The following is a 56,542-nucleotide window of genomic DNA, read 5'->3' on the forward strand; positions in this document are numbered from 1 at the left end:
CCTCCAGCGCGCAGCGCAGTTTCAGGATCTCGCCGAAATTCTCCTGGCTGACCGGGGCTGCGCGAAAGCCGCGCTGGCCTAGCCGTTCGACCAGCTGGTCCGAGACCAGCAGGGTCAGCGCCTCGCGGATCGGCGAGGCACCGGTGTTCATCCGGTCCTTGAGATGCTCGATCTTCAGCTTCTCGCCCGGAGCCAGCTCGCCGGTGATGATCATCTGGCGGATCGCCTGATAGGCGCCCTGCGTGGCAGACACGGCGGCTGGCGGTGCGGCGGAAGAGGTCTCTGGAAGCGGCTCGATCATGAACATCCGGGCTTTTGCGTTGTCACCCGAGCAATCCCACGGGCGGTGCGCCGAGGATCATCCACCCGACCGGGTTGGGATGCCGGTCCGTTCTGGCCCTTCGGCATCGCGCCGTGTGACGCCATCATTGAGTACGAACATGATGATACAGGTTTCGGTGCCCCGGTTTGACCAGGCATGGTTGGTGCCGCGCTGGATCACTACGTCGCCGGCCTTGAGCAAGACGTCATCTTCTTCCTCATCCATCAGCATCCAGATCTCGCCGCTCAGAACCAGCGCGTAATCGACGCTATCGGTGCGGTGCATGAAGGGATGGCGCGCGCCTTGCACGATATTGGCCGCAGCCCCCATCTCGGCAAAGGCGGCAGGGCCATCGAGCTTAGCTATCACTTCGGGATCTTCCGGCTGGAACTCGATACAGCGGAACACGCTTCCCATGGCGGGCGGGTGCAGGATGAATTCGCCGGTGCAGGTTTCGGTGGCACCGTCGTATTCGGCCGGGGTGCCATTGGAGATCCAGAAGGTGGTCAGCCGCACGCCGGGGCGGTTGGGCCGTTCGAGATACTGCGTGGCAGTCGTATCGCTCTCGATGATCGCTTTTCCCATGGCATCATGCCCGGTGACGACGCGGCGAAATTCCTTCATGGCTTTGGTCCTTTGCTTGTCCTAAACGGTGCGCTGCTCTGCGCGAAACCTGGAGATGGCTTAAAGGCCGCCCAGTAATGCGATGCCCGCTGCGGCGGTGGTAAAATCCTGAAACAGCAGGAGGACCCCCGCCAGCGCGGCCACCAGCCGACCCGAAAGCCCAAGCGGCTGGATGAGTACGCCGATCACCGCCACGGCAATGGCCATCACCCCAAGAGTTCCGGTGATCACGGCGGCGAGGTTCTGGACGAGATCGCCCTGAAGCAGCAAACCGGGCCCGAAGGCAAAGGCGAAAGGCAAAAGGAAACTGGGCGCGGCATAGGCGGCGGCGGTCCAGCCGCATTTGTTGATATCCGCCTCCGCGATCCCTCCGGCCACATAGGCGGCCAGTGCCACGGGTGGCGTGATGGTCGAGAGTCAGCCGAAATAGAAGACAAAGAAATGCGCGGTCAGGACGGGAACGCCCATCTTCACCAGCGCCGGGGCGACCACGGTGGCCAGGATCAGGTAGGCGGCGGTGGTCGGCAGGCCCATGCCAAGGATGATCGACACCACCATGGTCAGCACCAGCGCAATCACCAGATTGCTGCCCGAGCCTAGATCGATCAGCACGGCGATCTTTGAGCCAAGGCCAGTCAGGCCGAGCACCCCGGCGATGATCCCAGCAGCCGCGCAAGCCGCCGAGATCGTCACAACGTTGGACGCGCCTTCGGTGACAGCCCCCGCGATCCGGCCGATCAACTTACGGTCAAGGCGACGGGTCCAGAGCACCGTGACGGCGATCATCGCGACTATCGCCCAAAGCGACGCCTTGAAGGGGGAGTACCCTAGCAACATCATGCCCAGCAGAAGCACGAAGGCCACGATGAAGGGCATCCCGTCCCATAGGACACGGGCGGTGGAGCGAGGATCCGTTGAGCGGGCGGTGACTGGTTCGATCTTGCTGCGCACGGCCCGCAGGTGAACGACGATAAAGGCCGTGGTGAAGAACAGCAGCGCGGGCAGAAGGCCCGTGGCCATCACCTCCGTATAGGACACGCCCACAACCTCGGCCATGATGAAGGCGGCAGCCCCCATCACCTGCGGCATGATCTGCCCACCGGTCGAGGCCACGGCTTCCACGGCGGCGGCCTCGTGCGGCTGGTAGCCTTCGCGTTTCATCAACGGGATGGTCAGCGTTCCGGTGACGGCGACATTGCCTGCCGCGGATCCGGATACCATGCCGATCAGCGACGAAAACAGCACCGCCGATTTCGCTGAAGCCGCGCGCATGCCCCGGGTCAGGCGGAAGAATATCTCGAAGAAGAAATCGCCCGCACCAAGCCGCGAGAGCAGGGCGCCGAAGATGGTGAAGGTGACAATGTAGGTGGCCGCAACCCCGATCGGGATACCGTAGATCCCTTGCGTGTCTGTGGTCAGGAAAGTGACGACCCGTTCAAGCCCGTAGCCTCGGCCATTCAGGATGCCCGGCAGCATGGGGCTGACAAAGGGGTAGATGAAAAAGGTCAGGGTGATCGCGGCAAGGATCAAGCCGATGCCACGACGCGCGGCTTCGAACACCAGCACCACGATGACAAGCCCGGCCCAGTAGTCCTGCTGGTTGGTCATGCCACCGGAAAAGGCGATAGCCTTCCAGCGGCTCAACAGCCAGATGCTGGCCAGCAGGGCGGCCCCGATCAGCACGGCCTCCACACCCTGCGCGATCCGGTTGCCTTTTAACGCAGGCGTCTTGGGTTTGCGGGCAAACAACAGGAACAGTGCCAGCATCAGATGGGTGAGGCGCATTTCCATGGTCGACATGGAAATCACGCCGGACACGATCAGCAGATGATAGGCCGAAGCCAAAGGCCACCACTGAGAGTGCCCGCACAGGCGTGAGAATGTCGCGCAGTTCCGTCATGGTGCCTTCCTTCCGGATTGGGAGGCCAGGGAAAGGGGGCAGGGCCAAAGCCCCGCCCGCGGGATCATTTTGAGAAGTACACGGCCGCACCGTCATGCAACCCGATCGAGAGTTGCTGCGCGCGCGCCTTGTCGATCTGCTTGGCATTGGCGTTTTCCGCCGCAAATTCGTCCAGATGATCGTAGACCGCCGCAGCGATGAATTCGACGATGGCGGGATCCATATCGGTCGGCACGATCAACATGTTGGTGACGCCCAGCACCGTCGCGGGGCCGGCCATGTCATAGACTTCGGCCGGGATTTCGTATGTGCTGTAGGCCGGATTTCCGGCCATAACCTGGGCCAGCATATCGCTTTCCTTGGCGATCATCCGCAACTTGCCCGAAGCGGAGGCCTGCATCACCGCCGCCGCCGGATAACCAGACAGGGAAAGCGCCGCATCGACGTTCCCATCGGACAACTGGCTGAAGCCATCGCCGTAGCTGAGGAAACTGAGCGTGATATCGTCAAGGGTCATGCCATGGACCGGCAGGATGTTCTGCAGAAAGCCCATGGTGCCACCGCCCGCCGGGCCGACCGCCACGCGCTTGCCCTTGAGATCAGCAAAGCTCTGGATGTCGGACCCGTCGGCCACCACCATGTGCAGCACAGACGGGTGCAGTGGCCCCAGTGCCTTCAGATCAAGCGGATTGCCATCATAGGCACCGCGTCCGGCCACGGCATCGGCGGCAAGGTTGGCATTGGTGATGCCAAGTTCGACCTCGCCCATCGCCACAAGGCGCGGGTTCTGGACCGAGCCCTGGGTGACGATGGGCACCATGGTGATATCGCTACCGGAGTATTTGTTGACCAGGTTCGAAATCCCCTGACCGATGGGAAAAAAGGCACCGCCAACGCTGGCGGTTCCGATCCGGTATTCCTCGGCATGGGCACCAAGCGCAGAAACCGCCATTGCGGTGCAGAATGCTAGATATTTGATGGTGAAACGCATGTGTAGTCCTCCCTGACAAGAGGACGGCATCGATAAATAGTCAATTAAATTAAAATATCGATTTTATTGACGGCGGCAGAAGTCTGCTCTTCAGGACCTGACTTGCTGAATGACTGGAAGAGCGACGGTGTTCCGGAACCCGTGGATGCACAGGTTGGAATGGCCAACCACGTTGTGCCGCAGGCCTTGGCCAGTGTCGCTGATGCTGCCAATACCATTGCACGGTCACTGCGGTGCCTTTCGTCAGCCATGACCGCTGTTTTCCAGGGCACATTGATCCTGGAGCGGATCGCTTGGTCCTGAGCCGGAGTACCGCCGTTGCCGGGAAATGACCTTCGGCTCTCCGCAGCTTGCACAGTCGGTTGAAGATCACATCTCGGGACCAATCTTGCGGTATTCGGGACCAGGACGGAAGCTTTTAGCCGATCTTGTCGTCCGCAAAGGGCAGGGCAATCCCGCAATCCGCCGCCAAGGCGTTCAGATCCCGGCGCAGGGCCGGGTTCAGAGTCAACCCGGTCTTGCGGCGCATCTCGGCCATGGCGGTCTTGCCATCCCCCGGTATGCGCACAGGGTCATGGCCGGGCAGCGGGGTAGAGGCGCGCATCTCGGAAAAGACCCGAGCCGCGACTTCCGCGAAATCGCCGTTCAGCCCAAAGGCTGCCGGGTCAATGGCCACGACGAATTGCCCCGTGTTCGTGGAAGACGTCGTATCCTTGGTGAAATCCACCACGTTTGACCCGAAGGCCGCGCCGTTCAGCACCCCGGCCAGCAGGCCGATCGCAAGCGACAATCCGTACCCCTTGGGACCGCCGATTGGCAGAAGGAAGCCTTCGGACTTGCGGGCAGGGTCGGTCAGGGGTTGCCCGTCGCGGCCAACCATCCAGCCCTCCGGCATGGGTTCACCCTGTTGCAACAGCGTCTTGATCTTGCCCATGGCAGCGACAGTGGTCGCCATGTCGAAGACAAAGGGATCAGGCCCGGTGGAAGGTGCGGAAAAAGCTATCGGATTGGTGCCGATGAGCAGATCCGTGCCGCCATAGGGGGGCACGTGGTTGGCACTGCCCACGGCGGCCGAAAAGCCCAGCAACCCAGCCTCGGCCTGCGGACGGACATAGAGCGCCAGCGGGCCTGCGTGGTTGCCACGCCGCACGCCCACCCAACCGACACCGACCGCCCTGGCCTTCTCGATGGCCAGATCGCGGGCGGCGGCCATGGACAGATGCCCCAGACCGTCATCCCCGTCGATCACCGCCGTGGCGACGGTTTCCTGTGCGACGGTGATATTGGGGGCCGGGTTGCAGCCGCCCCCCGCAAGCCGGGCAAGGTACTGGCGCAGACGAAAGACGCCATGGGTGCCGTAGCCGTAGATGTCCGCTTCAACCATGAGGGAAGCGACCGTTTCCGCATCCGTCACGACGACGCCGCGCGATCCGAGCGCCTGCGCAACGAACGCGCGCAGGCGGTTGACGGCAATGGGAGAAAGCTCAGTGCTCACCAGCGCCCACCCTTTCCTTGTGCCAGAAGACAACCTTGCGCTGGGTCCACTGCACGAGCAGGTACAACGCCAGTCCGACAAGGCTGAGATAGAGGATCAGCGAAAACACCCGGGGGGTGTTGAGCTGCGAGGCCGCGACCCGGATCAACTCGCCAAAGCCCTTGCCGCCACCCAGAAATTCCCCCGTGATGGCGCCGGCCATGACGCCGACGGCGCCGATTTTCACACCTGTGAAGATCTGCGGTAGGCCCGTGGGCAGCTTCATCTTGATCAGGGTTTGCATCCGGCTCGCCCCCATGGTCTTGAATAGCATCCGCGCGTTTTCATCCGCAGCGTGCAGACCGGCCGCAGTTCCCACGACGATGGGGAATGTCGCGATGAAAGCGGCCAGGGCGACTTTGGATTCGATGCCAAAGCCTAGCCAGGCGACGAAAAGTGGGGCGAATGCCACCTTCGGCATCGTGTCGATCGCGACCAGATACGGCATCACGGCTTTTTCGCCGAAGGCCGTTTCCCCGACCAGAACGCCCAGCGAGAACCCGATCGCAATGGCCAGCGCGAAACCATAGATCACTTCCTTGATTGTGATCCAGAGCGAGGTGAGCATGTAGCCGCCGGTCAAAAGGTTCTTGCCCACGAAGATCATGTCGTTCAACGTTTCCAGCGGGGTTGGCAGGATGATCGGGGACACAAGTCCAAAGCTCGTTACCAGTTGCCAGGTGCCGATGAACATCACGAAGACGAATGTCATGGCGATGGAACGCGGAACGGAGTCGATGAAGGCGATTTCCTGGACCCATACAGTGTCCTGCACCGTCTCTACGTCGGCGGGCTGATTGGTCTGAAACTCGGTCACATGTCCTCTCCCTTGTCCAGCATGCCGCGGATATGGTCCACGATTTCGCCGAATTTCGGCGTCGTCATCATGTCGAGCGTGCGTGGGCGCGGCAGGTCGACCTTCACGATCTCGGCAATCCGGCCCGGACGCGGTTTCATCACGACGATGTCGTCGGACAGGATCACGGCTTCCTGAATGGAATGTGTGACGAGGAAGGCCGTCGCGTTCTGCTCCATGCAGATGCGCTGCAATTCCATGTTCATCATGTCTCGCGACAACTCATCCAGTGCGCTGAACGGTTCATCCAGCAGCAGCACGGCAGGTTCGGTGATCAGCATCCGGCAGATCGAGGCGCGTTGCGCCATGCCACCCGACAGCTCATTCGGATAGACGTTTTCGAACCCCTTCAGTCCCACGATGTCCAGAAGCTCATGCGCCTTGTCCATGGCTTTCTTGGCGGCGGCCTTGCCGTCGCGGATTTCGATCGGCAGCACGATGTTCTCGACGGCGGTCTTCCATGGAAAGAGGGTCGCCTGCTGGAACATCATCCCGATGTCGCGGCGGGGGCCGGTCACAGGCTTGCCCTGCAGGACGACCCGGCCCTGGGTGGGCGGAATCAGACCTGCCATGACTTTCAGAAGGGTGGATTTACCGCAGCCGCTCGATCCGATGACGGACGTGAAGCTGCCCTTTTTGAGGGTCAGATCGACCTTCTCCAGCGCGACCACCAGGTTGCGCGCATAAGTCTTGCTGACATTGGTCAGCTCATAAATCGGCGCGCCTACAGGCGCGCCGGAGTAATCAGTTGCCAATTCAGCGTTCATCCGCCGGCGGCCTCGCTGCCAATGGCTGCGAACTCGTTGGTCCAGGCCGCATCCAGGTCATCGAGCGGTGCCGAAATCTCGCCGCCGGCCACAAGGGCATCCTGCCATTCGGCCCAAACCTCTGCCGGATACCAACCCAGATGCGGGCTGCCTTCGGGCGGGATCGTCTTGGAGCGGACAGCATCGAACAAAGCCGACTGGAATTCTGGATCTTCGCCTTCCTGCGGGTTGCCAGCCGCAAGATGCGCCAGCACGGCTTCCCGATTGGCATCGTCCAGTGCGAAGGCGTGACCACGGGCGAAGGCCCGGCTCCAGGCCTCGACCAGTTCGCGGTCGTTGGCAATGGTGTCGGCCATGGTTGCAATACCGTTGCCGAAGAAGCGTCCGAATTCGGCGGGCGTGATGTCACGAACCTTCATGCCGCGCTGGTTCAGGATGGCGGTGTCGGCGGTCGAGGCGGAATAGGCCTCGATTTCGTCGTTCAGGAAGGCGGCGGTTGCGGGTCCGCCATCGCCGACGGTGAGGAACTCAAAGTCTTCGCCAGCGATCATGCCCGCGCTGCTCATCACGTTGCGGGCAAAGCCCACTTCTGCGCCATCGGCGGTGCCGGTGCCGATAATCTTGCCGCGCAGTTCCTCGATGTTCTGGTAATCGGAATTTTCCTCCACCGAGATGCCGAAGTTGCTGCGGGCCGCCACGTTGTAAATGTGCACGGCGTCCACACCACGCGACCGGGCGGCGATCAGCGGGCCGGGTCCAGGGCGTCCGAAGTGGGCCTGACCTGCGGACAAGGCCTGCAGGACCGCGCCAGAGCCGTTGATGGCCTCGACGGTCACATCCAGTCCTTCTTCTGCGAAATAGCCTTCGCCTATCGCGACGAAAACCGGGAACGAGTTGATCGCGGACGGGCTTGGCTGAACGAAGGTGATCTCGCGCAAGTCCTGCGCGAAGGCGGTTGCCCCCATCAGGCACATTGCCGGCACGGCCGCCAGCACCGAGGCTGTAAATGCTCTTCTTTTCATCATGGTGTTAGGTCCTCCCATTGGTCCTTTGATGTATCTTTCCCTCAAGCCACGCGATGGCGAGGAAGAGACCCTTATACGGCGCGCACAGAGTTGCTGAGCGTGCCGATCCCTGAAACTTCACAAACCACCGTGTCGCCGTCTTTGAGAAACTTCGGTGGGTCCATGGCGTAGCCGACGCCCGACGGGGTGCCGGTGGCGATGATGTCGCCAGGTTGCAGCGTGAGCCCTTCGGACAAGGCCGCAATAAGGGTCGGAATGTCGAAGATCATGTCCGCGGTCTTGCCCTCCTGACGCTGTTCACCGTTGACCTTGAGCCCGATCGACAGTGCATGCGGATCGGCAATCGCGTCTGCGGTTTCGATCCAGGGTCCAAGCGGGCAGGAGCCGTCGAGCCCCTTGCCCTTGAAGTACTGGCCACCGTGACGGCGCTGGATGTCCCGCGCGGTGATGTCGTTCAGGATCGTGTAGCCGAACACATGATCCATGGCGTCTGCCTTGGAAATATTCCGTCCGGGCTTGCCGATCACAACAGCCAGTTCGACCTCGTAGTCGATGCTGGTGGACACCTGCGGAAAGATCAGGACGTCACCATCGGGTGGCACGATCGAGGTCGGCGGCTTGGTGAAGAAGACCGGATGTTCGGTCACGCCGACGTTCTGTTTCTGAGCCCGGTCGCCCTCCGCGATATGCTCGGCATAGTTCCGGCCGACACAAAAGACGTTCTTTCGCGGTGTCGGAATCGGCGCCTGCAACACGGCGTCCGCCGGGACAATGGCGTCGGTGTGTTTGCCGGCCTCGGCGTCGGCCACCAGTTCCCGAAGCGCCGAAAGCGCATCAGCCCCGCCTTCGATAAGGCCCAGCATCGAGGCCGCTTGAAGCGCGTCGGCGCCGGGACCTTTCAGACCCTGCGCCGCCTTAGCGATATCCATCAATTTCTCGTTGTTCAAAACCGCGGCGCAAACCTCTTGCCCGTCCACGGAAACTGTTGCCAGTCGCACTCGGCAATCCTCCCTCGTGCTGATTTCTGTAGCGGTTACGCAAGAAAGCCTGCGACTCACCGCCACACTCCTTGCATATAATTTGAACGAGTCAGAGATTGGATCAATCAACCAATCACCGAATTGGGCGGACAAATGGCCGAGACGAACGACCTCTCGCAGAGACTGCGCGACCTCATCGACAACGCGGGATACCGGCACAATGACCGCATCCCGCCCGAACGCGAACTATGCAAGCGGCTGGGGACGACGCGGAACCAGATGCGCAAGGCGCTGTCCGAACTCGAAGCCCAGGGCCGCATCTGGCGCCATGTTGGGCGGGGCACCTTTGTCGGGGCGCGGCCCGTGCTCAATCTTCAGGACGTTACCTATCTGCGCGACCTGATTAAGCCCGAACAGGTGGTGGCGGTCCGCCTGAATGTCGAACCGGAACTCAGCCGACTGGCGGCATTGCACGCCCGAAAATCCGACCGCGAACAGATGAAACTCTGCGCCGACAAGTGCCGGAACGCCGTGGATTGGCGCACCTATGAGGCGTGGGACAACAACCTGCACCACGCAATCGCCCGCGCCACGCAGAACCAGCTGTTCCTGTACTTTTTTGAAACGTTGAACTCGGTGCGGCGATCCATTGTCTGGGGACAGCCGCGTGAAACTTACGGGCCGGATGCCAACTATTCCAGTTTCCGCGAGCACGACGAGATCGTGGAGGCCATCACTGCCGGAGAGGGGGATCTTGCTGCCAGCGCAATGCGGCGTCATCTGCATTCCGTGTACTCTCGCGTGTTGCCCGAGAGCGTTTCGGAGGACGACAGACCGCACTGACAGCTTGAACCAATCGCGAAAATGGTTGGCATTGCGGCGGTTGCGACGGCTTGCAAATCCCGCGCATACGCTTCGAATAAAATGACATTGGCCGCGTCAAGCCGGGTGGAGTGCGACGTGTGTCCCCATCGGTTCGACGGTTCCGAAACCGGAACCTGGAAATCAAACGCTCAGGAGGAAAGTAATGTCCGATTATGTGATTCCCGCGCCGCAGGTGCATGTCATCCCGACCGAGGGTGGTGGAGACTTCCCGGTGCGGCGCGTCTATTGCATCGGCCGCAACTTCGCAGCGCATGCCGTGGAAATGGGCCACGATCCCGATCGTGAACCGCCGTTCTTTTTCCAGAAGAACCCCAACAACCTGGATGCGTCGGGGGAGTTTCCCTATCCGCCGCATACCTCGGACGTGCATCACGAAGTGGAACTGCTGGTCGGCTTGAAATCCGGCGGCACGAATATTCCGCTGGACGAAGCGCTGGACCATGTCTGGGGATACGGCGTGTCGCTTGATATGACCCGCCGCGACCTGCAAGGCCAGATGAAGAAAATGGGGCGTCCGTGGGAGATCGGCAAAGCCTTTGAGCGTTCGGGTCCGGTCGGCCCGTTGCGCCCTGTCTCGGCTGTCGGTCATCCCGATCAGGGGCGTGTGGCGCTTCTGGTGAATGGCGAATTGCGGCAGGAAGGCGACCTGAACCAGATGATCTGGAAGGTGCCGGAAATGATCTCCTACCTGTCGGAGTATTTTGATCTGGCAGCCGGTGACGTCATCATGGCGGGCACGCCTTCGGGTGTGAACGCAGTGGTCAGCGGCGACGTCATGGAAGCGTCGATCGAAGGTGTCGGGACCCTGAACGTCAAGGTCGTGTGACCCTGCCACGACTCCGGGTCGTGGCACGCCTTGACCCTTGTGGCGCAGCCTTGGGGAGCAAGCGTGCCCGACCTATCTGAAACGGTGCCATTGCTGGCATTCCTCGTGGCCATCGGTGCGATGGCCGGCGTGCTTGCCGGCCTGCTGGGCGTCGGTGGCGGCATCATCCTTGTGCCGGCCTTCTACTATGCGTTTTCGTCCCTGGGCTACGGGGGCGACTACATCATGCAGGTTTCCATCGCGACGTCGCTTGCCACAATCGTCGTGACCTCGTTTCGGTCGGTCGCCAGCCATAACCGGAAGGGTGCTGTCCAATGGGACATCCTGAAAGGTTGGGCACCGGGTATCGTGGCGGGGGCCATCCTTGGCGTTTCCGTAACCACCGTTCTGCGCACTTCTGTTCTGCAAGGCGTCTTCGGCGTTCTGGCGTTGCTGGTCGGAAGCTACATGCTGCTGTCGCGGGACAGTTGGCGTCTGGGCAAAGCCATGCCACGCGGCGCGCTGCGCAATGGTCTGGCCGTGGCCGTCGGGGGGCTGTCTGTTGTCATGGGCATTGGGGGCGGTGCCTTCGGGGTCACGCTTCAGACGTTGTTTGGTCGGCCAATTCATCAGGCCGTTGCGACTGCGGCCGGGTTTGGCGTGTTGATCGCTGTGCCGTCGGTAGTGATGTTCTTGTTCGTCAATCCGCCGTCAACTGACCTGCCGCCCTACACGGTCGGCGTGGTCAACCTGATTGCCTTTGCAATCATCGTGGGGATGACCTTGCTGACAGCACCCTTGGGAGTCCGGCTGGCGCATCGCGCAGACCCCCGACCGCTGAAGCGGTACTTCGCGATGTTCCTGATCTTCATGGCGCTGAACATGATCCGGAAAGCGGTGGAGTGGTAGAAGGCGCCTTGCCGATCCGGGGGGGCGTTGCGCGGGGCAGGGCCTACCCGGTTTTGGCGGTGCATCCGGTCTGCTCGATAGCCGTGACTGCGCAGCGTTCATCATTGTCCGAACTGTCGCCGGTGATCCCGATGGCCCCGATCAGAACGCCATCGCGTTCGATCAGGACGCCGCCGGGAACCGGAACAAGTTGGCCCCCGTTGAGCGCGTTCATCGCGTCGATGAAATACGGCTGTTCCTGCGCGCGAGTAAAAAGTGCGCGGGATCCCAGACCCATGGCAACCGCGCCTTTGGCCTTGCCCTGCGCGATCTCGGGGCGAAGATTACTGGTGCCGTCTTCGCGTTGCAGCGCCACAAGATGCCCGCCAGCGTCGATCACGGCGATTGTCAGCGGGTTCATGTCATTTGCACGGCGATGGTCCAGGGCTGCGGCGATCAGGGCATTGGCGAAGTCGAGGTTCATGTCAGGGCTTTCTGGAAATCAGGTGGCCCGCGCGCAGATGGACGGCGCGCGGGGGACACCTTTGGGCAGTGGAATTGGTCCAGGAAGGACCGGGGCAGAGAGCGGTTTTCCCGTCCCATGATACTCCATTTCAGAGGTATTTTCTGCGGTGTTCCGCAATCAGTGCGGTGTCTTGAGATACTCCATCGCGGCCTGCGCCCCGCCGGATTGGTGCGGAATGCCAGTCTTGGCCAGTCCCATTTCAACGCCCGACAGCGTTGCCATCAGCATCAGGTCGTTGAAATCCCCAAGATGTCCGATGCGGAACACCTTGTCGGCGACCTTCGACAACCCGTTGCCCAGCGAGATGTCATAATGCTTGAGGGTCGTCGCCCGGAAGGCATCCGCCGAATGCCCGTCGGGCAGCATGACCGCCGTCAGCACGCCAGATTCCTGGCCTTGACGCGCGCACAGGGTTTCAAGCCCCCAGGCCTGAACCGCCGCCCGTGTCGCCGCCCCGTGGCGGGCATGGCGGGCAAAGACATTGTCCAGGCCTTCCTCGTGCAGCATGTCGATGGCTTCATTGAGGCCGTAGAGCAGGTTGGTCCCCGGCGTATAGGGGAAATAGCCGGTCGCATTCGGACCCACCATGTCGTGCCAATCCCAGTAACTGCGCGGCATCGTGGTGGTTTTCGCATGCTCCAGCGCTTTCGCGCTGACCGCGTTGAAGCTCAGCCCCGGAGGCAGCATCAGCCCCTTTTGCGATCCGGACACACAGACATCGACGCCCCAGTCATCAAAGCGGAAATCGATCGAGGCCAGGCCGGATATGGAATCCACCATCAGCAGGCACGGATGCCCGGCGGCATCGATGGCCTTGCGCACTTCGGCGATGGGCGACACTGACCCCGTCGAGGTTTCGTTGTGGACCACGCAAACCGCCTTGATCTCGTGGCGGGTGTCCGCCCGCAGCCGTGCTTCGATGCGGTCCGGCTCGGCGCCGCCGCGCCAGTCGCCTTCCAGAAGCTCCGGCTCAAACCCGATCTTGCGCGCCGTTTTGCTCCACAGCGCTGCGAAGTGACCGGTTTCGAACATCAGAACCTTGTCGCCGGGTGACAGCGTGTTCACCAGCGCGGCCTCCCACCCGCCGGTGCCTGAGGAGGGGAAGATGAACACATTCTGATCTGTCTTGAAGATCGACTTCATCCCCTCAAGAGCCTTCTTGCCGACAGCGGCAAAATCCGGCCCCCGATGGTCAATGGTTTGCTGGCCGATGGCCTGCAGGATGCGGTCGGGCACCGCGCTTGGCCCCGGAATTTGCAAGAAATGCCTTCCAGCCTGACGCATCGTATTTGATCCTCTCCCAGGCGCCGATGGTCGGCGCGATCAACTGTTGTCAAAATGTAATTATGAATTCATAATTCAGTCAACCGTCAAATTCGGCAATGAAATCAAAGCCACGATGGGGGAGGCCCACAGACTCATGCGTGAAAATACCCGTCTTTCCAGCCGTTTGCGTGCCGCTGTCGCAGGCGATGTGATGGCCGATGCCGCTGCGCGTGCGCGGTATGCAACCGATGCTTCGATCTATCAGATGGTGCCAGAGGCCGTGGTTGTGCCACGGTCGGTAGGGGACATCGAGGCGACCATGACCATCGCGGGCGAAGAGGGCACGCCAATCCTTCCCCGTGGTGGCGGCACGTCGCAATGCGGGCAGACGGTCAACCGCGCCATTGTGCTGGACAACACGCGCCACCTTAACCACATCCTGGACATCGACACCGAAAGCCTCACCGCACGGGTGCAGCCCGGCCTGGTTCTGGACGAGTTGAACCGGGCGCTGAAGCCGCACGGTCTGTGGTTTCCGGTCGATCCTTCCACCGCCTCGCGCTGCACGCTTGGGGGCATGGCCGCGAACAATTCATCGGGCGGCAAGTCCCTGCGCTATGGCATCATGCGGGACAACGTGCGTGCGATCTCGGCCATTCTTCCGGACGGGACGAAAGCGCAGTTCAACCGGGATGATCCTGCGCTGGGGCCTTATGCCGATCTGGTCAGCGACATGCGTGCCTTGGGACGGCGCGAGGCGGATGAAATCGCCGCACGCTTTCCAGCCGTGCAGCGCCGGGTGGGCGGCTACAACATAGACGCGCTGACCGGCGCGGATGTGAACATGGCGCATCTGCTGGTCGGCTCGGAAGGGACGCTGGCCTATTTCACTGAGCTTGAGTTGAGCCTGGCCCATCTTCCGGGAGAGAAGGTCATCGGCGTCTGCCATTTCCCGACTTTCTATGCCGCGATGGAGGCCGCACAGCATCTTGTCACGCTGACACCGCAGGCTGTCGAGTTGATCGACGACACGATGATTGCATTGGGCCGCGAGATCCCATTGTTCCGCAAGACCATCGAGGCCTTCGTCGAAGGCGACCCTGCCGCGCTTCTTCTTGTCGAATTCGCGAACGGCAGTGCAGAGGCCAATGCCGCCAAGCTTGCAGAACTGGCGCAGATGATGGGCGATCACGGCTTTGCCTTTTCCGGTGCGGGCGACCGTTGGGGCGGCGTCGTTCCGGTGACTGACGCCGCCTTGCAGAACGCCATTGCCGAATACCGCAAGGCGGGCCTGAACGTGATGATGTCGATGAAAGAGGCGGGCAAGCCGATCTCCTTTGTCGAGGATTGCGCCGTCGCGCTGCCCGATCTTGCCGACTACACCCAAGGCGTGACCGAGATCTTCGCGCGGCACGGCACCAAGGGCACATGGTATGCCCATGCGTCGGTCGGCTGTCTGCATGTGCGTCCCGTCCTCAACATGCGGCAGGACAAGGACGTCAAGTCCATGCGGGCGATCGCGGAGGAGTGCTTCGATCTGGTCAAGCGCTACAAGGGTTCGCATTCCGGGGAACATGGCGACGGGATCGCGCGCTCGGAATTCCACGAGAAGATGTTCGGCGCGCGCATCGTGTCGGCCTTTGAAGAGGTGAAAACGCGCTTCGACCCAAACGGTCTGATGAACCCCGGAAAGATCGTACAGGCGCCGGCCATGGATGACCGCCGGGTCTTTCGCTATGGCCCCGACTACGCTGTGCCCGATTTCAAAACCGTGCTCGACTGGTCGGCATGGCCGGGTGCCGGGGGCGGGTTTCAGGGCGCGGTCGAGATGTGCAACAACAATGGTGCCTGCCGCAAGCTGAAGGGCGGGGTCATGTGCCCGTCCTTCCGCGCCACCCGCAACGAGCGTGATGCGACGCGCGGACGCGCCAACACCCTGCGCTTTGCGATCAGCGGCCAGATGCCCGGCGGGCTGGCATCCGATGCGATGGCCGACACCCTGAAGTACTGCGTGTCCTGCAAGGGCTGTCGGCGCGAATGTCCCACCGGCGTGGATATGGCGCGCATGAAGATCGAAGTGCTGGCCGCACGGCGCAAGGACCGGGGGATGACGCTGGCCGACAAGATGGTCGGCTACCTGCCGCGCTATGCGGCAACGGCTGCGAAATTCGCGTGGCTGATCAACCTGCGCAACAGGATCGGGCCGGTGCGCAAGCTGACGGAAGCGCTCACCGGCATTTCGCACCGCCGCGATCTTCCGGAGTGGTCTTCAAACCCTTTCCGCGATGACGAGGCGCGGGATGCTAACCCGGATGTCCTGCTGTTCGCCGATATCTTCAACAGGTATTTCGAGCCGGAAAACCTGCGCGCCGCCGTGCGCGTCTTGCGTGCAGCAGGTCTGCGGGTCGCGGTTGCGCAAGATGACTCGGGCCGGGCGCTGGAGTGCGGGCGAACGCTTCTGGCCGTCGGCTGTGTCGAAGAGGCAAGGGCCGAGGTGGCGCGGGTGATCGACACGACGAAGGTGGCTGTCGCGAAGGGCATCCCGTTGATCGGGCTTGAGCCCTCGTCGATTCTGACGTTCCGCGATGAATCCCTTGGCTTGTGTCCGGGCCCGGAGGCAGAGGCGCTGGCGCAGTCCGCGCTGACCTTCGAGGAGTTCCTTGTCCAGCGGCCCGACCTGCCGCTGAAGCCCCTGAACAAGCCGATCTATGTCCACGGCCATTGCCATCAAAAGGCTCATGACGCTGTGACGCCCTTGCTCGACCTGCTCAACCGGATTCCGCAGTCAGAGGTTACCCTGATCGAAAGCAGTTGCTGCGGCATGGCGGGCGCCTTCGGCTATGCGCCCGACACCATCGACGTCTCGTACAGGATAGCGAACCTCGATCTGTTTCCGGCGCTTGCGGCGGCCCCGGAAGCCGCGCTTGTCGTCGCCAACGGTACCTCCTGTCGCCACCAGATCGCCGATGGCACCCCGCGCCGCGCGATGCACCTTGCCCGGTTGCTGGATCAGGCCATTGACGAATAGGTTGAAAACCATGCCCCTGACCGAAACCATCAAACGGCCTACACTGCACGAAGAACTCGTCGACAGGCTGCGCAACCTCGTGGTGGAAGACGCGTTGAAGCCCGGCGAGAAGGTGCCCGAGAAAGAGCTGTGCGAGTCCTTCGGTGTGTCGCGCACACCGCTGCGAGAAGCGCTCAAGGTGCTCGCGTCGGAAGGCTTCGTCGTGTTGCAAGCCAACCGCGGTGCCCGCGTCGCAGTTGTGACACGGCAAGAGTTGGAGAACACCTTTCCGGTCATTGCGCGCCTCGAACAACTGGCCGGGGAACTGGCTTGCGAGCATATCGATGCCGCAGGCATGACATGGATCGAAGAGCGGCACGTTGCGATGGTCAAGGCCTTCAAGGCAGGGGATCGGCCATCGTATTTCCAGGCCAACCAGGATATACACCAGGCCCTGATCCATGCCGCTAACAACGACATTCTGGAAGCACATCACAAGCTTTTGGCGGCACGGGTGCGCCGCGCGCGCTTCATGGTCAATCTGTCCGACGACCGCTGGGCGCAGGCGATCGAAGAACATGGCCGCATGATGGAAGCCCTGCGCCTTCGAGACGGCGAAGGACTTGGTCAGGTGATGAAGCTGCACATGCTGAACAAGTACGCCGCGCACATCAAGGCGATCGAGGACCAAGCCAACGAAGACCTGGAGAACTAACACCAACTGGGGGGCACCCGGCGCCGATCGCTGACGACTTTATCGGTGGCGAAAAAAGCGCGCTGGCGGGTTGTCCGGACCAGCGCCGCATGGCGCGGGACAGAGTCGCCAGATGGCATAGCCCATGCCGTCCGACAGCTCCCTGAGGGATTGTATTGACCCAGTGAAAACCTGCTCATGCTACAAGGGAGAGCGTAGCGATGAGTTTGACGGAGGCGACCATTTCAGCGGACTGTAATACGTCTGACTGAGTTGGCCCAAGTTTCCCAGACACCCACCGGGATCAGTTTCTGCTATCTGATTGCGAACTTAACGGGCGAGGGCATGCCGTTGTTCAAGTCCTTGCGCATCGGAGTGTGGAGGCTTTCGATGTCGGCGAACACCTCCGGCCGGGCGTTTCGCCGGTCGGTTCGACCTCGGATGCGTACCCGTTTCAGGAGCTGGAAGAAGCTCGCGGCTACGGTTCCGTCGTCACACGTCCCACGCCTGCCCATGCGGGGTCTCAGGTCAAGAGCTTTCCGGCCTCAGCAGCGGCATCACCGAAGGACAGGTCATGCCCGAGGCTGCGGAGGGCGGTCCGCTGGCGATCGTGCAGAATGGCGACCCGGTGGTGATCGACATGAACGCCCGGCGGCTGGACCTCGGCATTCGCCTGCGCGGCCATATGGTGCGCCTCTGCGACGAGAGACCGGGGTGGCTCCGGCTCTACCGGGAACTTGTGCAGCCGTTGAGCCAGCGAGCGGTGCCTGGGCGGCGATAGGCGGGATCCGAGGTGACTGGTCCTGTTTGATTGTTCGTGCAAGTTAAGCCCGGTTCCATCGGGATGATGGATTCGGGTGCTGGTAGGCGGTGGTCCGTGCAAAATGGGGGCGTCCGGTGGTGGAGCGCTTTCAGCAACCTGCGATGATGATCTGTATCTCTTTGCGCGACGCCCGAGACGAAATCGGGAAGTGGCGATATCTCTAAAATACCACGCGTCCGCATGCAGCGCTCGCCTACCTATCCCCAAAGGAGTTCCTGCACAAAAATACCGCGACAGAGTTTGAGATTCTTGCGGTCTCCATGCTGCGGCTCAACAATCAAACCCAATCGGAAAACTCCAAATCAAACCGGCCCTATTCGCGGGGAGAAGGCCTGTCGAAGCGTTGAAACCATACCGCGATGGCCATCCGGGATTGCACAGTCGGCGTCGATGGACGCAAACCGCGTTCTCGGAGACTGCCCGGGTCTGCCAACAGCGCATGGCGCCTATGCATGAAGTGCTGGTAGCCAGCTTGGGTCGGCAGTCATATGTGCAGCATATCGAAATCCGTAGTCTTCAGGAGCACCACCATGACACGGCGTGCAGCAGATATCGTCGGCATCGCTTCGCTTGTCGCAGCAACCGCAGCGTTCATCGGCCTTCATTCCTGGATGATCGTCCAGTAACCCGGATGTGGCGGTTCATGACCGACCGCACCCGCAAAAACAAAGGGGCACCCGGCAATCGGGCGCCCCTTTGCGTCTGAGGGGTGCGCTGGTCAGCCGAGCAGAAGATTAGGTAGCCAAAGCGCCAGCCCCGGGATGAAGGTCGTCAGGATCAGCGTCGGCAGCCAGGCGAAGACGATGAACAACAGGGTCGGCCAGAGCATCTTCGACACCGGCGTGTCGCACACCTGGGCGCCGAGGTAGAGCAGCGGTGCTGTCGGGGGGGTGATATTGGCCATGCCAAGGTTGACACCGATCACGGCGGCAAAGTGGATCGGGTCCATGCCGGTGCTCTGTGCGATCGGCAACAGGATCGGAGTTGCCAAAAGCAGGCCCGAGATGTCGTCCATCAGCATCCCGATCAGGATCATGACGACGTTGATCATCAGAAGGATGACGATCGGATTGTCCGACACCGAATAGACCATGTCCTTGGCCAGTTGCGGCGCGCCCTGGGCGATCAGGTTGTCCGAGACGATCAGGACCATGAAGATCATCACCATGACGACACCGATGGTCACACCCGAGTTCTGGATGGTCTGCGCCAGGGATCTCCAGGTCAGGCCGCGGTAGAAATAGATCGCAACCGGGATGGCATAGACCACGGCAATCCCCGCGGCCTCGGTCGGGGTCATGATGCCGCCATAGATGCCGCCCAGAATGATGAAGGGCATCATCAGTGCCGGGCCGGCAAGGCGCCCCTGCTGGCCCAGTGTGGGCAGGAAGGGCTTGGGACGCTCTTTCAACTCGATATTGTCATACTTGCGCAGCATGAACTGGTTGGTGATGATCAGCAGGGTGATCAGAATGATCGCCGGAATGACCGTTGACAGGAAGCATTTCAGCACGTGCTGCTGGGCGATCCAGCCATACAGGATGTGTGACGAACTGGGCGGGATCAGAAGGCCCAGTGGGCTTGCACAGACCAGCAGCGCCGCCGATTGGCCGCGCGGGTAGTTGGCATTGCGCAGATGCGGCATCATGATCGAGCCGATGCAGGTCAGCGTCGCGTTGGCGGCGCCCGAGATCGACCCGAACACCCCGCAGGCCAGAACCGCCGCAGCGCTGAGACCGCCCTTGATGTGACCGATGAACAGTTCGGCCAGCGCTACCAGCGGCGCTGCGATCCGTCCTTTTTCCATGATGCCACCGGCGATCATGAACAGCGGAATTGCCAGCAGCACCAGGGACCGGATGCCGGTGGAGCCGGTGGGCAGGTAGCCGGTGATCGATTGATCCCCGACCAGCGCGATGAACATCAGGACCGCGCCGAACGCCACATAGACGCTGACACCCAGAAGCAGCATCCCGCATACGATAATAAGACTTCCTGTGATGATCACTTCTGGGCCTCCTTCAAGGTGTCGGATCGGAGCGGAAGGCCCAGCCCTTTGCGGATGTGAACGTAGAGATAGGCAGAGGTGAACAGCGCCATGAAGCCGAAGGCGCACATGATGGCAATCCGCCAGGACACGAAGGGAATGCGCAGCACGGGGGTTGCCCGCAAGCGCGGGAACGCGAAGTCGTCCAGCAACGACACGTAGCAGGCATAGAAAAGGAACAGGATCACGATCAGTTCGATCACGAGCACGATGAACCCGCGCCACCAGATCAGCTTCGGATCATGCAGCACGATGCCAAGGATGTCGGCGTTGATGTGCAGATTGCGCGACGAGGCCAGAACCGCGCCCGCAAAGAACCCGACGATACTGATGGCCAGCAGCCATTCTTCATAGGCAAACAGATCGCCTCCGAAGCCATATCGGATGACCACAACGGCGCCGAAGGTGAATGCCATGAGAAACCCGGTGAATGTCACGATCACCCGCATGACAAAGGCCACGAACTTCAGCGGGTACCCGAAGACCGGCGGGAGTTCGTCGGTGATCTTCCGCTGACCCTCTCTGACCGCATAGCCAAAGAAAGTCGGCTTTTCGGCTTGTGTGTTCGACATTCCACCCCCCGGCATTCAGGTTCAAACATTTAAAAAAGGAGGCCGCTCATGTCGGCGGCCCCCTTGAGGGTTCGGGGATCAGTTCCCGGCTGGCATCATGCGGTCGATGATGTCCTGACCGACGTTTTGCGCCATCATCGGCCAGATTTCCTCGCGCACCTTCGCGGCCATCGCGGCGTGTTCTTCCGGGCTGTACTTCAGGATGGTGTAGCCGGAGTCGACAAGCTTCTGTTCGAACACCGCATCGTTCTCGCGGTTGTAGGCAAAGAAGTCGTCCGACGCCTTGGTCAGCGCCGCTTCAAGCGCCGCGCGCTGTTCGTCGTTCAGCTTGTCGAGCGAGCGCTGCGAGGCGTAGTAGGTGGTCATCTCCTGGATCGCGTTGACCTCGACGAAATGCGTGCCCACGTCGGACTTGGCGAAGATCGAATAGGTCGCGGTCTTGGTGCAGCAGATCGCGCCATCGACGATGCCCGACTGGATCGCCGGGAAGATGTCGCCCCAAGCCATTGTGGTTGCCCTGTAGCCGAGCAATTCCACCATGCCTTTCACGATGGGCGACGACCAGACGCGAATGTTCATGCCCTTGTCGTCAAAGGTGTTGTAGTTGTTCGGTTCGCGCGTGGCGACGATGCCGACAAAGCCTTCGGGGTTCTGCGCGAAGATGTGCACACCGTATTCGTCGGTGATTTCTTGCAGGACCTTGTTGTATTCTGAGTCCATGTTGCGCATGACACTGTTCATCTCGTCCCAGCCACTGACCAGGAACGGCATCGACAGGTAATCGAAGCGCGGATCGGTGTCGGCGTAGATGAAAGCCGATACCATATCGATATTGCCGCGCGCCACGTCTTCGAAGAGCGCCTCGCCCGAGCCAAGCTGGTTGGCCGGGAAAACTTCGATGGTCAGGCCCACATTGGCAGCCGCAACGTCGGCGGCGACCTGCTCCATCATCTTGGTGCCTTGGTGATCGATCGGGAACGTGCCCGCAAACCGGAATTTAACATCCTCCGCGACCGCAGCGGTCGACATGACCGCACCGACGGTACCAACCGCCAAGATCTTGGTAAATTTGGCAAAACGCATCGACAATCTCCCCCTTGGATTTTGATTGCTCTGACATCGCATGCAGACGCGATGGCACAGTCGTTGTCCTCGCACCCTAGGCAGATTCAAATCTCGTCGCAAATTGTTTCGCTTGCCTGCTCGGGATAGTTAGGGATATTGCTCTCGGATGGGGTGGGTCTTTCATTTTGTTACCCAATCGAATGGAGCTGCCGCGGCGGGGCCGTCGGACACGCGCAGGCCATTTACCTCGGGCTTGGTCCCCGAACAAACCGGTCCATCAACGCGATCTGCTGTCATCTTGTGTCTCTCGCCCGGACGGACGCGCGTCTTTCCCCTTCACCGCTTGCGAAATTGCGCCGAATTCTCCGATGAGAGGGTCCTCGTTGCATGACATCACCAGAGATCCTGACCCTGCTGGCCTGCCAGATCGATATTCCGCCGACGACAAGTGCGGCGGCCCGCGACCGGCATCTGGCACAGAGCCATGCGAAACTGCGCACGCGGCTCTCGGCGCAGCATGCCGATCTGGTGGTTTTGCCCGAGCTGTCCAGCATCGACTATTCCCGCGCGGCTTTTGACCGCCTGGACGAGATTGCAGAGCCGCTCGACGGCGCTTCGTTCCGGACATGGGCCGCGCTGGCGGCTGAATTCGGGGTGCACGTCTGCTACAGTTTCGCGCGGCGCGGCGCCACCGGCGTCCATATCACGGTCGCCGTGGTCTCGCCCGAAGGCACATTGGTCGGGTTCTACGACAAGCTGCACCTGTGCCAATACGGCGCGTCCATGGAAAAGGACTATTTTTCCGCCGGAAACGGGGTGCTGGTCTTCACCGTCAAGGGCTTCACCTGCGCGCCGATCATCTGCTACGACATCCGCTTTCCAGAATTTTCACGCAGCCTTGTCCTTGACCACGGGGTCGACCTGATCCTGCATTGCGGCGCGTATTTTCGCGATCCCTCGTTTCCCACGTGGCACGCGTTTGCCACCACGCGGGCCATCGAAAACCAGGTGTTCTTCCTGTCGCTCAACCGGGCCGGGCAGGACTATGGCAATTCGCTGTTCTGCTATCCGTGGATGGACCAGACGCGCGGACCGCAAGCCTTCGCCGCCCATGAAGAAGACCTGCGCCGCATTACCATCGACAAGCAACAGATGCGCGACGCCCGCAGCACCTACACCTTTCTGAAAGACCGACGGCAAAGCTACGATCTGCCCTGCCAATCCATCATCCCGCCCCGCAAGACCCAGGACCATCCAGGAGAAACAGCGCCATGACCGATACCGCCCCAGCACTCAACGCTGCCGAAAATCCCATGCGCGCACGGGTGAGGGAGAATTACTTCGCGGACGAAGCCGAATTGATCAAGTCGCTGGCCGGCCGGATCAAGCTGTCGAAAGCCGAACGCGACAAGGCCGCCGCCGCCGGCGCGAAATACGTGACACGGGTGCGCCAGGAAACCTCGCCGTCGATGATGGAGGCTTTTCTTGCGGAATACGGCCTGTCCACGGCGGAAGGCGTTGGGCTGATGTGTCTGGCCGAAGCGCTGCTTCGGGTGCCCGATGCCGAGACCATCGACGACCTGATCGAAGACAAGGTTGCGCCGTCGAACTGGGGCGCGCATCTGGGCCATTCCTCATCGTCACTGGTCAATGCCTCGACCTGGGCGCTGATGCTGACCGGCAAGGTGCTGGACGACGATTCCAAGGGCCCCGCGCGCGCCATTCGCGGGCTGGTCAAGCGGCTGGGCGAGCCGGTGGTGCGCAATGCGGTCGGCCAGTCGATGAAGATCCTCGGGCGGCAGTTCGTGCTGGGCCAGAGCATCGAGGAGGGCATGAAGAACGCCCGCGAGCTGGAAAAGAAGGGCTATACCTATTCCTACGACATGCTGGGCGAAGCCGCCCGCACCGACGATGACGCCCGGCGCTATCACGCGGCCTATGCCAAGGCGATCAGCGCCATCGCCAAGCAGGCCAAGGGCGACGTGCGCTCCAGCCCCGGGATTTCGGTCAAGCTTTCGGCGTTGCATGCCCGGTATGAGTACACCCACAAGGAAACGGTGATGGCGGAACTGCTGCCGCGCGCGCTGGACCTGGCGAAACAGGCGGCGGCGGCGGGCATCGGTTTCAACATCGATGCCGAGGAACAGGACCGGCTGGACCTGTCACTTGATCTGATCGAGGCGATGCTGTCGGACCCCGCGCTGGCGGGGTGGGACGGTTTCGGCGTCGTGGTCCAGGCCTATGGCCGCCGCGCCGCGCCGGTGATCGAAACGCTCTACGACATGGCCGAACGCTATGATCGCAAGATCATGGTGCGGCTGGTCAAGGGGGCCTACTGGGACACCGAGATCAAGCTGGCACAGGAACTGGGGGTCGCGCGCTTCCCGGTGTACACCCGCAAGAACAACACCGACGTCAGTTACATGGCCTGCGCCCAGATGTTGCTGGACCGGCGCGATCGCATCTATCCGCAGTTCGCCACCCACAACGCCCATACCTGCGCCGCCGTCGTGGCCATGGCGGGCAAGGACAAGGACAGTTTCGAATTCCAGCGGCTGCATGGCATGGGCGAGTCGCTGCATGAAATCGTCAAGAAATCTGAAGGCACCCGCTGCCGCATCTATGCGCCTGTCGGCGCGCATCAGGACCTGCTGGCCTATCTGGTGCGGCGTCTGCTTGAAAACGGCGCGAATTCGTCCTTTGTGAACCAGATCGTCGATCCCGACATCCCGGCCGAGACGATCTCGGCTGATCCGGTAAGCGCGATGGAGAAACTGGGCGACCAGATTGCCAGCCCGACGATCCGCCTGCCGGTGGACCTGTTTGCGCCCGACCGGGCGAATTCCAAAGGGTACCGCGTCAACGAACCGGCCTCGGTCCTGCCGCTGCTGGCCGCGCGCGAAGGCTTTGCCGATGCCACCTGGCAGGCAGCACCAATGATCGCCGGGGGCGCGGTTTCGTCCGGCCCCACGCGCGACGTGATCTCGCCCGCCGACAAGACGCGCAAGGTGGGTACCGTGCAGGAGGCCACCGCCGAGGATGTTGCCGCCGCCGTCGAGGCCGCGCAGGCCGGCTTCAAGGACTGGTCCGCCCGCCCCGTGGCCGAGCGCGCCGATGTGCTGCGCAGGCTGGCCGATCTTTACGAAGACAACATCGCCGAACTGACCTCGATCACCACGCGCGAGGCCGGAAAGACCGTGCTGGACGGCATTGCCGAAGTGCGCGAAGCAGTTGATTTCCTGCGCTATTACGCCAATGAGGCGGAGCGGCTGGAAGACGAGGACCCCGGCGGGCCGCGCGGTGTATTTGTCTGCATCAGCCCGTGGAATTTCCCGCTGGCAATCTTCACCGGCCAGATCGCGGCGGCGCTGGCCGTCGGCAATGTGGTACTTGCCAAACCTGCCGAACAGACGCCCCTCATTGCCGCCCGCGCGGTCCAAATGATGCGCGCGGCCGGCCTGCCCGAAGCGGCGTTGCAACTGCTGCCCGGCGATGGCCCCACGGTGGGCGGCCCGCTGACCAGCGATCCGCGCATTGCCGGGGTGTGCTTCACCGGCTCGACCGAAGTGGCGCAGATCATTCACAAGGCGCTGGCCAAGAACGCGGGCCCCGACGCGGTGCTGATCGCCGAAACTGGTGGCCTGAACGCGATGATCGTGGACAGCACCGCGCTGCCGGAACAGGCGGTGCGCGATATCCTGATCTCGTCCTTCCAGTCCGCCGGTCAGCGCTGCTCGGCGCTGCGGGTGCTCTATGTCCAGGAAGATGTGCATGACAAGCTGATGCATATGCTTTCTGGTGCGCTCGATGCGCTGGTGATCGGCGATCCCTGGCGCCCTGATGTGGATGTATCGCCGGTGATCGACGCCGATGCCCAGACTGACATCATGGGCTATATTGAAAAGCACCGGCGGGCCGGCACGCTGGTCAAGACACTGCCCGCGCCCGAGGGCGGCACCTATGTCACCCCGGCCATCGTCAAGGTCGGCGGCATTGCCGACATGGAGCGCGAGATCTTCGGCCCCGTGCTGCATGTGGCCACCTTCAAGGCGCGCGACATCGACAAGGTCGTCGACGCCATCAACGACCGGCAGTATGGGCTGACCTTCGGTCTGCACACCCGCATCGACGACCGGGTCGAGCAGATCATCGAGCGCATTCAGGTCGGCAACTGCTACGTCAACCGCAACCAGATCGGCGCCATCGTCGGCTCTCAGCCGTTCGGCGGGGAGGGGCTGTCGGGCACCGGTCCCAAGGCCGGCGGGCCGCTTTACCTCACCCGCTTCCGCAGGGTCGGCAGGGTCGAGAGCCACGCGGCCCCAACAGGCAAGACACTGGACAAGGCAGAACTGGAAAAGGCGCTTGGCACGATCGACGCTCGCAACTGGGCAGCGCGGATCGACCGGGTGCATGTGCTGCGCACCGCCTTCAGCGGCAAGTCGGGGCTGGTCCGCAAGGCGCTGACCGAGACCGCCGCGATGGACATGTCGCCGCAATCGCTGCCCGGGCCGACCGGCGAGAGCAACCGGCTGCGCACCTTCCCGCGTGGCAACGTGCTGTGCCTTGGTCCGACGCCCGAGGTCGCGCTGGCACAGGCGGTTCAGGCTCTGGGCGCCGGCTGCGGTGTTGTCATCGCCAGCCCCGGCGCGGCCGATGCCGCCCGCGACCTGATCGGGGCGGGCGCACCCGTTACGGCGCTGGATGGCACCGTATCGCCGGAGTTGCTGACCTCCCTCGACGGGTTCGCCGTGGTCTCGGCCTGCGGTCAGTCCGACTGGACCCGCGCTCTGCGCATCGCTCTGTCCGAACGCACCGGCCCGATCATCCCGTTGGTGACCGAACTTCTGGCGCCAGAGCGCTATGTGCTGGAACGGCACCTTTGTATCGACACCACCGCCGCAGGCGGGAATGCGAGCCTGTTGGCCTCATCTTCGTAGGCTGTCGTCTGGTCGTGCCGAAACGGAATTGTTCTCGGCACGACCCGATCAGCCGTCTCGGGCGGAGATGGAACAGGGCAGGGGCGTGTGACGCCCCTCTTTCGTTGGACGAACCTGGCAGGGTGTCAGCGGCTGTCGGCACCGGTTGACCGGATTGGATGGGGTCGGGTTCGGCGCAGCGGAATATCCCGGTCTCAGGACACGGTTCCTTGCGGCTCGGGTGCCTCCGCTTTCTCTGCCGCCGTGTCGCTTTCCGGCTCGAACAGGTCCAGCATAACGATCGTGATCACCAGAATCGGGATCGCGACGATGCCGCCGATCGGCCCCCAGATCCACAGCCAGACAACAAGCGACACGAAGATCAGCAGCGGGTTGACCGCCATGTGCCTGCCCAGCAGCGCGGGCGTCACGAACTGCGATTCCAGCAGGTTGAGCAGAAGGTAGGCGGCCATTGGCCCCAGAACCATCACCCCGTTGAAGGCCACGAGCCCGGCCAGCAGCAACCCGAGGGTCAGCACCATCGGGCCGACGTAGACGACGAAGTTCAGCAAGGCCGCGGCCGCGCCCCAGATGAAGGGGCCGGGCACGCCGATCAGCGACAGCACGCTGCCCAGAAACACGCCCAGCCCCACGTTGATGAGCGTAATGGTGAAGAAATACCGCGCGACCAGACGTTCCGCCGCATCGAAGCGGCGCAGCAGGACAATCGTATCCGCCGAAGTGCCGATCAGCCGGGCCAGACCCCGGTAGATGCTTTTGCGGGTCAGCAGAAAGAAGAACAGCGTGCCGCAGAAGATCAGCAGTTGCGCCAGTACGAAAGGGGCCAGCAGCAGCGCGTCGGTCACGCCTGGCATCTCGGGCGCGGAGGATTGCTCGGGTGCGCCGGGCTCGGCGCCAAGGGCGGCCCCGACCTCGCGGTTCACGGCGTCGATCCCCCGGATCAGGTCGCGCATGTCCTGAAGGGTCGTGCGCAGTTCCCATTTGATGCGGGGCAGTTCCTCGATCAGACGCCAGACCATCGGCTCCAGCAGAAACGCCAGTGCGAACAGGCCCGAGACACCCAGCAGAAGCACCAGGACGGCGGACAGACCCACGGGCAGGCCCACGCGCTCCAGCGCTTGCGTAATGGGGGCCAGGATGACCCCGGCGACCACGCCCATGGCCATTGGGGCAAAGATCTGGGCCCCCAGTTTCAGGGTGGCGAAAACTAGGATGACCGCAATGGCGATGGTGGCGACCCGCTGCACGGGATCGCGCGTGGAAATGAAGCTTTGCATCTGCCCTCAACGCGGTGGCGACGGGAAAGTTCCACAGGTTTTTCGCGGAACAATGGGCGACGTAGGGCGTTCTCTCCCGGTAACCAAACGGAAAAGGAGACCGCCATGAACTGGGACGAAATCGAAGGCAAATGGATGCAGTTCAAGGGCAGCGCCCGCGAGAAATGGGGCAAGCTGAGCGACCAGGAGCTTGAGGAGGCCAAGGGCAACCGCGAAAAGTTGCTGGGGCTGATTCAGGAGAATTACGGCCATACGCGCGAAGAGGCCGAGAAGGCCATCGACGGTTGGCTGAAGTCGATCTGATTTCCGACCCGGCGGCCGCTCTCCGGGACCAGCCCACCCCAAGATCAGGCCGGCATCCGACGGGATGCCGGCCGTTTCATGTGCAATCCATGGCGCGCGATCCTCTTCGGCGCCGCGTTGTCGGATTAGCCGACTGCTGCATCTCTTCCGAGACTCGGGTCTGCCGGCTGATGAAATCACCCGAAAAGCGCTGATGCCCTGGTGCGCGCCGCTGTCGAGCGCCTTGTCGCGCAGTCCTATGCGCTTTTCCTTCCCGGCCATGTCGTAATTTGATGCGCGGCTTCGAATATTGGGCCACCAAGGGACACCACACGATGGGAGACCCGAGATGGACAATACCCTGAGGCCGGCAAGAAACGGGGATCCGGCGACGGGTCCGGTCTTTCTGGTGCTGGAGCGTGATCTGCTGGTTGCCGAGGATATGCTTGGCACGCTGCGTCAACTCGGACCCTGCCGCGCCATCCATCTGGCCAATCCCCAAGCGTTGCTTGCGTATCTTCAGGACGGCGCTCACATCTCGGCGGCCTTTCTGGAAATGCGTCTGTGCGACCTGATGGACAGCCCGGTTCTGCAGCCGCTGCGCGACCGGGGGGCTCGCATCGTCCTGACCGTTGGGGAAGACGATGCGGCTCTTGCCGAGGCACAGGGATGGCGCATGTTGGCCCGTCCGTTCACCGATTGGATGATCCGCGATATCCTGGCAGAGCCGCCCAAGGCGACAGCCTAGCGGCGTCCCTTTCGGGCGGCGCGTCCGGCTTGCATGCCGGTTGCGAAACCTTCCGCGATACGAATGAAGGGATCGCCCGGCGCGGCAGGCGGGGGAGGCGGTGTCTTGTGAGACGGCGCGGGGGGCGACCACGCACCAGCGGCCAGGAACCCGGCCCCGAGGGCCAGGAACAACAGTCCCAGAACCACGCAGGCCACAAGCGCGCCGTGATGCGATGCGATCAGGATCCAGACCGCCGCGCTCAGCAGGCCAAGTCCGACCGCGCCGAACACGACCCCGGCCACCCCGAAGGCCGCACTGCGCACGGTCCGGCGCAGGCGGGCTTCAAGGCCTGAAACCACTCCGGCCATCGATCACCTCCGCCCGAGCAGCAGACCCAGAAGGAAGCCTGCGCCCACGGCCAGACCGACCGCCATGGCTGGCTGTTCGCGGATCGCCGTGCTGGTCCGCTGCCCCAGTTCCTCGGCATTGCGCAGCATTGCATCCACCTGATCCTCGCCCGCAGCACGGGCCTGGGCGGCCTTCTCGCGGGCGCCCGTGATGGCCGCGTCGCGCGACGAACTGGCCAGCGAGGCAAAGGCGCTCGACAGGCCGGAGATATCCTCTTTCAGCGCGTCGATCTGTTTTGACAGTTCGGCAATGTCCTGACTGGGCGTGGTGGTGGGTTTCGTCTGTGCCATGGGAAAGTCTCCTTCTGGAAAGATGTCTGTTCCAATTATCAACGGCTTCGCAGCCTGCAGGTTCCCGATTTTCTTCTGCCCTGTCCATGTGATTCCGGGCAGCGTATCGCCGCCCGCGAAAAAACTTTGGAACAATCCGGGCCGCTTGCGGGTTTCTTCCCCAGTCGCAACCGACAAACCATGATGGAGGTAGTTATGCTTTACTGGGCTCTTGTTTTTCTTGTTGTCGCCCTGATTGCCGGTGTTTTCGGCTTCGGCGGGATCGCCTCGGCTTCTGCCGGGATCGCGCAGATCCTGTTCGTGATCTTCCTGGTGCTGTTCGTGGTCGCCATGGTGGCCCGCGCCGTGCGCGGCCGCGCACCCTGATCGCCGGGGCGGCATGAATTTCGTATCGTAACGCGTTGATCCGGGTAAGTGACAAGCCCCCGCACCGAAAGGGCGGGGGCTTTCGCGTGTCAGGCCTTCAGCGTGTCGGTGCTGGCAAAGAACATGGCCTGGCTGACCGCCGATTGCACCTGTTCCTCGGAAAAGGGTTTGGTGATCAGGAAGGCGGGCTCGGGGCGGTCGCCGGTCAGCAGCCGTTCGGGGAAGGCTGTGATGAAGACCACCGGCACCTCGCCCAGTTCCTTCAGGATATGATTGACCGCATCAATGCCCGAGGATTTGTCGGCCAGTTGAATGTCGGCAAGGATCAGATCGGGCGGATCGCGGCGCGCCAGTTCGACGGCCTCGTCACGGGTGCGGGCATTGCCGGTCACGCCGTGGCCTGCGCCTTCGACGATGGCCATGATGTCCATGGCGATGATCGCCTCATCCTCGATGACCAGAATCCGGCCCTGGATGGCGTCCGACATTTCCCGGCGGGCAATGGCCAGAAGCTGGCCGGCCTCTTCCTCGGTCGCGCCGATGATGCTGGCAATGTCGCGGACCCCGAAGCCTTCGATGCTGTGCAGCAGAAGTGTCTCGCGGGTGTTCGGCGTCAGCGCGGCCAGTCGTTTCTGGGCCTGCACCTCGGGGGCGGACATGTCGCCGGTTTCCGCGATCGGCGACCCCGACGATATCCAGATCTGGTGAAACGCCCGGAACAGCGCCACCTTCGGAGGCAATTGCCGATTGAAGACCGCGTCATCGCTGAGCATGGTCTCAAGCGTGGCGGCGGCATACTGATCGCCCGACTGCTGGGTACCGGTCAGCGCACGCGCATAGCGGCGAAGGAAGGGCAATGCCGCGGCAACCTGTTGCGCAATGTCGGGCTGGCTTTTGGTTTCGGTCATGAGTGTCCTCGAAAAAATTTCCGGTCTGCGGGAACCAAACTCCTGTGCGCGTGTTACGTTCCCATCGGGATGCAAAAAAGCGCTCGAAAGATCATGGCAGAAAATTTGGTGTAATGGCAAAAATCCGCAGAACCGACAGACTGGACAAGCAGATCGACGACAACCTTCGCCGGGTCTATTCGGACGCGGTGAACGAGCCCTTGCCGGATCGGTTTGCCCAGCTGTTGCAGCAGCTGCGCGAGGCGGAAGCCGGGCGCGACACCGCCGAACAATCCGGCGAGGACGCCAAGTGACAAACATCGTGGATCCCAAGGACGAGCTGGTCGAACACCTACCCGCGATGCGGGCGTTTGCCCGAAGCCTGACCCGCAATTCCGCCGCCGCCGACGATCTGGTGCAGGATGCGGTGGTCAAGGCCTGGGGCAACATTGACAAGTTCCAGGTGGGCACCAACATGCGCGCCTGGCTGTTCACAATCCTGCGCAACACCTTCTATTCCCAGTACCGCAAACGCCGCCGCGAGATCGAGGATCCTGATGGCGCGCTGGCCGGACAACTGTCGGAAAAGCCCGCCCATGATGGCCGTCTGGTGATGGCGGATTTCAAGACCGCCTTCGATCAGCTCAATGACGAGCAGCGCGAGGTCCTGATCCTGGTCGGGGCCGAGGGCTTTTCCTATGAGGATGCCGCCGAGATGTGCGGCTGTGCCGTGGGCACCATCAAGAGCCGCACCAACCGGGCCCGCAAGCGGCTGGCCGAACTGATGCATCTGGACGCGGATGACGCGCTTGAAATGACGGATGCGGCAACACTGGCGGTCGTGAAAGGCTCGACCGCTGCATGAGCGGCCGTGAACCGGCGCGACGACGGAGCCTGCAACCCCGGCTGGCGGTGCAACTGGCCCTGGTGCTGAGCATCGCGATCCTGCCGCTGGGCCTGATCTCGGTCTACCAGACCTACACGGTGCTGAAGGAACGCCAGTCGCTGTCCACCGCCGCCCTGCTGGAAGAAACCCAGCGCGCCGTGTCCGACAGCCGCGAGGTGATCCGCACTGCTGTTGGCGCGGCCGAAACACTGGCCATTCTAGTGTCAGCCTCGGAATTCACCGATGATGCCTGTACCGCCGCGATGGACCAGATCGCCGAGCAATCTCGCTGGATCCTTTTTGCCGGTTATCGTGACAGGGCGCGGGGTCTTGTGTGCAGTTCGAAAGACCTGAACGGTGACGAGGATCCTCTGACGGCGCTGCCGGCGGCGAAATCGGCCGTCGAGGACATAGAGATGAAACCGCTGGCCCTTCTAAGCGGGGTGGCCACGGTCAACATCACCGTGCCTGTTCTGCGCAACGGCAATTTCCTAGGCACCGTGTGGGTCGCCGTGCCCGCCGAAGCCCTGAACGACGCCCTTGCCCGCGCGGCACCGGAGGTCGATCTGGTGTTGTTCCAGTCCGAGGGAGAGATTATCGCCACCGAGGAATACGCCGATGACCGACGCTCGGTGCTGCCGCAGGGGCGCACCCTGGAAGATCTCGCCCGCGAAGGCCGCCAGACCTTTCGCGACAAGAACCGCCAGGGGCTGACCCGCGACTTTGCCATTGCACCCATTGTCGAGGGCCGCGTGATTGCGCTTGGAAGCTGGGAGCCGCGTGAATTCGGCCTGACGCTGGCCTCCTACAAGCGGCTGATGGCGCTGTATTTCCCCATCGTGATGTGGGTGGTGGCGATCACCGTGGCCTATGTCGGCGTGCAGCGGCTGGTGATCCGCCATGTGCGGCGGCTGCAGTCGTGGATGCGGCTCTATTCCAGCGGGCAGGCAGGGCTGGACAATGCGCGGCTCGACAATGCCCCCGAGGAACTGGAAGTCGTCGCCGAGGCCTTCCGCGCCATGACCCGACGCCTGTCCGAGCAGGAACGTCTGCTGGAAGCGGACCTCGAGGAAAAGACCCTGCTTCTGCGCGAGGTGCACCACCGGGTAAAGAACAACCTGCAACTGATTTCGAGCATGTTGAACATGCAGATCAGGGCGACGGACAGCCCCGAGGCCAAGCGTCTGTTACGGCGGGTGCAGGACCGGGTGATGGCGCTGTCGGCCATTCACCGTTACCTCTACCTCGCCCGAAAGCTGTCGTCGCTGCGGGCCGACGAGCTGCTGGAAGAGATCATCCAGCAACTGGTTGTCGTGGGCACGCTCGAGGACTCGGGGCACCAGATCAGGGTCTCGACCGCGCTTGATCCGGTCGAGATCAGCCCCGACCAATCGGTGCCCTTGTCGCTTTTGGCGACCGAGGCGGCGATAAATGCGGTGAAATACTGCGGGGCCACCGGCGACGCGCCAGCCTGGATCGACATCGCGCTGCGCAGGCTGGACGGCGACCGCGTCAGCCTGAGCGTGGTCAATTCCCGCGCGCCGGACACAGGTAATACGCCGGCGGACATGCCCAGGGGCTCGGGGCTGGGCGCGCGGCTGATCCAGTCGTTCGTGGCGCAGTTGAACGGGACGCGCGAGGTTGTCGAACATCCCGATCGTTATGAAATGCACGTGGTCTTTCCGCTGTCCTGGGCACAAGACGACGAGGACGCCCCGCTGGCCTGACCTCGCCCAGCACCCGCCAATCCTTCGGTGCCCTTGGCCGATAATGCCAATCGGTTGGCGCATTCTGTCAATGATTTCGCACGTTCCATGAACCATGTTGGTGTCAGAGACGCGACGACCTTGCCGCGACGGACACGCCGCTGATCTCGGAATGCGGCGGCAACACCCCCTGCATCGTGGTGCCCGGCGACCGTCCGTGGACGCAGAAGGAACTGGATCATCAGGCGGTGCAGATTGCCACCATGTCGAAGCTGAACGGCGGCGCCGTCTGCGGGCGCGTACAGACCATCGTGACCAGCAAGCACTGGCCACCGCGACCGCCTTCCTGCCCGCCGCGGTCGAGGTCTGCAACACGCAGATCATCGGCACACTGGGCTGCGCCATCCTGATCGACGAGGACACGAAGAAAGCACACAAGGCATTGCTGGATCAGGCGGTGACCGACATGAACTATGGCGGCATTGCCATCAACACCATGCCGCCGTTCATCTTCCTGTCCCCCCTATCTGACCTGGGGCGGCAACGAAGAGGGGTGCGATTTCGTCTCGGGCCAGGGCGATTTCGGCAACCTTCTGTGCTTTGAAAACGTCCAGAAATCGATCGTCGAGGCCGGCTTCATGTCGCCGGGCCACATGTTGAACACCAACAAGACCGCCTTCGACAACATGGCCGAAAACATGTCGCGCTATTCCGTGGAGCCAAGCTGGACCAACCTGACCTGCCTGATGGGCGAGGCCATCCGCGACAGTTTCCGCAAGAAGGGTTTTTATGGCCGGCCGGCCCTGACAGGAGACACGACCATGACCAATCAGACCATCATCGCCATGCTGGTCCGACAGGCGATCATCCCGCATCTCCGCAACTATGGCACCGGCACGATCATCAACATCTCGTCCATGGGCGGCAACATCACTTTCCCGCTGGGCACGCTCGATCACGGCTCGAAATTCGCGGCGGAAGGGCTGAGCGAAGCGCTGTTCTTCGAGATGGCGGCCATCGGCGTCAACGTGAAGACGCAGGAGCTGCCGCTGCTGATGGCCCGCGCGCTGGATGTCGAGGTGTTTTCGCCGCCGCTGTTTGCCGCCGTCTGCAGCCCCGATCTGCGGCATGCCGCCCGGCGGGTGGCGCGTTACAAGGCGCTGACCGGACCGGTCGGGATCGAGGCGGATGACGATGCCGCCGGGCTGACCCTGCGCTGGACCTGGCCGCCCGACATGGACCCGCCGCAGCCCTTGCTGCTGTGCGAACTGATGTTCTGGTGCTTTATTGCCCAGGAATGCACCCGGCTGCGGGTCGATCCCCTGTGGATCACCCTGCCGCACCAGCCCCGCAATGCCGCCGCCTATGAGGCGTTCTTCCGGACCCGCCTGCGGCATGGCGCCGAGGTCGCGATCCGCTTTGCCCCGGCCGATGCACGCCTGCCGTTCCTGACCGTCAACGATGCGATCTGGGGGGCGTTCGAACCCGAATTGCGCCGCCAGCAGGATGCCCTGGCCGCGCGCGCCTCCATGTCGGGTCAGGTGCGCGACGTGCTGCTGCGCGCGATCCCGGCGGCCTGCGCCACGGCGGACCATGTGGCCGCCGAACTGTCCGTGTCCCCCCGCACCCTGCAACGCCGCCTGCAAGAGGACGGCACGTCGTTCAAAGCGCTGGTCAATGCCACGCGCTCGGACCTGGCGCGGCACTATCTGCTGTCGGGCGATCTGCCGCTGGCCGAGATTTCCTTTCTTCTGGGCTACCGGGATCCAAGCTCGTTCAACCGGGCGTTCCGCGACTGGACCGGCACCACGCCGGACAGGTTTCGCAAGGAGGCCCCGGCATTGATGCCAGCGCGGTAAAGGGGGGTGCGCCTGTCCTGGCGCCCCACAACGCGACTGCGCCGGTGATCGGCCCTTGCGCTGATTGTTTCGGTGGCGCCACCGATTGCGCCCTTATATGTCCTGTCCATCAGCTGTCCGAACAACGACGAGAAGGGCCATGCGAAAACTGTTGCGGCGCCTTGGCCTGGGAACCCTGGGCCTGCTTGTCCTGCTGTCCGCGCTGGGGTGGCTTCTGCTTGAATCCGCGATGTTCTCGCCCATGCGCCGCAGCCTTGTCGAAGACCGGCTCAGCAAGGCGATCGGCCAGCCGCTGATCATCACCAAGGACGTGCGGGTCTTTCTGGCGCCGATCAGTCGTTTCCATCTCTCCGGGGTCGAGATCCCCAGCCAGAGCATCGCGGGCATGAACCTGGCACGGCTCGATCTGATGGAATTCGACCTCGATCTCATAGCGATGGCACAGGGGCGAGCGGGGCTGGACAACCTTGTGGTGCAGGGCGCCCGGATCAACCTGCTGACGCAAGAGGATGGCACCACCAGCTGGACGGATACTGAAACGGATCTGGCCGGGAAGGACACGCAGTGGGACGCCTCCGACACCCCGGCCGCCCCGCAGGACAACAGCGGCATCCTCGCCTTCCTGCGCGGGCGCACCGCGCAGTTCACCTCGGTCGGGCTGAAGGTGGAGGACCGGATATCCGGGTTCAGCTTCGATTTCGATCTGGACAGCCTGTCGCTGGCGCAACTGGACGGGGGCCGCCGGGTCGGGTTGAACAGCAAGGGGCTCATCAACGGCCACGAGTTCGGGATCTCGGGCAACTACCCGCAGGGCGCACCTTTCACCACCGAAGCCACTTTCGGCGATCTGGCCATGTCCTTTGACGGCCAGCCGATCCCGGCCTCGGACGGGGGCGGATTTCGTGCGGTCTTTGATCTGAAGACCGGCGATATCGGCGATCTGCTGGAGGTGTTGAAGCTGCAGCGGGTGCTGGAAGGCGACGGTACCTTGTCGGCAGATGTGGAAAGCCAGGCCGGGCGCGTGAAGGTCGACAACCTGTCCGCAAAGATCGACTTTGCCGAAGGGCAGGTGCTGACCGCAAAGGGCAGCATCGCGGATCTGGCGCATCGGGAGGGTCTGGACCTTGAGGTCGCGGGACGCCTGCATCCCGAAGACCGTCCGCCCCCGCCGGCGGGACTTGTACGCGACATCCGGCTGGCAGGGTTCGAAGCGCAAATCGTCGGACAGGGCAACAGTTTCGAATTGCGCCATCTCGAATTCCAGACCAACGCTTTCGAAAACGGATTGGAGCGGCTGGGGCCCGCGTCGATCGCGAAGATCCATCGCACGCCCGACGGACGGCTGGCCATGGATGGGATCACGCTGAAGGCCGGCCCCGCCGACGCGCCGATCCTGGAGGCCCGTGGCTACATCCATGACGTGCTGCAACTGAAGGACCTTGCCGTCACGGGAAAACTGGATGGGGCGGCGACGCTGCTGCTGCCCGATCTCACGCCGGATCAGGCGGGGCGAATGGGCCGCGTCGAGGCACAGTTCAAGATCGATGACACAGCCGGCCATCTCGGCCTGTCCGAGTTGAAAGCGCAGACCTTGGGCACCGATTTGTGGGAACTGGCCCTGTCGGCGCGTGTGGGCGATGTGAGGGATCTGGAAGGTATGGATGTGGACTTTGATCTTCAGGTGGCCGACACCGCGCGCCTTCTGTCGGCGCTGGACCAGAAGGTGGTCGACGCCGGGGCGCTGGACCTGTCCGCCCGGCTGCAGGGCAATGCGACGGCGTTCACCAGCACCATTGGGCTGACCAACGGCAACTCGCACCTGAAGGCCGCGCTGGATGCCGGCATCAAACAGCATGTTCCGGTGGTGCGCGGGTCCCTGCACAGCGACCTTGTTCGCATCGACGATTTTCAGGACACGCTGGCGGCGGTCATGGAACTGGTGGCTGTCTTCAGGAAGGACCGCAGGCCCGAGGCGCAACCGCTGGTCTTGCCAAAGGATGACGTCGATGTTCAGCCGCTGGTCTTGCCGAAAGATGACACCAAGGTGCAGCCGCTGGTGCTGCCCAAAATGGACGCGCCGAACCTTCTGGATCCCGAAACGCTGTTGACCGAAGCCGATGTCGAGGTCGCCGTGGACATACGCAAGATCACCGGCCAGAAGGGCGTGTCATCGGTGTCCAGCACGTTTCGGTCGCGGGACGGGAAGGCCAGCCTTGGCCCGCTTGAGGTGTCCTACGGCGGGGGGTACTTCAACCTTGACCTTGCTTCGGATCTTGTGAATGCGCCGCTGTTCCTGTCGGTGTCGGGCAGCACGCGCGGCTGGCAGTTGCAGCATCTTCTCTCTGCGACCGGTGTCAAACTGGATGCCGACGGCACGCTTGGCGGGCCGCTGAACGTACGTGGCAATATCCGCTCGCTTGACACCTTTCTGGACACCATGCGGGGCAGTGCGACGATCTCGATGGCCGGAGGGCACATTGCCACCAGCCTGCTGGAACTGGCGGGGCTCGGTGTCGTGCCCTGGCTGTTTTCCCCCGAGTTACGGCACGGCTCGACCCGGATCGTCTGCGTCCGGGCACCGTTGCGCATCGATGCGGGGCGAGTGTCGTCGGACCAACTGGTGGCCGAGACAGCGCGGGTGCAGGTGGTGGCCAAGGGCAGCATCGACTGGCTTCGCGACACGATCTCGCTGCGGGCCGAGCCACGCCCGGTGGGCAAGCCGCTGGATCGCAGCGCCTGGCCCATCGATGTGACCGGCATGCTGACCGATCCGCAGGTCAAGCTGCAGACCGGCGGGGCGCGAAGCCGCCGCGCCGATGGTGCCGACAATATGCCCGCCGACCGCAAGCCCTGCGTGCCGGACATCTACCAGTTGCAGTAGGGGCGCTTATTTTGCGGGCTGCGGCGCGGGCTGGGCCTTCTGGCATTCCAGCACCGCGTCGATGGTGGTGCTGGTGCCGGTCAGGTCCAGACGGATGCGATGGCCGCCTTCGCCGGAAACCGTCACCTCTTGCCGCTTGGCGAATTCGGTCAGGAAGGCGGGATTGTCAAAGAAGGCATAGCCGCCGGGGGTGCCGTCATGCATCCGGCCAACGACGTCTCCGGCAAACCGCTCGTCCCCGAAATCGAAGGTCAGGGTGCCCTCGTCGCTTGCCTTGATATCGGTCCAGTCCGGGTTGTAGGCGGCGAAGAACCCGCCCGCCCGCATGGGCACGGCACCAAGTTGCACAAGCGTGCCATCATCGAAGGTCTTTTGCGCCAGACAGGCCGGACCCGCCGCCGGATCGACAAGAATCTGCCACGCGCCGTTGTCGGCCCAGTGCTCATAGGGTTGGGCCGCCGCGAGCGTGCAGCAAGTGGCAAGGCCAAGGGCGATGGGAATGCGGAACATCGGGCCTCCGGGGCAGGGGAAGTTTCCCGTTATTCTAGGCGCTTCGGTGCGGGCTGTCTTGGGGCTGTTTGATCCATCGGGCCATGTTCACGGGTGGTGGCTCATGCCGACCCGCCCCTGTATAGCTGTGCTGCTGACCTACGGTGCGCCGGGGTCGCAAGGGCATTTCATAGCGGGCAAGGGGCAGAAGACGTGACAGGGGCAGCGCCGGATTTCCGGCAGTTCATAGGCGGAGACTGGAGTGTGCCGAAGGGCAAGCCTGCCATCGCCCAATGCGATCCGGCGACCGGACAGGCGCGGGCGCCGATGCCGGTGTCCACCCCCGACGATGTGGCCCGTGCCGTGGCCGCCGCTGCTGCCAGCGGCTGGGAGGACGCGCCGAAACCCGCGCGGCTGGACCTGATGCGCCGCCTGCTGGAGGCGGTGGCCCGGCGCGAGGCGGAATTCACGGCCTTGATCTCGCGAGAGATCGGCGCACCAGTGGATTTCGCCCGCAAGCAGCAGGTTGGCGCGGCGCTGGGGCATCTGCAGGCCACTCTGGCTGCCGCCGAGGCCGCAAGCGAGGATCAACCTGTCGCCCCCGACAGCCCCGAGCATCGGGTGCGCCATGAGCCCCTGGGTCCGGCGGCCCTGATCACCCCGTGGAACTGGCCGTTGAACCAGGTGGTGCTGAAAGTGGGCGCTGCCCTTCTGGCCGGATGCCCGATGGTGCTGAAGCCCTCGGAACTGTCGTCGCGCACGGCGGTGCTGTTTGCCGAGTGCATGGCCGAGGCCGGTACGCCGCCGGGGGTGTTCAACCTTGTTCTGGGCGGGGCCGACACCGGGGCCGCGCTGGTGACCGCGCGCGCCATCCGCGTGGTGTCCTTCACCGGGTCCACCGGAGCCGGACAGGCGATTGCCGCCGCCGCCGCGCCGGGGTTCAAGCGCACGATCCTGGAACTGGGGGGGAAATCACCCAACCTGCTGTTTGCCGACTGCGATCTGCCGGTGGCGATCCGGCAGGGGATCGCCCATTGCATGCGCAACGCCGGGCAGTCGTGCAACGCGGCCTCGCGGATGCTGGTGGAACGGTCGGTCTATGATCGGGCCGTGGTGTTGGCCACCGAGGCCGCCCGCGACACCGAGGTTGGCCACCCCGATGCCGCCGGTGCCCACATCGGCCCGCTGGTCAGTGCGGCGCAATGGCAGCGGGTGCAATCCTATATTGCGCTAGGCAGGTCCGAAGGCGCGCGCTGCATCGCCGGGGGCGAAGGACGGCCCGCCGGTCTGGACGCGGGGTTCTATGCCCGTCCCACGGTGTTTGCCGATGTGACGCCGCAAATGCGTATCTTTCAGGAGGAAATCTTCGGCCCGGTGCTGACCATGACGCCCTTCAAGGACGAGGCCGAGGCGATTGCCCTGGCCAACAACTCGGACTTCGGGCTGGCAGGCTATATCCAGACCGGTACCCCGGCACGCGCCGACCGCGTGGCGCGGGCGCTTCAGGTTGGCATGGTGCAGGTCAACGGCCAGTCGCGGGCGGCGGGCGCGCCCTTTGGCGGTCGGAAATCCTCAGGTCTGGGCCGCGAGGCCGGGCTGTGGGGCATTCGCGGGTTTCAGGCGGTAAAGTCGATCTCAGGCGCGGCATTCCACGCAGGTTAGCGGCAACTGTGCGTCAGTGAACAGCAACGGTGGAGTCGTGGCTCTACCCTGCGCCGATCCTGCCGCTATCTATGATGCAGGATCACAGGAGCCCCGGCATGCAGATCGACCCCAAGGACATTCATCGCCACGAGACCGGAACCAAGGGCCGCTACAGCTATCGCGGCGGGCCGGACCTGCCCGAGGCCGAATTGACCTGGTCCAAGCTGGGCGCGCATCAGATCATCCTCGACCACACCGGGGTGCCCGATGTCTATCGCGGCCAAGGGATCGGGGCAGCGCTGGTGGCCCATGCGGTGGCCGAGGCGCGGGCGGCGGGGCTGAAGATCACCCCGTTGTGCCCCTTCGCCGCCGCCCAATTCCGCAAGCATCCCGACTGGGCCGACGTGCTGGCCTGACCAAGGAGGACGACCATGAGCTGGAACCCTGCCATCGAACCGCAATGCCCCGAAGCCGGCCGCGAAGACTCGATCGAAACCCTCATCATCCCGCGCGCCCGTGACATCGGCGATTTCGAGGTGCGCCGCGCCTTGCCCGCGCCACGGCGGCAGATGGTCGGGCCGTTCATCTTCTTCGACCAGATGGGACCGGTGGAATTCCTGTCGGGGCAGGGCATTGACGTGCGCCCGCATCCGCACATTGGGCTGGCCACCGTGACCTATCTTCTGAAGGGCGAATTCCAGCACCGTGATTCGCTGGGCACCAACCAGATGATCTATCCCGGCGAGGTGAACTGGATGGTGGCGGGCAACGGCGTGACCCATTCGGAACGCACCAGCGCCCAGACCCGCGCGCAGCCGTCCAGCCTGTCGGGCATCCAGACCTGGGTGGCCCTGCCGGAAGAGGCCGAGGACAGCGCCGCAACCTTCGAACACAAAAAGCAGGGCGCGCTGCCGCTGCTGGACGGTGAAGGCAAGCAGGTGCGCCTGATCCTGGGCGATGCCTGGGGCGAACGCGCCCCGGTGACAACCTTTTCCGAGATGTTCTACGCCGATGCGGTGTTGCAGCCCGGTGCCGCGCTGCCGCTGCCGGACAACCATGAAGATCGCGGGCTGTATGTGCTTGAAGGCAGTGTCGAGATTGCCGGTCAGACCCATGACGCGGGCCGTATGATGGTGTTCCGCCCCGGCGACGCGATCACGATCCGGGCGGGCGCGCAGGGGGCGCGGCTGATGCTGCTGGGCGGCGAGACCCTGAACGGTCCGCGCTACATCTGGTGGAATTTCGTGGCCTCGTCGCGCGAGAAGATCGAAGCCGCGAAAGCCGCGTGGAAAGAGGGCGACTGGGCCCATGGGCGGTTTCAACTGCCCCCCGGCGATGACGCCGAGTTCATTCCCGCCCCCTGATGCGACAGGATACCCTTGCCACCCGCGTAAGGATAATTTGCCTGCCCACTTTGAGCCGTGCGAAGGTGCTGTTATAGCTGACTCATTCCGCTGCGTCATTCCGGGTTCCGGGGGCGTCGGCGGGGACCTTCGTTGCGCAGGGGGCTGACGGCGGGGGTGGTCAAGGCGGCGCGGTTCATTTCGGGGCCGCGCGGATGGTCGGGCACTGTTCCCGTCTGTCCGGTTTTGACCGGATTGTATTGTTCCAGCCCCCGATCTGTCGGATCATCCGCGGGTGAACGCCAGAGGTGGGGTGAAAGCATGAGATCAACTCCCAAACGTATTCTCGTCACGGGAGGCGCGGGTTTCCTGGGCTCGCATCTTTGCGAAAAGCTTTTGAAGCAAGGGCACGAGGTGCTCTGCGTCGACAATTACTTTACCGGCCGCAGGGCCAATGTGGCGCATCTTCTGTCCGAACCGGGGTTCGAATTGATGCGCCATGACGTGACCTTCCCGCTGTTTGTGGAGGTGGACGAGATCTACAATCTCGCCTGTCCGGCCTCGCCGGTGCACTACCAGCACGACCCGGTGCAGACGACCAAGACCTCGGTGCATGGGGCGATCAACATGCTGGGGCTGGCCAAACGGGTCGGCGCGAAGATTCTTCAGGCCTCGACCTCCGAGGTCTACGGCGATCCGACCATCCATCCGCAGACCGAGGATTACTGGGGCAACGTGAACCCCATCGGCTTCCGCTCGTGCTATGACGAGGGCAAGCGCTGTGCCGAGACGCTGTTCTTCGACTACAAGCGCCAGCACAACCTGCGCATCAAGGTGGCCCGCATCTTCAACACCTACGGCCCCCGGATGCATCCGCAGGATGGGCGCGTGGTGTCCAACTTCATCATGCAAGCACTGGAAGGCCGCAACATCACGATCTACGGCGAAGGCGATCAGACCCGGTCCTTCTGCTTCGTGTCCGATCTCATCGACGGGCTGATGGCATTGATGGCCTCGCCCGATGAGTTCACCGGGCCGGTGAACCTGGGCAATCCCAGCGAGATGACGATCCGCGAACTGGCCGAGAAAGTGGTGGCGATGACCGGTACCGGCTCGAAGATCGTGTTCGAACCGTTGCCCAGCGATGACCCGATGCAGCGCCAGCCCGACATCACGCTGGCCAAGACAAGGCTGGACTGGGCACCAAAGGTCAAGCTGGACGATGGGCTGGCCGCGACCGTGGCCTATTTCCGGGACAACTGGGCGCGGTTGGAGGCCCAGCCCGGTCTGAAAACCGCCAAGCAGATCTGACCCGCCGATGACCAGCCGTGACCTGCATAGCACCGCACATTCCGGCGAAGGACTTTTGTCCTATCTGTGGTATGCGGTCGCCCTGATCTGCTGCCTGTATGTGGCGGTGCTGAACACGCTGCCCTTGTTCTACTTCGACTCCGTTGGCTACTATCTGAAGGGCACCAACGTGCTGAAGATGTTGGGTGTTCTGGACCCGGCAGCATCCACGGCCGGTGGGGCCGGCGGTGGTCTGGGCGGGGCAGGCGGCACCGAAAAGGCCGGCATCGACGGGTCGCATTCGGTCTGGTACTCGCTGGTGCTGGCCATCTTCGCGGGCTTTGCATCGCTGAAACTGGTGCCGCTGGTCAACGCCCTGCTGGTGCTGCTGACCTCCGCGCTGGTGGTGCGCGTGGTGTCGCGGGTCCATGGCTATGGGCTGAACCTGCCCTTTGCGGCCTCTTTCCCGATCATCGTCTCGGCGGTTTCCTCGCTGCCGTTCTACGTCGCCTTCCTGATGCCCGACATCCTGACGCCGCTGCTGTTGCTGGTTGTGGCATTGTTGACCGGATACGTCCGGCAGATGCGATGGGGCGAGATCCTGCTGGCGCTGGCCATTGGCACGATGGCGGGGGTGTTCCACATCTCGCACCTGCCGATCCTTGCGCTGCTGCTGCCGCTGTCTGCCCTGGGCGCGCTGGTGGTGGAACTGCGCCGCTGGTGGCTGGCCCCGCTGCTGGTGGGGATCATGCTGGTGCTGGGCGTGGCCGAGAAAAGCGCCTTCACCATCGGGGTCCAGGAAGTCACCAACGAAAAGGTCGTCTACAAGCCTTTCATCACCGTGCGCCTGATCGAGGACGGCCCGGCCTACCGCTTCATGGAGCGCGCCTGCCCGGACGACAGCATTCCGACCTGCGCGCTATACGAGGCGCTGCAATGGTCCGACGATCCTTACCGGCTGACCGCCTCGCATATCCTGCTGGAGGAATCGCCGCGGCTGGGGTCTTTCCTGCTGATGACGCCGGAAGACCAGCGGGCGGTGGCCGAGGATCAGATCCCTTTCTTTTTCCGGGTGCTGCTGAGCGATCCACTGGGCACCAGTTATGCCTTCCTGCAGAACACATGGTTGCAGGCCATGGGGTTCAGTGTCTGGATGACCCTGCCGCATGACGACATCATCACACGTGCCCATGGCTATGGCGGGGATATCGTGACCCTTTTCGTGCACGGCACCCTGTCCGCCGACAAGAGCTGGCTGCCCGCGGTCGAACGGGTGCATGAGGTCGTTTATGCCCTGTCCCTGCTGGTGATCGTCTATCACCTGCTGCGCCCGGCGCCGTTCTCGGCGCCGATCCTTGTGCTGGTGGCGATGGTGTTCCTGGGGATTCTGGTCAATGCCTTCGTCTGCGGCGGGGTTTCGCAACCGGCGGCACGTTATGGGGCGCGGGTGATCTGGCTGCTGCCCTATCTGGCGGCACTCCTGTCGCTGGTCCGGTTTGCATGGCTGGACCGCGCAAGGGATCTACAGTGATAATATGAAGCAACTTCATTTCCTCGCTTTTCCTTTACCTTGCGTCGATAAATGGTGCTCATACGGAAATTCCGGAACCTCTGTTGATGACTGAACCGCGTTTGTTGAAGATTTGTGTTGTGATGCCGGCCTACAAGGCCGAACACCTGTTGCCCAAGGTGTTGCCCCCGCTGCTGCAGATGCAGGCAGCCGGAGAGGTGGACGAAGTGCTGGTCGTTGACGATCAAAGTCCCGATGGCACCCGCGCGTTGGCCGAGAAGATGGGCGCGCGGGTTCTGGTTACCCCGGTGAACGGCGGGCCGGGCGCGGCGCGCAACCTGGCGGCCCAGAACACCGATGCCGATATCCTGTGGTTCGTGGACAGCGACGTGATCGCCTGGCCCGGCGGCGCTGCCCTGCTGCAAGAGGCGTTTGCGGATCCGTCAGTACATGCGGTCTTCGGCTCTTATGACACCACGCCCGAGGGCAAGCCTTGGTATTCTCGCTACAAGAACCTGATGCATCGCTACTATCACCAGCACACCGGGCAAGAGGTCACGACCTGGTGGGCCGGTTGTGGCGCCATCCGGGCGGATGTGTTTCGCGATGTGGGCGGCTTCGACGTGACGACCTACAAGGTGCCCTCGATCGAGGATATCGAACTGGGCGACCGGATCGCGCGGGCCGGAGGCAGGATCCTGGTTCTGCCGCGCCTGCAAGGCAAGCATCTGAAGGTCTGGACCCTGCGCAACGGCATCTTCACCGATATCTTCCGCCGCGCCCTGCCGTGGTCGCGCCTGATGATCAATCGCGGTGGTCTGGTGAACGAGTTGAACGTCAGCCGGTCCGAGCGGATCAAGGCCGTGATCGCGGGTCTGCTGTTGCTGTCGCTGCTGGCACTGCCGTTCGACGGCGAAATACTTTGGCTGACGCTGCTGCTGCTGGGGCTGGCCGCCTGGCTGAACCGCGACCTGATTGCCTTCATGAAAGACAACGGCGGGCCGGTCTTCGCGGTGAAGGCCTTTCTCTATCACCAGGTCTATTACGTCTATTCCAGCGCCGCCTACGCGTGGTGCCTGTTCGAATATCACGTGTTGGGCCGCAAGGGACGACTGCATGTGCCGTGATCCCGCACGTCAAAGGGACCATGGATGAATTGTCATGACGAGTAAGCCCAGAACGGGCACGACGGGAACCGGGAACATGGACGGAATGGACAAGGCGATGACGCCTGAGACTGGCCTGGACGGGATGGCGCTGAGCGTCGTGATCCCGGCCTACAACGAAGAAAACGCTGTCCGTGCGACAGTCGACGACGTGCGCGCGGCGCTGGACCCAACGGGCATCGACTATGAGATCATCGTGGTCGACGATGGTTCGGAAGATCGCACGCGGGAAGAGGCTGTCGCCTCGGGTGCCACCGTGTCCTGGAACGATGCCAATTCGGGTTATGGCGCGACGTTGAAACGTGGCGTGAAGATGGCGCAGTTCGACTACATCGCGATCATGGATGCAGATGGCACCTATCCGGCGCGCTACCTGCCGGACATGCTCGAAATGTGTCGCCAGCAGGACATGGTGGTCGGGGATCGCGGCGCTGCGATGAAGAACGTGCCGATGGTGCGCCGCCCGGCGAAGAAATTCCTCAACTGGCTGGCTTCCTTCATGGCGCAGCGCAAGCTCAACGACATCAACTCGGGCCTGCGGGTGTTCCGCACCAAGGAGTTGATCCCCTTCCTGCCGCTGCTGCCACAGAATTTCTCGTTCACCACGACGATCACCCTTTGCATGGCCTGCAACGGCAAGCGGATGATCTACACGCCCATCGAATACGGAAAACGCGTGGGCAAATCGAAGATCAAGCCGATCGATTTCCTGAACTTCATCATCCTGATCTTGCGGATGATCACGCTGTTCAATCCGCTGCGGGTGTTCCTGCCGGTGGGGCTGGTGCTGTTCCTGCTGGGGTTCTTCAAGTCGCTCTACGACCTGACCCAATGGAACCTGAGCGAAACGGCGGTGTTTGCGTTTCTGGCCGCGATCATGGTCTGGTCGCTGGGCCTGATCGCCGACATGATCTCGCGTCTGCATCTTCGGCCCTGACGGGTTCAGTCATGGGATGCGCCCTGAAAGGGACTGTGTCCGCGTATTAGGTTCGGCGCATCGCGCCAAAGGCTCGGAGGCCGACGGAATGGCTGACAACAGGATCAAGGTGCTCGGGGGCGGCCCGGCGGGGATTGCAGCCGCCTTTGCATTGAATCGCAACGGCCCGCATCCGGCGGGGGTCGAGGTTCTGGATGCAGCCCCGCGACTGGGCGGCAACTCGGCCTCCTTCCAGATCGAGGATATCTGGTGCGACTACGGCTCGCACCGGTTTCACCCGGTGGCCGACCCGCATGTGCTGGCGGATGTGAAGGCGCTGCTGGGCGAGGATCTGCTGTTGCAGCCCCGGCACGGGCGCATCCGGCTGGGCGGTCGCTGGATCCACTTCCCGCTCAAACTGGCCGATGCACTGATGCGCCTGCCCAAACCCTTCGCGGCTTCGCTTATGCGCGACATGGTCATGGGCAAATTTCGCAAGCCGCGCGAGGGGGACGCGACGTTTTCCAGCGTGCTTTACGACGGGCTGGGGCCGACTATTTCCGAGAATTTCTATTTTCCCTATGTGAAGAAACTGTGGGGGCTGGATCCGGACGAACTGGCCGTGACCCTGGCCGAACGCCGGGTGTCGGGCAGTTCCGTCGGCAAGATCCTGGGCAAGATGATGCGGATGCTGCCGGGGCTGCGCAGTCCGACCACCGGGCGCTTTTACTATCCGAAGAAGGGTTTCGGGCAGATCTCGGAAACCATGGCCCAGGCGGCGGCGGACAAGGGCGCGACCTTCACCCTGAACACGCCGATTTCCGGGATCGTGCGGGAGGGCGACAAGGTCGTCGCCATCACCACCGGGCAGGGCGACGACGCCGTGCGCCAGGATGCCGATCTGGTGATGTCCACTATCCCGATCACTGCGCTGGTCCGGGCCATCACCCCGGCGGCGCCGGACGAGGTTCTGAAAGCCGCCGACGCAATTCGCTATCGAGGCATGATCCTGATCTATCTGGTGCTGGAAACCGACCAGTTCACCGAATACGACGCCCATTATTTCCCCGAGCTTTCGACCCCGATCAGCCGGATGTCGGAGCCCAAGAACTACAACTCGGCCACCACGCCGCGCGGCACCACACTGCTGTGTGCCGAATTGCCCTGTGATCCCGGCGAAAAATGGTGGGGCATGACCGACGCGGAGCTGGGCGAGGCCTTCTGCGGCTGGCTCGGCGACCTCGGTCTGCCGGTGACCATGCCGGTCAAATCCTGCGAAACCCGGCGCCTGCGTCATGCCTATCCGGTCTACGATCTGGACTATCAGGCCAATTTCGACGTGATGGATCGCTGGGTGTCCGGGCTGGACGGGCTGCTGAATTTTGGGCGGCAGGGGCTGTTTGCCCATGACAACACGCATCATGCCTATGCAATGGCTTACGGTGCGGTAGAGTGCGTTAACGAAGATTTGTCGATTGATCGCAAACTCTGGTCGCAGCGCCGGGCCGAGTTTGCCAAACACGTTGTGGAGGATTGAGGATGTCCAATACCCCGATCGTTGATATTCTGATGTACCACTCGATCTCGCAGGGCAGTGGACCGACCACGATACCGCCGAATGTGTTCGCGGAACAGATGGATGCCATTGCCGAAGCAGGTCTGCCGGTGATCACGCTGGACGATCTGGTCGAGGCGCGGAACATGGGCAAACCGCTGCCGGATCGGTCGATCATCCTCACCTTCGACGATGCGTTTCTGGATTTCGCGGAAGAGGCCTATCCGGTGCTGCAAGGGCACGGGTTCCCGGCCATCGTCTATCTGCCCTCGGATTACGTCGGGCGGGAAGAGTTGTGGATCGGCTCCGGCGCCAAGCCTCGCAAGCTGATGGACTGGCCCAAGATCAAGGAACTGGCGGCGGAAGGCATCCAGTTCGGCAGCCATGCGGTTACCCATTCGGACCTGACCATGGTCACCGATGACACGCTGGGGATTGAGTTGAACGTCTCGAAGGCCGAGATCGAAGATGAACTGGGCCGCCCGGTGGACCATTTCGCGCCACCCTACGGCCTGTTGAATTCCCACGTCACCAACCTGGCCTCCAGCATCTACAAGACGTGTGTCGGCACCCGGCTGGCGCAGGCTGGGCCGGTGGACAACCTGCACGAGCTTCCCCGCATCGAGATGCACTATTTCCGGGACATCACCCGCTGGAAGGCGCATCTGGCCGGGCGTGGCGGGGCCTATCTCGCGCGCCGCAAGGCGCTGAGGTGGGTGCGCGAACGCTTGCCGTGGATGTGACCTCGGCGCCCTAGTCGATCGGGCGTCCGATGACCCAGACCAGCGGGGCGTCCGGCCGATCCGGCAGGATAACGGACACCCGGTTGCGGCCTTCGGTGGCCGTCACCGTCGCCAGAAGAAGCGCCCCTTTGTCGTTGGGGCGGAGCGTGCTGTCGACCGGTTTGCCGTCAAACGTGACTTGCGCTGCGGGCGCGGTTTTTCCGTTCAGCCGCAACCTCAGGGACAAGGGTTCGCCCGCCTGCGGCGGACCCGAGATCCTCAATTCGCCGTCGGATTTCGGCACGCGGGAATAGACGCGCGTCCAGTCTGGGGCGAAAACTTCGGTGAACCGGTAGGTGTAGAGCCCGACCGTGCCGATCAACCCCACGAGAATCAGCCATTTCAGCGGACGCATCCCACGCCAGGCGCGCCGCAGTGCGGGGCCTTTCGGGGCCTCCTGCGGCCGCGGCGCCACCCGTGCGGAAAACACCAGTACACCTGACAGGGCCAGTGCGCTGCTGGCCAGCCCGAACACCAGCCAGAGGGGACGCGAAATACCCTCGGCCCAGGTGCCATAGTGCAGGGACTGAAGGATCCGGGCCAGCTTGCGCCCTGGCGTGGCTTCGGAGGCGGGATAGGCGCCCAGCACCTTCAGGTTCGACGGATCAATAAGGACCAATGCCGTGCCGCCTTCGAAGGCCGCGTGCCGGGTCACCCCTTCGATTTCGAACCGCTGCTTCTTGGTGCCGGGCATGCGCAGGCGCGTGATGTCCATTCCACCGACCGCTTCGCTGGCCACCGCCGCCACCTGGTCCAGCATTTCGCCGTCCAACCCCGGCGGCAGCACGGTCTCGCGCTCCATGGTCGGGGCGGGGTTCAGCGCGGCCGGGCGAATGCCGAAATGCCCCAGCAGGAAATACGAGGCCGAGACCGTGGCCACGATCAGGAACGGCGCTGTCCACAGGGCGATCAGCCGATGTACGCCGCCCCACCATCCGCGCGAGCCAACCTCGCCCGCCGGCGCCCGAAAGAAGCCCTTCCAGAAGCGGCGATAGGTGATCAACCCGGTCACCACCATGCCGAACAGGATGATCGAGAACGACAGCACGGCCAGATCGCCCAGCTTCATCTTCATCAGGAAACTGACGTGGAAGGCGTGAAGGAAACTGCGCAGCCCGTTGACCTTGGTGGTGCCAATGACCTCGGCGGTGATGGGATCGGTCCAGACATTGATCTGCTGCCCCCACCGGGTCACGGCGAAGGTGGTGTCCGCTAGAAACCCGCCGCCGCGCGGGGTGATGGAGTTGATCTGCACGTCCGGATAGGCATCGCGGACCGACGCGAAGATCTGCCCGACACTGGCAGGGGTCTGGGGGGCGGTCGAATCGGCCTGCATCTGCGGTAGCAGCACCGCTTCGATCTCGACCCCGTAAAGCAGCAGGGATCCGGACAGAAGCACCAGGAACATCAGGATCGAAAGATTGAGGCCAATCCATGCATGAAGTTTGAATACCGTCGTGCGAAAGGTGCGGGACAACATCAACGAAATACTCCTGACGGCGGCATCTGCCTGAGGTCATTCAACAAAACTCGAGCCGCCTGCGGCATGAAATCATGCATCCGACGGGTCCAGAGGCCCGTCGAACTGGATACAATAGTCGGACATTGGCCGGAAGAATACGGCGTGCCGGATCCATGCAACTGCGACGTTCCGCTTTATATTCCAAAAAAACAACGTGAGCACCAGCGCAACAATTGCCGCGGAGAGACGCGAATCATTCGAAGGTTCCTCGTGCCAATGGATCGAATCACATTTCACAACCTGACATGCGAGAGATCTTCCCCGAAACAAGGCCGGGAAACTGGCATTCTGGTCACGAAATCGCGCAGCGTCGTTCATCTATTTCCGAATTTGAGGGTTTGGTCAGGAACATTATTGTAACGTCACGGAAAGGAATCGTGGTAGACCCTTGAGGTGGGAAAACTGCGACGTCCGCCCGCGACATTCTGCGGGGCTGCGAGGCGGCGCAGCAGTGTGTGTGAATGGTGGGAGCGCTTGTTGTATGTCGGGACACGCGAAAAACAGCCGGAGCAGGTGCCAAGTGGCGCCAGATATGCGCAGACGGCACGACCCGCATCGTTGGTGTCCGGGACTGCAGTCCATGATCGCATCACCTGCGGCGTGGGGAAGTCTGGCGGACCGGCCGGCGTTTCAATAGCATGGAAAAGAACAGCGGATTTTCATTAGCTATATGTCGAAATTCCTTTGGTTTCTTGGGGTGGTAATATTGGTGGCTGAACAATGAGTGAGACTGATACGTCAAAAGTCGTGGTTGTCGGGGGTGGTCCTGCTGGGCTGACGGCGGCATATGAACTTCAGAAGCTCAGCAAAAAGCACACTCCGGTGGTATTCGAAGGCTCTGACCTTGTGGGCGGGATTTCACGGACGGAGTCGAACAAGGGCTATCGCTTCGACATCGGCGGACACCGCTTCTTCACGAAGGTGACCGAGGTCGAAGCCATGTGGCACGAAGTGCTGGGCGATGATTTCATCACCCGCCCGCGCCAAAGCCGCATCTACTATCGCGGTCGTTTCTTCGATTACCCGCTCAAGATCTTCAACGCGCTGTCCAATATCGGGCCGTATGAAACGGTGCGCATCCTGGTCAGCTATCTGAAGTGGCAGATCCGACCCTATCGCAAGGAAGAAAGCTTCGAGGAATGGGTGATCAACCGTTTCGGCGGCCGTCTCTACATGCATTTCTTCCGCAGCTACACCGAGAAGGTCTGGGGCATCGATCCCAAGGAAATCCGGGCGGATTGGGCCGCGCAGCGGATCAAGAACCTGTCGCTGTTCAAGGCGGTCTGGAATGCCATTTCCGGGGCCAATGACACTGCCTCGCTGATCGAGGAATTCCAGTATCCGCGCCTTGGTCCCGGCATGATGTGGGAACGCTGCGCGGAACTGGTCGAGAAGCAGGGCGGCGAGGTGCAGATGCGCTCGGCCGTGGTGAAAGTGCACCGCGACGGCATGCGGGTGACCGGTGTGGACGTGAAACGCTGGGCCGAGGATGGCACCGATCTGGGCACGGAGTTGGTGGAGGGCGACGAGTTCGTCAACACCATGGCGCTGCGCGACCTGATTCTCGCCTTCGATCCGCCGCCGCCGCCGCATGTGGTCGAAGCGGCCAACAAGCTGCGGTACCGCGATTTCCTGATCGTGACGCTGGTGCTGAACCAGGCCGACCCGTTCCCGGACAACTGGATCTACATCCACAGCCCGCAGGTGAAGGTGGGCCGGATCCAGAACTTCTCGGCGTGGTCGCCCGAAATGGTGCCGGATCCCAATACCGCCTCGATCGGGATGGAGTACTTCTGTCAGGAGGGTGACGGGCTCTGGACCATGACCGACGAGGAGTTGCGCGCGTTGGCGTCGAAGGAACTGGACGAGCTGGGCTTGGCCTCGGCGGACACGGTAATCGACGCGGCCATCATTCGCCAGCCCAAGGCCTATCCGGTCTATGACGGCGAATATCAGGACGTGCTGAAGGTGCTGAAAGAGTGGATCGTCTCGCTGGAAAACTTCCAGACCGTCGGCCGCAACGGCTTGCACCGTTACAACAATCAGGACCATTCGATGCTGTCGGCCATGTATGCCGCGCGCAACATCGTGGGGGCCAATCACGACGTTTGGGAAGTAAACGTCGAACGGTCTTATCACGAGGAATTCGAACTGAAGAAGGAAGACGATTCGGATACGCAGCAAAACGTCGCTGCCGCCTGAATTTTTCCACTCCATCGTGACAAGGCCGCCCTGTTCCTGGGCGGCCTTTTTCGTTTCAGGTTGTCGCAGGGGCAGGGGCAGGGGGCGGGGCGGCGAACAGCCGCCCGTCGTGCAGGGCGCGCCCGGTTTGCACCAGCAGCCAGACGATCAACCCCGCAAGCGCCAGCGTCAGCCCGTTGCCAAGCCAGACGAGGGCCGGAATTTCAAGGCGGCTGCCGATGCGCAGGCAAGCCGCGGCCAGCGCCGCCCAGGGAAAGGTCAGCCCCCAATGCGGCAGGCCAAACGGCTGTTTCAGGTAGATCGGCATGCGCACCGCGACCAGCAGGGCAAAGCTCAGCCCCATGCCCAGAAGGATCAGCGCCACCGTGTCGACGGCCCCGGTCACCGACATCCAGGCCGCAGCACCAACCGACGGGGGGGCGACGAGGATGGCCAGCGTCGGGCGCAGCGGCGCCGGTGGCGGGCCAAGGGTCAGCAGGCGCAGGAACACCAGCGGCAGAAGCATCAGCCAGAAGGCCAGACCCGCCGCGAAGAACACCCATGAGATCATTTCATATCCCAATTGTCCGCCGCCGATCGGGGCGACGATATTGCCCACCGCCGGGATGAACCAGGCGGGCGAGACCTGCGCCAGTTGAAACTCGCGCGCGCCGGTCCAGGCCGACAGGACACCCAGGCTCAGCCCGGCCTGCGCCACGGCCCCGAGGATCCAGATCCAGCGCGCCAGACCGGGCAGCAGCGGGATCAGCGCGGTTCCGGCCAGCATCGTGGCAATGGCAATGGCGGGAAAGAACACCAGTTGCAGCGGAGTGTTCCAATCGGCCACGACCGCCGCGCGGTGGCGCAGAAACTTCCGGCCATAGCCGCCAAGCGCCCCCAGCAGGCCTGCCAGCCCCAGCAGCACAAAGGGCCAAGACAGCGCCGGGCTTGCGCCCATGCCGGCAAGGCTGGCCTGCACCGCCAGGCTCAGGCCGAACAGCCCCATGACGGCGGGAAAGAGGCCGATGGGCCAGCGGGCCAGACGATCGACGGGCGGGGCAGAGGGCGTAGGCTCGGTCATGGGATGCACGGCTTTCCTTGAATATGTTCTGCCATAGCAAGGGCGCCCCCCGCTTCGCCAGTGTCCGAATTGCCTCGGGTCAGTCCGAGGCGTCGAACCAGTCGCGCGACAGGTGATACGCCTTGGCCATGACGGTGGGCAGATCGTTGGGATCGAAGGTGTCGCCCGCGATGAACTGCCCGCGTGCTGGCGTGCTGGCCTCGGGCAGATGCGCCACCTGGAGTTGCAGGCGCAGGTGGAAATGCGTGAAGGTATGACGCACTTCGCCATTCAGGGGTGTCCAGCGTCCAGGTGCCGGGGGCGGCACCGCCGCAGGATTTTCGGACCAGCCGCTGCCGGGCCATCCCAACATGCCGCCCAACAGACCCGAGGGCGGGCGACGTTCCAGCAGCCACGCCCCATCGGCTCGACGCCCGACAAAAGCGGTGCCCAGCCGGATCGGCTTGGGCGCCTTGCGGGTCTTGCGCGGCAGCTCGGCGGCGATGCCCAGGGCGTGGGCGGCACAATCCGTCCGCCACGGGCAGAGGCCGCAGGCCGGATTGCGCGGTGTGCAGATCGTGGCGCCCAGATCCATCACCGCCTGCGCGTAGTCTCCGCAGCGGTCCGGAGGTGTCAGGGTGGTCGCCAGCGCGGTCAGCTCAGGCTTCGCGGCGGGCAGCGGGGTCTGCACCGCGTGCAGGCGCGCCATTACCCGCTCCACATTGCCGTCGACCACCGTCGCGGGCTGGTCGAAGGCGATGGCGGCAATTGCGGCCGAGGTGTAGGGGCCGATCCCCGGCAGCGCCTGCAAACCCTCGCGGGTGTCGGGAAATCGACCACCCAGTTCGTTGGCCACCACTCGGGCGCATTTCAACAGGTTGCGGGCGCGGGCGTAATAGCCCAGCCCGGCCCAGGCGGCCATCACGTCCTCGTCCCGGGCGGCGGCCAGATCCTGAACTCGCGGCCAGCGCGATGTGAAAGTGTCGAAATAGGCCTTTACGGCCGCCACGGTGGTTTGCTGCAGCATGACCTCGGACAGCCAGACACGGTAGGGATCGGCGCGCCGCCCCAGCCGCGACTGGTCCGGCGGCACGCGCCATGGCAGCGCACGGGCATGGGTGTCGTACCAGTCCAGCAGACGGGCAGAGAGAACATGGTCACACAACTGTCAGGCGGCTCCTGCGGTTTGGGTCTGGTCCTTGGATACAGCTCAGTTAGGATGGCGCGCGAAAGCGGACAGGGCCTGATGTCGAAAACCGGATACAATGGCAAGCGCAAGCGGCGATGGAGCAAGGGATTTTCCCAGGCCGGTGGCCTTGTGCAGCCGCAGATCAAGCGCGCCAGTGAAAGCCGTGGCTTTGCGGTCAGCCGCCTTGTCACCCATTGGGCCGAGGTGGTCGGCCCCGACATTGCCCGCCTGTGCCGTCCGGTCAAGGTCGGCTATGCGCGACAGGGCATGGGCGCGACCCTGACCTTGCTGGCGCGCGGCGCCGCCGGGCCGATGCTGCAACCGCAATTGCCGGCGATCCGGGACCGGGTGAATGCCTGCTACGGCTATAACGCCGTGTCCCAGATCCGCATCACCCAAACCGCCACCACCGGCTTTGGCGAGGGGCAGGCGGGCTTTGACGGCCCGGCCCGGCGTCCCGACCCCAGGCCCGCATCGCCCGACCCCGAGGCGCAGGCGCGCGGTGCGGAAGTGGCGGAAGAGATTTCTGATCCCGGTTTGCGCGCGGCGCTGGCCGGACTTGGCGCGCGTGTTCATGCGCGCCGCAATCCCCAAGGAGACCCTGATGCTTCGTCGTGATTTTCTGGCCAATGGCCTCGTTTCCGTGACCGCCCTGGCGGCCGGTCTTGGTCTTGCCGGTCCCGCCCTTGCCGAGATTACCGAGATCGAGGACATGGTTCTGGGTGATCCGGACGCGCCGGTAACGGTGATCGAATACGCGTCCTTCACTTGCCCCCATTGTGCCAATTTCCACGCCACCACCTTCAAGGACCTGAAGAAGACCTACATCGACACCGGCAAGGTGCGCTTCATCCATCGCGAGGTGTATTTCGACCGATATGGCCTGTGGGCGTCGATGGTGGCGCGCTGTGGCGGCGAGATGCGGTATTTCGGCGTGGCCGACTTGGTCTATACCGGTCAGCGTGAGTGGACACAGGGCGAGCCTGCCCAGATTGCCGAAAACCTGCGCCGCATCGGACGTACCGCCGGGCTGAGCAACGACCAGCTGGACGCCTGCCTGCAAGACGCCGAGAAGGCGCAGGCGCTGGTGGCGTGGAACGATGCCAACACCAAGGCCGACGGCATTTCGGGAACCCCGTCCTTCGTGATCGAGGGCGAGTTGTATTCCAACATGAACTACGACGATTTCGCGGCCCTTCTGGACGAGAAGCTCGCGGCGAAATAACCGGCAGGCCGCGCCGGGCTATCGAGCCTTGCGCGGCAGCCGGTCCAGCGCTTCGGACAGGGCGGCCTCATCGGTGAAGCTCAGCCGCACCGGCAGGGCCAGAACCTGCCCGCGCATCCGGTCGGGCAGGCGCACCGCATCCTTTTCCGTGGTCACCAGTTGCAGGCCCCGCGCCCTGGCCTCGGTTTCCAGCCGGGTCAGCAGGGCTGGTGACAGGGCCTGATGATCTGCCAGCGGCACGGTCTGCACCAGATCTGCCCCGAGGCTGCGCAGAGTGCGGAAGAATTTCTCGGGGATGCCGATGCCCGCGAAGGCCAGCACCCGCAGCCCTTGCCATGTCATGCCGGTTTGCAACGGTTCCAGATGTGCGCGGACCCGTGGCACCGGGATCTGTGCCGCCCATTGTGCATCGAACGCCGCCTGATCGTCTTCGGCCCCAATGGACAGCAGCAGGTCGGCCCGCGCCAGTCCGGTCGCCACCGGTTCGCGCAAAGGGCCCGCCGGGATCGTACGGCCATTGCCAAAGCCCGCGCGCGCATCGACCACGACAATGGACAGATCCTTGGCCAGTGAGGGATTCTGGA

Annotated in this window: 53 protein-coding genes and 1 pseudogene (1 of these 54 cut by a window edge); 29 read left to right on the forward strand and 25 right to left on the reverse strand. The window is 63.1% G+C overall.

The window, feature by feature from the left end:
• From AB0T83_RS10310 to AB0T83_RS10360, 11 genes are all read right to left on the reverse strand, one after another.
• The coding region (locus tag AB0T83_RS10310; protein ID WP_366192947.1) for a GntR family transcriptional regulator at positions 1 to 301 on the reverse strand (301 nt) is incomplete at its 3' end.
• Between the two features lie 57 nt (positions 302 to 358).
• On the reverse strand, positions 359 to 946 hold the full coding sequence (locus AB0T83_RS10315) for a cupin domain-containing protein (protein ID WP_366192948.1): 588 nt from the start codon (positions 944 to 946) through the stop codon (positions 359 to 361).
• Between the two features lie 60 nt (positions 947 to 1,006).
• On the reverse strand, positions 1,007 to 1,342 hold the full coding sequence (locus AB0T83_RS10320; RefSeq protein WP_366192949.1) for a hypothetical protein: 336 nt from the start codon (positions 1,340 to 1,342) through the stop codon (positions 1,007 to 1,009).
• A gap of 21 nt (positions 1,343 to 1,363) precedes the next feature.
• On the reverse strand, positions 1,364 to 2,791 hold the full coding sequence (locus AB0T83_RS10325; protein WP_366192950.1) for a TRAP transporter permease: 1,428 nt from the start codon (positions 2,789 to 2,791) through the stop codon (positions 1,364 to 1,366).
• 119 nt (positions 2,792 to 2,910) lie between these two features.
• The gene (locus AB0T83_RS10330; RefSeq protein ID WP_366192951.1) at positions 2,911 to 3,837 is read right to left on the reverse strand and encodes a TAXI family TRAP transporter solute-binding subunit; all 927 of its coding nucleotides are present in this window, start codon (positions 3,835 to 3,837) and stop codon (positions 2,911 to 2,913) included.
• Positions 3,838 to 3,881: 44 nt separating this feature from the next.
• Positions 3,882 to 4,088 (reverse strand): hypothetical protein, encoded by a 207-nt coding sequence (locus AB0T83_RS10335; protein WP_366192952.1) that lies wholly within the window; start codon positions 4,086 to 4,088, stop codon positions 3,882 to 3,884.
• Between the two features lie 167 nt (positions 4,089 to 4,255).
• Positions 4,256 to 5,332, reverse strand: coding sequence for an Ldh family oxidoreductase (locus AB0T83_RS10340; protein WP_366192953.1), 1,077 nt, complete (start codon positions 5,330 to 5,332; stop codon positions 4,256 to 4,258).
• Entirely contained in the window at positions 5,322 to 6,188 is an 867-nt protein-coding gene (locus AB0T83_RS10345; protein WP_366192954.1) for an ABC transporter permease, read from the reverse strand. Before AB0T83_RS10345 ends, AB0T83_RS10340 begins: the two co-directional genes overlap by 11 nt.
• Positions 6,185 to 6,994, reverse strand: a complete 810-nt coding sequence (locus AB0T83_RS10350) for an ABC transporter ATP-binding protein (protein WP_366192955.1) — start codon at positions 6,992 to 6,994, stop codon at positions 6,185 to 6,187. The genes AB0T83_RS10345 and AB0T83_RS10350 overlap by 4 nt, the downstream gene beginning before the upstream one ends.
• A complete protein-coding gene (locus AB0T83_RS10355) occupies positions 6,991 to 8,019 on the reverse strand; it encodes an ABC transporter substrate-binding protein (protein WP_366192956.1) in 1,029 nt (342 codons plus the stop codon). The genes AB0T83_RS10350 and AB0T83_RS10355 overlap by 4 nt, the downstream gene beginning before the upstream one ends.
• 71 nt (positions 8,020 to 8,090) lie before the next feature.
• Complete coding sequence (locus AB0T83_RS10360) at positions 8,091 to 8,948, reverse strand: fumarylacetoacetate hydrolase family protein (protein ID WP_366192957.1); 858 nt, start codon at positions 8,946 to 8,948, stop codon at positions 8,091 to 8,093.
• 204 nt (positions 8,949 to 9,152) lie between these two features.
• Here AB0T83_RS10360 and AB0T83_RS10365 point away from each other — a divergent pair, with 204 nt between their 5' ends.
• From AB0T83_RS10365 to AB0T83_RS10375, 3 genes are all read left to right on the forward strand, one after another.
• Entirely contained in the window at positions 9,153 to 9,842 is a 690-nt protein-coding gene (locus tag AB0T83_RS10365; protein ID WP_366192958.1) for a FadR/GntR family transcriptional regulator, read from the forward strand.
• A gap of 184 nt (positions 9,843 to 10,026) precedes the next feature.
• Positions 10,027 to 10,710 carry a fumarylacetoacetate hydrolase family protein gene (locus AB0T83_RS10370; protein ID WP_366192959.1) on the forward strand — a complete coding sequence of 228 codons (684 nt, stop codon included), beginning with the start codon at positions 10,027 to 10,029 and terminating at the stop codon, positions 10,708 to 10,710.
• A gap of 63 nt (positions 10,711 to 10,773) precedes the next feature.
• The gene (locus AB0T83_RS10375; RefSeq protein WP_366192960.1) at positions 10,774 to 11,598 is read left to right on the forward strand and encodes a sulfite exporter TauE/SafE family protein; all 825 of its coding nucleotides are present in this window, start codon (positions 10,774 to 10,776) and stop codon (positions 11,596 to 11,598) included.
• Positions 11,599 to 11,641: 43 nt separating this feature from the next.
• Here the strand turns inward: AB0T83_RS10375 and AB0T83_RS10380 are convergent, their stop codons facing one another.
• The gene (locus AB0T83_RS10380) at positions 11,642 to 12,061 is read right to left on the reverse strand and encodes a GlcG/HbpS family heme-binding protein (protein WP_366192961.1); all 420 of its coding nucleotides are present in this window, start codon (positions 12,059 to 12,061) and stop codon (positions 11,642 to 11,644) included.
• A 159-nt stretch (positions 12,062 to 12,220) separates the two neighbouring features.
• A complete protein-coding gene (locus tag AB0T83_RS10385; protein WP_366192962.1) occupies positions 12,221 to 13,387 on the reverse strand; it encodes a pyridoxal-phosphate-dependent aminotransferase family protein in 1,167 nt (388 codons plus the stop codon).
• Between the two features lie 136 nt (positions 13,388 to 13,523).
• Between AB0T83_RS10385 and AB0T83_RS10390 the strand changes: the two genes are divergently transcribed.
• The 3 genes and pseudogenes from AB0T83_RS10390 to AB0T83_RS10400 all read left to right on the forward strand — a co-directional run.
• A complete protein-coding gene (locus AB0T83_RS10390) occupies positions 13,524 to 16,397 on the forward strand; it encodes an FAD-binding and (Fe-S)-binding domain-containing protein (protein WP_366192963.1) in 2,874 nt (957 codons plus the stop codon).
• A gap of 10 nt (positions 16,398 to 16,407) precedes the next feature.
• Positions 16,408 to 17,091: a GntR family transcriptional regulator gene (locus tag AB0T83_RS10395; RefSeq protein ID WP_366192964.1), complete on the forward strand. Its 684-nt coding sequence runs from the start codon at positions 16,408 to 16,410 to the stop codon at positions 17,089 to 17,091.
• 523 nt (positions 17,092 to 17,614) lie between these two features.
• Positions 17,615 to 17,851 (forward strand): annotated as a pseudogene (locus AB0T83_RS10400) (dihydroxy-acid dehydratase); the annotation flags it as partial.
• 760 nt (positions 17,852 to 18,611) lie between these two features.
• Here AB0T83_RS10400 and AB0T83_RS10405 read toward each other — a convergent pair.
• The 3 genes from AB0T83_RS10405 to dctP all read right to left on the reverse strand — a co-directional run bounded on the left by AB0T83_RS10405 (position 18,612) and on the right by dctP (position 21,595).
• Positions 18,612 to 19,901: a TRAP transporter large permease gene (locus tag AB0T83_RS10405; RefSeq protein WP_366192965.1), complete on the reverse strand. Its 1,290-nt coding sequence runs from the start codon at positions 19,899 to 19,901 to the stop codon at positions 18,612 to 18,614.
• Positions 19,898 to 20,512: a TRAP transporter small permease gene (locus AB0T83_RS10410; protein ID WP_366192966.1), complete on the reverse strand. Its 615-nt coding sequence runs from the start codon at positions 20,510 to 20,512 to the stop codon at positions 19,898 to 19,900. Before AB0T83_RS10410 ends, AB0T83_RS10405 begins: the two co-directional genes overlap by 4 nt.
• A gap of 78 nt (positions 20,513 to 20,590) precedes the next feature.
• A complete protein-coding gene (gene dctP, locus AB0T83_RS10415) occupies positions 20,591 to 21,595 on the reverse strand; it encodes a TRAP transporter substrate-binding protein DctP (RefSeq protein WP_366192967.1) in 1,005 nt (334 codons plus the stop codon).
• A gap of 369 nt (positions 21,596 to 21,964) precedes the next feature.
• Between dctP and AB0T83_RS10420 the strand changes: the two genes are divergently transcribed.
• Both AB0T83_RS10420 and putA read left to right on the forward strand, forming a co-directional pair.
• Positions 21,965 to 22,852: a carbon-nitrogen hydrolase family protein gene (locus AB0T83_RS10420; RefSeq protein ID WP_366192968.1), complete on the forward strand. Its 888-nt coding sequence runs from the start codon at positions 21,965 to 21,967 to the stop codon at positions 22,850 to 22,852.
• Positions 22,849 to 26,514, forward strand: coding sequence for a bifunctional proline dehydrogenase/L-glutamate gamma-semialdehyde dehydrogenase PutA (putA, locus tag AB0T83_RS10425; RefSeq protein ID WP_366192969.1), 3,666 nt, complete (start codon positions 22,849 to 22,851; stop codon positions 26,512 to 26,514). The genes AB0T83_RS10420 and putA overlap by 4 nt, the downstream gene beginning before the upstream one ends.
• A 194-nt stretch (positions 26,515 to 26,708) precedes the next feature.
• Here putA and AB0T83_RS10430 read toward each other — a convergent pair whose 3' ends face one another.
• Entirely contained in the window at positions 26,709 to 27,791 is a 1,083-nt protein-coding gene (locus AB0T83_RS10430) for an AI-2E family transporter (protein WP_366192970.1), read from the reverse strand.
• Between the two features lie 105 nt (positions 27,792 to 27,896).
• On the opposite strand from AB0T83_RS10430, the gene AB0T83_RS10435 reads away from it, so the two are divergent.
• Both AB0T83_RS10435 and AB0T83_RS10440 read left to right on the forward strand, forming a co-directional pair.
• The gene (locus AB0T83_RS10435; protein WP_366192971.1) at positions 27,897 to 28,094 is read left to right on the forward strand and encodes a CsbD family protein; all 198 of its coding nucleotides are present in this window, start codon (positions 27,897 to 27,899) and stop codon (positions 28,092 to 28,094) included.
• 328 nt (positions 28,095 to 28,422) lie between these two features.
• A complete protein-coding gene (locus AB0T83_RS10440; RefSeq protein WP_366192972.1) occupies positions 28,423 to 28,821 on the forward strand; it encodes a hypothetical protein in 399 nt (132 codons plus the stop codon).
• On the opposite strand, the gene AB0T83_RS10445 is transcribed toward AB0T83_RS10440, so the two are convergent.
• Complete coding sequence (locus tag AB0T83_RS10445; RefSeq protein WP_366192973.1) at positions 28,818 to 29,171, reverse strand: phage holin family protein; 354 nt, start codon at positions 29,169 to 29,171, stop codon at positions 28,818 to 28,820. The two genes, AB0T83_RS10440 and AB0T83_RS10445, sit on opposite strands and share 4 nt — an antisense overlap.
• 3 nt (positions 29,172 to 29,174) lie before the next feature.
• On the reverse strand, positions 29,175 to 29,501 hold the full coding sequence (locus AB0T83_RS10450; protein WP_366192974.1) for a glycine zipper domain-containing protein: 327 nt from the start codon (positions 29,499 to 29,501) through the stop codon (positions 29,175 to 29,177).
• Positions 29,502 to 29,696: 195 nt separating this feature from the next.
• On the opposite strand from AB0T83_RS10450, the gene AB0T83_RS10455 reads away from it, so the two are divergent.
• Positions 29,697 to 29,867 (forward strand): DUF1328 domain-containing protein, encoded by a 171-nt coding sequence (locus AB0T83_RS10455; RefSeq protein WP_366193065.1) that lies wholly within the window; start codon positions 29,697 to 29,699, stop codon positions 29,865 to 29,867.
• 89 nt (positions 29,868 to 29,956) lie between these two features.
• Here the strand turns inward: AB0T83_RS10455 and AB0T83_RS10460 are convergent, their stop codons facing one another.
• The gene (locus AB0T83_RS10460) at positions 29,957 to 30,775 is read right to left on the reverse strand and encodes a response regulator (RefSeq protein WP_366192975.1); all 819 of its coding nucleotides are present in this window, start codon (positions 30,773 to 30,775) and stop codon (positions 29,957 to 29,959) included.
• A gap of 113 nt (positions 30,776 to 30,888) precedes the next feature.
• On the opposite strand from AB0T83_RS10460, the gene AB0T83_RS10465 reads away from it, so the two are divergent.
• From AB0T83_RS10465 to AB0T83_RS10490, 6 genes are all read left to right on the forward strand, one after another.
• On the forward strand, positions 30,889 to 31,068 hold the full coding sequence (locus AB0T83_RS10465; protein ID WP_366192976.1) for a NepR family anti-sigma factor: 180 nt from the start codon (positions 30,889 to 30,891) through the stop codon (positions 31,066 to 31,068).
• 47 nt (positions 31,069 to 31,115) lie between these two features.
• Positions 31,116 to 31,619 (forward strand): RNA polymerase sigma factor, encoded by a 504-nt coding sequence (locus AB0T83_RS10470; RefSeq protein WP_435891157.1) that lies wholly within the window; start codon positions 31,116 to 31,118, stop codon positions 31,617 to 31,619.
• Positions 31,616 to 33,367: a sensor histidine kinase gene (locus tag AB0T83_RS10475; protein ID WP_366192977.1), complete on the forward strand. Its 1,752-nt coding sequence runs from the start codon at positions 31,616 to 31,618 to the stop codon at positions 33,365 to 33,367. The genes AB0T83_RS10470 and AB0T83_RS10475 overlap by 4 nt, the downstream gene beginning before the upstream one ends.
• Positions 33,368 to 33,563: 196 nt before the next feature.
• A complete protein-coding gene (locus AB0T83_RS10480) occupies positions 33,564 to 33,950 on the forward strand; it encodes a hypothetical protein (RefSeq protein ID WP_366192978.1) in 387 nt (128 codons plus the stop codon).
• Between the two features lie 49 nt (positions 33,951 to 33,999).
• A complete protein-coding gene (locus AB0T83_RS10485) occupies positions 34,000 to 35,205 on the forward strand; it encodes an SDR family NAD(P)-dependent oxidoreductase (protein WP_366192979.1) in 1,206 nt (401 codons plus the stop codon).
• A 139-nt stretch (positions 35,206 to 35,344) separates the two neighbouring features.
• Entirely contained in the window at positions 35,345 to 38,086 is a 2,742-nt protein-coding gene (locus AB0T83_RS10490) for an AsmA family protein (RefSeq protein ID WP_366192980.1), read from the forward strand.
• Between the two features lie 6 nt (positions 38,087 to 38,092).
• Here AB0T83_RS10490 and AB0T83_RS10495 read toward each other — a convergent pair whose 3' ends face one another.
• Positions 38,093 to 38,596, reverse strand: coding sequence for a hypothetical protein (locus AB0T83_RS10495; protein ID WP_366192981.1), 504 nt, complete (start codon positions 38,594 to 38,596; stop codon positions 38,093 to 38,095).
• Positions 38,597 to 38,788: 192 nt separating this feature from the next.
• Here AB0T83_RS10495 and AB0T83_RS10500 point away from each other — a divergent pair, with 192 nt between their 5' ends.
• The 9 genes from AB0T83_RS10500 (at position 38,789) to AB0T83_RS10540 (ending at position 48,742) form a co-directional block, all read left to right on the forward strand.
• Positions 38,789 to 40,237, forward strand: coding sequence for an aldehyde dehydrogenase family protein (locus AB0T83_RS10500; protein WP_366192982.1), 1,449 nt, complete (start codon positions 38,789 to 38,791; stop codon positions 40,235 to 40,237).
• Positions 40,238 to 40,335: 98 nt separating this feature from the next.
• A complete protein-coding gene (locus AB0T83_RS10505) occupies positions 40,336 to 40,635 on the forward strand; it encodes a GNAT family N-acetyltransferase (protein ID WP_366192983.1) in 300 nt (99 codons plus the stop codon).
• A gap of 15 nt (positions 40,636 to 40,650) precedes the next feature.
• A complete protein-coding gene (locus AB0T83_RS10510; protein ID WP_366192984.1) occupies positions 40,651 to 41,583 on the forward strand; it encodes a pirin family protein in 933 nt (310 codons plus the stop codon).
• 300 nt (positions 41,584 to 41,883) lie between these two features.
• Entirely contained in the window at positions 41,884 to 42,873 is a 990-nt protein-coding gene (locus AB0T83_RS10515) for a UDP-glucuronic acid decarboxylase family protein (RefSeq protein WP_366192985.1), read from the forward strand.
• A gap of 55 nt (positions 42,874 to 42,928) precedes the next feature.
• On the forward strand, positions 42,929 to 44,383 hold the full coding sequence (locus AB0T83_RS10520) for a hypothetical protein (RefSeq protein WP_366192986.1): 1,455 nt from the start codon (positions 42,929 to 42,931) through the stop codon (positions 44,381 to 44,383).
• Positions 44,384 to 44,487: 104 nt separating this feature from the next.
• A complete protein-coding gene (locus AB0T83_RS10525; protein ID WP_366192987.1) occupies positions 44,488 to 45,489 on the forward strand; it encodes a glycosyltransferase family 2 protein in 1,002 nt (333 codons plus the stop codon).
• A 76-nt stretch (positions 45,490 to 45,565) separates the two neighbouring features.
• Positions 45,566 to 46,465, forward strand: a complete 900-nt coding sequence (locus AB0T83_RS10530) for a glycosyltransferase family 2 protein (RefSeq protein WP_366192988.1) — start codon at positions 45,566 to 45,568, stop codon at positions 46,463 to 46,465.
• An 88-nt stretch (positions 46,466 to 46,553) separates the two neighbouring features.
• Complete coding sequence (locus AB0T83_RS10535; RefSeq protein WP_366192989.1) at positions 46,554 to 47,981, forward strand: protoporphyrinogen/coproporphyrinogen oxidase; 1,428 nt, start codon at positions 46,554 to 46,556, stop codon at positions 47,979 to 47,981.
• Positions 47,982 to 47,983: 2 nt separating this feature from the next.
• On the forward strand, positions 47,984 to 48,742 hold the full coding sequence (locus AB0T83_RS10540) for a polysaccharide deacetylase family protein (RefSeq protein ID WP_366192990.1): 759 nt from the start codon (positions 47,984 to 47,986) through the stop codon (positions 48,740 to 48,742).
• A gap of 10 nt (positions 48,743 to 48,752) precedes the next feature.
• Here the strand turns inward: AB0T83_RS10540 and AB0T83_RS10545 are convergent, their stop codons facing one another.
• The gene (locus AB0T83_RS10545; protein ID WP_366192991.1) at positions 48,753 to 50,261 is read right to left on the reverse strand and encodes a PepSY-associated TM helix domain-containing protein; all 1,509 of its coding nucleotides are present in this window, start codon (positions 50,259 to 50,261) and stop codon (positions 48,753 to 48,755) included.
• A gap of 762 nt (positions 50,262 to 51,023) precedes the next feature.
• Here AB0T83_RS10545 and AB0T83_RS10550 point away from each other — a divergent pair.
• Positions 51,024 to 52,505 carry an NAD(P)/FAD-dependent oxidoreductase gene (locus AB0T83_RS10550; RefSeq protein ID WP_366192992.1) on the forward strand — a complete coding sequence of 494 codons (1,482 nt, stop codon included), beginning with the start codon at positions 51,024 to 51,026 and terminating at the stop codon, positions 52,503 to 52,505.
• A 55-nt stretch (positions 52,506 to 52,560) separates the two neighbouring features.
• Here the strand turns inward: AB0T83_RS10550 and AB0T83_RS10555 are convergent, their stop codons facing one another.
• Positions 52,561 to 53,565, reverse strand: coding sequence for an SLAC1 anion channel family protein (locus tag AB0T83_RS10555; protein ID WP_366192993.1), 1,005 nt, complete (start codon positions 53,563 to 53,565; stop codon positions 52,561 to 52,563).
• Positions 53,566 to 53,644: 79 nt separating this feature from the next.
• A complete protein-coding gene (gene mutY, locus AB0T83_RS10560; protein WP_366192994.1) occupies positions 53,645 to 54,709 on the reverse strand; it encodes an A/G-specific adenine glycosylase in 1,065 nt (354 codons plus the stop codon).
• Between the two features lie 81 nt (positions 54,710 to 54,790).
• Here mutY and AB0T83_RS10565 point away from each other — a divergent pair, with 81 nt between their 5' ends.
• Together AB0T83_RS10565 and AB0T83_RS10570 are read left to right on the forward strand one after the other, a co-directional pair.
• Entirely contained in the window at positions 54,791 to 55,351 is a 561-nt protein-coding gene (locus tag AB0T83_RS10565) for a DUF721 domain-containing protein (protein WP_366192995.1), read from the forward strand.
• Positions 55,338 to 55,958, forward strand: coding sequence for a DsbA family protein (locus tag AB0T83_RS10570; RefSeq protein WP_366192996.1), 621 nt, complete (start codon positions 55,338 to 55,340; stop codon positions 55,956 to 55,958). The genes AB0T83_RS10565 and AB0T83_RS10570 overlap by 14 nt, the downstream gene beginning before the upstream one ends.
• 18 nt (positions 55,959 to 55,976) lie before the next feature.
• Here the strand turns inward: AB0T83_RS10570 and lpxK are convergent, their stop codons facing one another.
• On the reverse strand, positions 55,977 to 56,542 hold the 3' portion of the coding sequence (gene lpxK, locus AB0T83_RS10575; RefSeq protein WP_366192997.1) for a tetraacyldisaccharide 4'-kinase. 436 nt of this gene lie beyond the right edge of the window; the window shows 566 of its 1,002 coding nt (coding positions 437-1,002); its start codon lies beyond the right edge, outside the window; its stop codon occupies positions 55,977 to 55,979.

The organism is Meridianimarinicoccus marinus (assembly GCF_040689105.1).
In the GTDB taxonomy this organism is placed as follows: domain Bacteria; phylum Pseudomonadota; class Alphaproteobacteria; order Rhodobacterales; family Rhodobacteraceae; genus Meridianimarinicoccus; species Meridianimarinicoccus marinus.

What these genes read in the sequence shown, in the direction of transcription:
- AB0T83_RS10315 (WP_366192948.1), bottom strand. Translation starts at nt 946, where the DNA reads ATGAAGGAATTTCGCCGCGTCGTCACCGGGCATGATGCCATGGGAAAA.
- AB0T83_RS10330 (WP_366192951.1), bottom strand. Translation starts at nt 3,837, where the DNA reads ATGCGTTTCACCATCAAATATCTAGCATTCTGCACCGCAATGGCGGTT.
- AB0T83_RS10335 (WP_366192952.1), bottom strand. Translation starts at nt 4,088, where the DNA reads ATGGCTGACGAAAGGCACCGCAGTGACCGTGCAATGGTATTGGCAGCA.
- AB0T83_RS10350 (WP_366192955.1), bottom strand. Translation starts at nt 6,994, where the DNA reads ATGAACGCTGAATTGGCAACTGATTACTCCGGCGCGCCTGTAGGCGCG.
- AB0T83_RS10355 (WP_366192956.1), bottom strand. Translation starts at nt 8,019, where the DNA reads ATGATGAAAAGAAGAGCATTTACAGCCTCGGTGCTGGCGGCCGTGCCG.
- AB0T83_RS10360 (WP_366192957.1), bottom strand. Translation starts at nt 8,948, where the DNA reads ATGGATATCGCTAAGGCGGCGCAGGGTCTGAAAGGTCCCGGCGCCGAC.
- AB0T83_RS10365 (WP_366192958.1), top strand. Translation starts at nt 9,153, where the DNA reads ATGGCCGAGACGAACGACCTCTCGCAGAGACTGCGCGACCTCATCGAC.
- AB0T83_RS10370 (WP_366192959.1), top strand. Translation starts at nt 10,027, where the DNA reads ATGTCCGATTATGTGATTCCCGCGCCGCAGGTGCATGTCATCCCGACC.
- AB0T83_RS10380 (WP_366192961.1), bottom strand. Translation starts at nt 12,061, where the DNA reads ATGAACCTCGACTTCGCCAATGCCCTGATCGCCGCAGCCCTGGACCAT.
- AB0T83_RS10385 (WP_366192962.1), bottom strand. Translation starts at nt 13,387, where the DNA reads ATGCGTCAGGCTGGAAGGCATTTCTTGCAAATTCCGGGGCCAAGCGCG.
- AB0T83_RS10390 (WP_366192963.1), top strand. Translation starts at nt 13,524, where the DNA reads ATGCGTGAAAATACCCGTCTTTCCAGCCGTTTGCGTGCCGCTGTCGCA.
- AB0T83_RS10395 (WP_366192964.1), top strand. Translation starts at nt 16,408, where the DNA reads ATGCCCCTGACCGAAACCATCAAACGGCCTACACTGCACGAAGAACTC.
- AB0T83_RS10410 (WP_366192966.1), bottom strand. Translation starts at nt 20,512, where the DNA reads ATGTCGAACACACAAGCCGAAAAGCCGACTTTCTTTGGCTATGCGGTC.
- dctP (WP_366192967.1), bottom strand. Translation starts at nt 21,595, where the DNA reads ATGCGTTTTGCCAAATTTACCAAGATCTTGGCGGTTGGTACCGTCGGT.
- AB0T83_RS10420 (WP_366192968.1), top strand. Translation starts at nt 21,965, where the DNA reads ATGACATCACCAGAGATCCTGACCCTGCTGGCCTGCCAGATCGATATT.
- putA (WP_366192969.1), top strand. Translation starts at nt 22,849, where the DNA reads ATGACCGATACCGCCCCAGCACTCAACGCTGCCGAAAATCCCATGCGC.
- AB0T83_RS10430 (WP_366192970.1), bottom strand. Translation starts at nt 27,791, where the DNA reads ATGCAAAGCTTCATTTCCACGCGCGATCCCGTGCAGCGGGTCGCCACC.
- AB0T83_RS10435 (WP_366192971.1), top strand. Translation starts at nt 27,897, where the DNA reads ATGAACTGGGACGAAATCGAAGGCAAATGGATGCAGTTCAAGGGCAGC.
- AB0T83_RS10440 (WP_366192972.1), top strand. Translation starts at nt 28,423, where the DNA reads ATGGACAATACCCTGAGGCCGGCAAGAAACGGGGATCCGGCGACGGGT.
- AB0T83_RS10445 (WP_366192973.1), bottom strand. Translation starts at nt 29,171, where the DNA reads ATGGCCGGAGTGGTTTCAGGCCTTGAAGCCCGCCTGCGCCGGACCGTG.
- AB0T83_RS10450 (WP_366192974.1), bottom strand. Translation starts at nt 29,501, where the DNA reads ATGGCACAGACGAAACCCACCACCACGCCCAGTCAGGACATTGCCGAA.
- AB0T83_RS10455 (WP_366193065.1), top strand. Translation starts at nt 29,697, where the DNA reads ATGCTTTACTGGGCTCTTGTTTTTCTTGTTGTCGCCCTGATTGCCGGT.
- AB0T83_RS10460 (WP_366192975.1), bottom strand. Translation starts at nt 30,775, where the DNA reads ATGACCGAAACCAAAAGCCAGCCCGACATTGCGCAACAGGTTGCCGCG.
- AB0T83_RS10465 (WP_366192976.1), top strand. Translation starts at nt 30,889, where the DNA reads ATGGCAAAAATCCGCAGAACCGACAGACTGGACAAGCAGATCGACGAC.
- AB0T83_RS10470 (WP_435891157.1), top strand. Translation starts at nt 31,116, where the DNA reads ATGCGGGCGTTTGCCCGAAGCCTGACCCGCAATTCCGCCGCCGCCGAC.
- AB0T83_RS10475 (WP_366192977.1), top strand. Translation starts at nt 31,616, where the DNA reads ATGAGCGGCCGTGAACCGGCGCGACGACGGAGCCTGCAACCCCGGCTG.
- AB0T83_RS10485 (WP_366192979.1), top strand. Translation starts at nt 34,000, where the DNA reads ATGTTGAACACCAACAAGACCGCCTTCGACAACATGGCCGAAAACATG.
- AB0T83_RS10490 (WP_366192980.1), top strand. Translation starts at nt 35,345, where the DNA reads ATGCGAAAACTGTTGCGGCGCCTTGGCCTGGGAACCCTGGGCCTGCTT.
- AB0T83_RS10495 (WP_366192981.1), bottom strand. Translation starts at nt 38,596, where the DNA reads ATGTTCCGCATTCCCATCGCCCTTGGCCTTGCCACTTGCTGCACGCTC.
- AB0T83_RS10505 (WP_366192983.1), top strand. Translation starts at nt 40,336, where the DNA reads ATGCAGATCGACCCCAAGGACATTCATCGCCACGAGACCGGAACCAAG.
- AB0T83_RS10510 (WP_366192984.1), top strand. Translation starts at nt 40,651, where the DNA reads ATGAGCTGGAACCCTGCCATCGAACCGCAATGCCCCGAAGCCGGCCGC.
- AB0T83_RS10515 (WP_366192985.1), top strand. Translation starts at nt 41,884, where the DNA reads ATGAGATCAACTCCCAAACGTATTCTCGTCACGGGAGGCGCGGGTTTC.
- AB0T83_RS10530 (WP_366192988.1), top strand. Translation starts at nt 45,566, where the DNA reads ATGGACGGAATGGACAAGGCGATGACGCCTGAGACTGGCCTGGACGGG.
- AB0T83_RS10535 (WP_366192989.1), top strand. Translation starts at nt 46,554, where the DNA reads ATGGCTGACAACAGGATCAAGGTGCTCGGGGGCGGCCCGGCGGGGATT.
- AB0T83_RS10540 (WP_366192990.1), top strand. Translation starts at nt 47,984, where the DNA reads ATGTCCAATACCCCGATCGTTGATATTCTGATGTACCACTCGATCTCG.
- AB0T83_RS10545 (WP_366192991.1), bottom strand. Translation starts at nt 50,261, where the DNA reads ATGTTGTCCCGCACCTTTCGCACGACGGTATTCAAACTTCATGCATGG.
- AB0T83_RS10550 (WP_366192992.1), top strand. Translation starts at nt 51,024, where the DNA reads ATGAGTGAGACTGATACGTCAAAAGTCGTGGTTGTCGGGGGTGGTCCT.
- AB0T83_RS10555 (WP_366192993.1), bottom strand. Translation starts at nt 53,565, where the DNA reads ATGACCGAGCCTACGCCCTCTGCCCCGCCCGTCGATCGTCTGGCCCGC.
- AB0T83_RS10565 (WP_366192995.1), top strand. Translation starts at nt 54,791, where the DNA reads ATGTCGAAAACCGGATACAATGGCAAGCGCAAGCGGCGATGGAGCAAG.
- AB0T83_RS10570 (WP_366192996.1), top strand. Translation starts at nt 55,338, where the DNA reads ATGCTTCGTCGTGATTTTCTGGCCAATGGCCTCGTTTCCGTGACCGCC.